Origin of the sequence: Lonsdalea quercina subsp. quercina (assembly GCF_000688695.1) — a bacterium.
GTDB lineage: Bacteria > Pseudomonadota > Gammaproteobacteria > Enterobacterales > Enterobacteriaceae > Lonsdalea > Lonsdalea quercina_D.
Map to the genome: position 1 here is coordinate 56,983 of NZ_JIBQ01000017.1, position 57,671 is coordinate 114,653.

Annotated in this window: 47 protein-coding genes (2 of these 47 only partly in view); 32 read left to right on the top strand and 15 right to left on the bottom strand. The window is 57.6% G+C overall.

Features of this window, described 5'->3' with window-relative positions:
- Together SB13_RS15410 and SB13_RS15415 are read right to left on the bottom strand one after the other, a co-directional pair.
- Positions 1 to 736: the 5' portion of an ABC transporter permease gene (locus tag SB13_RS15410; protein ID WP_026741206.1), read on the bottom strand. Its footprint begins 35 nt before the window's first position; 736 of the gene's 771 nt are visible here — the first part of the coding sequence; its start codon is at positions 734 to 736; its stop codon lies beyond the left edge, outside the window.
- Positions 733 to 1,671, bottom strand: coding sequence for an ABC transporter ATP-binding protein (locus tag SB13_RS15415; RefSeq protein WP_026741207.1), 939 nt, complete (start codon positions 1,669 to 1,671; stop codon positions 733 to 735). The genes SB13_RS15410 and SB13_RS15415 overlap by 4 nt, the downstream gene beginning before the upstream one ends.
- A gap of 112 nt (positions 1,672 to 1,783) precedes the next feature.
- On the opposite strand from SB13_RS15415, the gene can reads away from it, so the two are divergent.
- On the top strand, positions 1,784 to 2,443 hold the full coding sequence (gene can, locus SB13_RS15420) for a carbonate dehydratase (protein WP_026741208.1): 660 nt from the start codon (positions 1,784 to 1,786) through the stop codon (positions 2,441 to 2,443).
- 77 nt (positions 2,444 to 2,520) lie between these two features.
- Here can and hpt read toward each other — a convergent pair whose 3' ends face one another.
- Positions 2,521 to 3,054: a hypoxanthine phosphoribosyltransferase gene (hpt, locus tag SB13_RS15425; RefSeq protein ID WP_235202424.1), complete on the bottom strand. Its 534-nt coding sequence runs from the start codon at positions 3,052 to 3,054 to the stop codon at positions 2,521 to 2,523.
- 330 nt (positions 3,055 to 3,384) lie between these two features.
- On the opposite strand from hpt, the gene SB13_RS15430 reads away from it, so the two are divergent.
- Both SB13_RS15430 and SB13_RS15435 read left to right on the top strand, forming a co-directional pair.
- On the top strand, positions 3,385 to 3,741 hold the full coding sequence (locus SB13_RS15430) for a hypothetical protein (protein ID WP_026741210.1): 357 nt from the start codon (positions 3,385 to 3,387) through the stop codon (positions 3,739 to 3,741).
- A 48-nt stretch (positions 3,742 to 3,789) separates the two neighbouring features.
- Positions 3,790 to 4,164: a DUF6515 family protein gene (locus SB13_RS15435; RefSeq protein WP_026741211.1), complete on the top strand. Its 375-nt coding sequence runs from the start codon at positions 3,790 to 3,792 to the stop codon at positions 4,162 to 4,164.
- Here the strand turns inward: SB13_RS15435 and SB13_RS15440 are convergent.
- Together SB13_RS15440 and SB13_RS15445 are read right to left on the bottom strand one after the other, a co-directional pair.
- Complete coding sequence (locus SB13_RS15440; RefSeq protein ID WP_051616243.1) at positions 4,145 to 5,209, bottom strand: ABC transporter ATP-binding protein; 1,065 nt, start codon at positions 5,207 to 5,209, stop codon at positions 4,145 to 4,147. The two genes, SB13_RS15435 and SB13_RS15440, sit on opposite strands and share 20 nt — an antisense overlap.
- Before the next feature lie 7 nt (positions 5,210 to 5,216).
- Complete coding sequence (locus SB13_RS15445) at positions 5,217 to 6,827, bottom strand: ABC transporter permease subunit (RefSeq protein ID WP_081821870.1); 1,611 nt, start codon at positions 6,825 to 6,827, stop codon at positions 5,217 to 5,219.
- A gap of 243 nt (positions 6,828 to 7,070) precedes the next feature.
- Here SB13_RS15445 and SB13_RS15450 point away from each other — a divergent pair, with 243 nt between their 5' ends.
- The 12 genes from SB13_RS15450 to SB13_RS15505 all read left to right on the top strand — a co-directional run bounded on the left by SB13_RS15450 (position 7,071) and on the right by SB13_RS15505 (position 20,797).
- Positions 7,071 to 7,418, top strand: coding sequence for a YacC family pilotin-like protein (locus SB13_RS15450; protein WP_026741213.1), 348 nt, complete (start codon positions 7,071 to 7,073; stop codon positions 7,416 to 7,418).
- Between the two features lie 108 nt (positions 7,419 to 7,526).
- On the top strand, positions 7,527 to 8,390 hold the full coding sequence (gene speE, locus SB13_RS15455; RefSeq protein ID WP_026741214.1) for a polyamine aminopropyltransferase: 864 nt from the start codon (positions 7,527 to 7,529) through the stop codon (positions 8,388 to 8,390).
- Positions 8,391 to 8,419: 29 nt separating this feature from the next.
- A complete protein-coding gene (speD, locus tag SB13_RS15460) occupies positions 8,420 to 9,214 on the top strand; it encodes an adenosylmethionine decarboxylase (RefSeq protein ID WP_026741215.1) in 795 nt (264 codons plus the stop codon).
- A 210-nt stretch (positions 9,215 to 9,424) separates the two neighbouring features.
- Positions 9,425 to 9,658, top strand: a complete 234-nt coding sequence (nrdH, locus tag SB13_RS15465; RefSeq protein ID WP_026741216.1) for a glutaredoxin-like protein NrdH — start codon at positions 9,425 to 9,427, stop codon at positions 9,656 to 9,658.
- Positions 9,659 to 9,667: 9 nt separating this feature from the next.
- Positions 9,668 to 10,075: a class Ib ribonucleoside-diphosphate reductase assembly flavoprotein NrdI gene (gene nrdI, locus SB13_RS15470; protein ID WP_026741217.1), complete on the top strand. Its 408-nt coding sequence runs from the start codon at positions 9,668 to 9,670 to the stop codon at positions 10,073 to 10,075.
- Positions 10,075 to 12,204, top strand: coding sequence for a class 1b ribonucleoside-diphosphate reductase subunit alpha (nrdE, locus tag SB13_RS15475; protein ID WP_152545938.1), 2,130 nt, complete (start codon positions 10,075 to 10,077; stop codon positions 12,202 to 12,204). Before nrdI ends, nrdE begins: the two co-directional genes overlap by 1 nt.
- A 22-nt stretch (positions 12,205 to 12,226) precedes the next feature.
- Positions 12,227 to 13,189, top strand: a complete 963-nt coding sequence (gene nrdF / locus SB13_RS15480) for a class 1b ribonucleoside-diphosphate reductase subunit beta (protein WP_026741219.1) — start codon at positions 12,227 to 12,229, stop codon at positions 13,187 to 13,189.
- Positions 13,190 to 13,619: 430 nt separating this feature from the next.
- Positions 13,620 to 14,873: an efflux RND transporter periplasmic adaptor subunit gene (locus tag SB13_RS15485; RefSeq protein ID WP_026741220.1), complete on the top strand. Its 1,254-nt coding sequence runs from the start codon at positions 13,620 to 13,622 to the stop codon at positions 14,871 to 14,873.
- A 13-nt stretch (positions 14,874 to 14,886) separates the two neighbouring features.
- Positions 14,887 to 15,594 carry an ABC transporter ATP-binding protein gene (locus SB13_RS15490; protein ID WP_026741221.1) on the top strand — a complete coding sequence of 236 codons (708 nt, stop codon included), beginning with the start codon at positions 14,887 to 14,889 and terminating at the stop codon, positions 15,592 to 15,594.
- 10 nt (positions 15,595 to 15,604) lie between these two features.
- Positions 15,605 to 18,037 carry an ADOP family duplicated permease gene (locus SB13_RS15495; protein ID WP_026741222.1) on the top strand — a complete coding sequence of 811 codons (2,433 nt, stop codon included), beginning with the start codon at positions 15,605 to 15,607 and terminating at the stop codon, positions 18,035 to 18,037.
- A gap of 25 nt (positions 18,038 to 18,062) precedes the next feature.
- Positions 18,063 to 19,481, top strand: coding sequence for a sigma-54-dependent transcriptional regulator (locus tag SB13_RS15500; protein ID WP_026741223.1), 1,419 nt, complete (start codon positions 18,063 to 18,065; stop codon positions 19,479 to 19,481).
- A gap of 5 nt (positions 19,482 to 19,486) precedes the next feature.
- Entirely contained in the window at positions 19,487 to 20,797 is a 1,311-nt protein-coding gene (locus tag SB13_RS15505) for a sensor histidine kinase (protein WP_051616241.1), read from the top strand.
- A 120-nt stretch (positions 20,798 to 20,917) separates the two neighbouring features.
- On the opposite strand, the gene SB13_RS15510 is transcribed toward SB13_RS15505, so the two are convergent.
- The 5 genes from SB13_RS15510 to SB13_RS15530 are packed head-to-tail and all read right to left on the bottom strand — an operon-like array spanning position 20,918 to position 25,078.
- Complete coding sequence (locus SB13_RS15510; RefSeq protein ID WP_026741225.1) at positions 20,918 to 21,886, bottom strand: alpha/beta hydrolase; 969 nt, start codon at positions 21,884 to 21,886, stop codon at positions 20,918 to 20,920.
- Complete coding sequence (locus SB13_RS15515) at positions 21,876 to 23,228, bottom strand: MATE family efflux transporter (protein WP_027063613.1); 1,353 nt, start codon at positions 23,226 to 23,228, stop codon at positions 21,876 to 21,878. The genes SB13_RS15510 and SB13_RS15515 overlap by 11 nt, the downstream gene beginning before the upstream one ends.
- Positions 23,210 to 23,899 (bottom strand): acyl-CoA dehydrogenase family protein, encoded by a 690-nt coding sequence (locus SB13_RS15520; protein WP_051616239.1) that lies wholly within the window; start codon positions 23,897 to 23,899, stop codon positions 23,210 to 23,212. Before SB13_RS15520 ends, SB13_RS15515 begins: the two co-directional genes overlap by 19 nt.
- A complete protein-coding gene (locus tag SB13_RS15525; protein WP_026741227.1) occupies positions 23,896 to 24,150 on the bottom strand; it encodes an acyl carrier protein in 255 nt (84 codons plus the stop codon). The genes SB13_RS15520 and SB13_RS15525 overlap by 4 nt, the downstream gene beginning before the upstream one ends.
- A gap of 10 nt (positions 24,151 to 24,160) precedes the next feature.
- The gene (locus SB13_RS15530) at positions 24,161 to 25,078 is read right to left on the bottom strand and encodes a beta-ketoacyl-[acyl-carrier-protein] synthase family protein (protein WP_152545764.1); all 918 of its coding nucleotides are present in this window, start codon (positions 25,076 to 25,078) and stop codon (positions 24,161 to 24,163) included.
- 258 nt (positions 25,079 to 25,336) lie between these two features.
- On the opposite strand from SB13_RS15530, the gene SB13_RS15535 reads away from it, so the two are divergent.
- From SB13_RS15535 to SB13_RS15630, 17 genes are all read left to right on the top strand, one after another.
- Positions 25,337 to 25,636, top strand: coding sequence for a hypothetical protein (locus SB13_RS15535; RefSeq protein ID WP_036149939.1), 300 nt, complete (start codon positions 25,337 to 25,339; stop codon positions 25,634 to 25,636).
- The gene (lysA, locus tag SB13_RS15540; RefSeq protein ID WP_026741229.1) at positions 25,623 to 26,951 is read left to right on the top strand and encodes a diaminopimelate decarboxylase; all 1,329 of its coding nucleotides are present in this window, start codon (positions 25,623 to 25,625) and stop codon (positions 26,949 to 26,951) included. Before SB13_RS15535 ends, lysA begins: the two co-directional genes overlap by 14 nt.
- 2 nt (positions 26,952 to 26,953) lie before the next feature.
- Positions 26,954 to 27,799: a hypothetical protein gene (locus tag SB13_RS15545; protein WP_026741230.1), complete on the top strand. Its 846-nt coding sequence runs from the start codon at positions 26,954 to 26,956 to the stop codon at positions 27,797 to 27,799.
- 958 nt (positions 27,800 to 28,757) lie between these two features.
- Complete coding sequence (locus SB13_RS15555; RefSeq protein ID WP_027063610.1) at positions 28,758 to 30,314, top strand: class I adenylate-forming enzyme family protein; 1,557 nt, start codon at positions 28,758 to 28,760, stop codon at positions 30,312 to 30,314.
- Positions 30,301 to 30,564: an acyl carrier protein gene (locus SB13_RS15560; protein ID WP_026741232.1), complete on the top strand. Its 264-nt coding sequence runs from the start codon at positions 30,301 to 30,303 to the stop codon at positions 30,562 to 30,564. Before SB13_RS15555 ends, SB13_RS15560 begins: the two co-directional genes overlap by 14 nt.
- Entirely contained in the window at positions 30,564 to 32,090 is a 1,527-nt protein-coding gene (locus tag SB13_RS15565) for an AMP-binding protein (RefSeq protein WP_026741244.1), read from the top strand. Before SB13_RS15560 ends, SB13_RS15565 begins: the two co-directional genes overlap by 1 nt.
- Positions 32,044 to 33,597 carry an AMP-binding protein gene (locus SB13_RS15570; RefSeq protein ID WP_026741233.1) on the top strand — a complete coding sequence of 518 codons (1,554 nt, stop codon included), beginning with the start codon at positions 32,044 to 32,046 and terminating at the stop codon, positions 33,595 to 33,597. The genes SB13_RS15565 and SB13_RS15570 overlap by 47 nt, the downstream gene beginning before the upstream one ends.
- 79 nt (positions 33,598 to 33,676) lie before the next feature.
- Entirely contained in the window at positions 33,677 to 34,825 is a 1,149-nt protein-coding gene (locus tag SB13_RS15575; protein WP_051616237.1) for an acyl-CoA dehydrogenase family protein, read from the top strand.
- Between the two features lie 672 nt (positions 34,826 to 35,497).
- Positions 35,498 to 36,289 carry an alpha/beta fold hydrolase gene (locus SB13_RS15585; RefSeq protein WP_160168642.1) on the top strand — a complete coding sequence of 264 codons (792 nt, stop codon included), beginning with the start codon at positions 35,498 to 35,500 and terminating at the stop codon, positions 36,287 to 36,289.
- A 478-nt stretch (positions 36,290 to 36,767) separates the two neighbouring features.
- Complete coding sequence (locus SB13_RS18230) at positions 36,768 to 37,235, top strand: 3-oxoacyl-[acyl-carrier-protein] synthase III C-terminal domain-containing protein (RefSeq protein WP_463605561.1); 468 nt, start codon at positions 36,768 to 36,770, stop codon at positions 37,233 to 37,235.
- A 114-nt stretch (positions 37,236 to 37,349) separates the two neighbouring features.
- Positions 37,350 to 38,561 (top strand): acyl-CoA dehydrogenase family protein, encoded by a 1,212-nt coding sequence (locus tag SB13_RS15595; protein ID WP_051616236.1) that lies wholly within the window; start codon positions 37,350 to 37,352, stop codon positions 38,559 to 38,561.
- A gap of 847 nt (positions 38,562 to 39,408) precedes the next feature.
- Entirely contained in the window at positions 39,409 to 40,350 is a 942-nt protein-coding gene (locus SB13_RS15605) for a beta-ketoacyl-[acyl-carrier-protein] synthase family protein (protein WP_026741238.1), read from the top strand.
- A gap of 12 nt (positions 40,351 to 40,362) precedes the next feature.
- Complete coding sequence (locus SB13_RS15610) at positions 40,363 to 41,700, top strand: cytochrome P450 (RefSeq protein ID WP_026741239.1); 1,338 nt, start codon at positions 40,363 to 40,365, stop codon at positions 41,698 to 41,700.
- A 20-nt stretch (positions 41,701 to 41,720) separates the two neighbouring features.
- Positions 41,721 to 42,389, top strand: a complete 669-nt coding sequence (locus SB13_RS15615; protein WP_026741240.1) for a GIN domain-containing protein — start codon at positions 41,721 to 41,723, stop codon at positions 42,387 to 42,389.
- A gap of 717 nt (positions 42,390 to 43,106) precedes the next feature.
- Positions 43,107 to 44,042 (top strand): sulfotransferase family protein, encoded by a 936-nt coding sequence (locus tag SB13_RS15620; RefSeq protein WP_026741241.1) that lies wholly within the window; start codon positions 43,107 to 43,109, stop codon positions 44,040 to 44,042.
- 23 nt (positions 44,043 to 44,065) lie between these two features.
- Positions 44,066 to 45,364 carry an MFS transporter gene (locus SB13_RS15625; protein ID WP_200872280.1) on the top strand — a complete coding sequence of 433 codons (1,299 nt, stop codon included), beginning with the start codon at positions 44,066 to 44,068 and terminating at the stop codon, positions 45,362 to 45,364.
- 172 nt (positions 45,365 to 45,536) lie between these two features.
- On the top strand, positions 45,537 to 46,793 hold the full coding sequence (locus SB13_RS15630; RefSeq protein WP_081821874.1) for a condensation domain-containing protein: 1,257 nt from the start codon (positions 45,537 to 45,539) through the stop codon (positions 46,791 to 46,793).
- A gap of 274 nt (positions 46,794 to 47,067) precedes the next feature.
- Here SB13_RS15630 and SB13_RS15635 read toward each other — a convergent pair whose 3' ends face one another.
- The 5 genes from SB13_RS15635 to SB13_RS15655 form a co-directional block, all read right to left on the bottom strand.
- Positions 47,068 to 48,135, bottom strand: a complete 1,068-nt coding sequence (locus SB13_RS15635; protein WP_026741242.1) for a methyltransferase — start codon at positions 48,133 to 48,135, stop codon at positions 47,068 to 47,070.
- A gap of 224 nt (positions 48,136 to 48,359) precedes the next feature.
- Positions 48,360 to 49,694 carry an MFS transporter gene (locus SB13_RS15640; protein WP_026741243.1) on the bottom strand — a complete coding sequence of 445 codons (1,335 nt, stop codon included), beginning with the start codon at positions 49,692 to 49,694 and terminating at the stop codon, positions 48,360 to 48,362.
- Entirely contained in the window at positions 49,695 to 53,924 is a 4,230-nt protein-coding gene (locus SB13_RS15645; protein ID WP_051619130.1) for a non-ribosomal peptide synthetase, read from the bottom strand.
- Positions 53,921 to 55,570: an MBL fold metallo-hydrolase gene (locus SB13_RS15650; RefSeq protein ID WP_051619132.1), complete on the bottom strand. Its 1,650-nt coding sequence runs from the start codon at positions 55,568 to 55,570 to the stop codon at positions 53,921 to 53,923. Before SB13_RS15650 ends, SB13_RS15645 begins: the two co-directional genes overlap by 4 nt.
- A gap of 1 nt (position 55,571) precedes the next feature.
- Positions 55,572 to 57,671 carry the 3' end of an LLM class flavin-dependent oxidoreductase gene (locus SB13_RS15655; protein WP_463605562.1) on the bottom strand. The gene runs 2,808 nt beyond the window's last position, so only the last 2,100 of its 4,908 coding nucleotides appear in the window; its start codon lies beyond the right edge, outside the window; the stop codon is at positions 55,572 to 55,574.

A 57,671-nucleotide genomic window follows, 5' to 3' on the forward strand; every position in this document is an offset into this window, starting at 1 on the left:
ACCACGCCAGCACGTAAAAGACGACGATGAAGCTCACCAGCACGCCCAGCGTCAACGTCAGTGAGACATCGTTGATCCCCAGGAAGCCGTAGCGAAAACCACTGATCATGTACACGATCGGATTCAGCTGAGAGACCGACTGCCAGAATGGCGGCAGCAGCGTGAGCGAGTAAAAGACCCCGCCGAGGTAGGTCAACGGCGTCAGCACAAAGGTAGGGATCAAGCTGATGTCGTCAAAGGTTTTGGCAAACACCGCGTTCAACAGACCGGCCAGCGAAAACAGCATCGCCGTCAGTAAGAGCGTCACCACAATCATCCACCACGCATGCACATGCAGCGGCACGAAGAACAGCGACACGGCGGTCACCAAAATCCCCACGCAGATCCCGCGCGCCATCCCGCCGCCGATATAGCCGGCGATGATGATATGCGTCGGCACCGGCGCAACCAGCAGTTCTTCGATGTTGCGCTGGAATTTAGCGCTGAAGAACGACGACGCGACGTTGGCGTAGGCGTTCGTAATAACCGACATCATAATGAGGCCGGGTACGATGAACTGCATATAGGTGAAGCCATGCATTTCGCCGATACGCGAGCCGATCAGGTTGCCGAAAATAATGAAGTAGAGCGTCATGGTGATGACCGGCGGCACCAGCGTTTGCACCCAGATGCGGGCGAAACGATTGACTTCTTTCGTCCAGATACTCTGCAACGCGACCCAATACAACCTGCTCATGCTTTCTCCTCGTTGGCATATTCTCCATGATGGTTAACCAGATTAACGAACAGCTCTTCCAGCCGGTTAGCCTTGTTACGCATACTCAAAATTTGGACGCCCTGCGCGCTCAGTTGGCTGAACACGCCGTTCAGGCCCTGATCCCGCTTCACGTCGACCTCCAGCGTCGTCGTGTCCACCAGCCGATGGGGGTAGCCTTCCAGGCGCGGCAAGGCGCTTTTAGATGCCAGATCGAGAATGAACGTTTCCGACTGCACTTTGGAGAGCAGCTGCTTCATCGAGGTGTTTTCCACCAGCAGGCCGTTCTGGATGATGCCGATGTTGCGGCACAGCATTTCCGCTTCTTCAAGATAATGCGTAGTGAGAATGATGGTGGTGCCCTGCGCGTTCAGCTCCTTCAGAAACCCCCACATGGACCGGCGCAGCTCGATATCCACCCCGGCCGTCGGTTCGTCAAGGATCAGCAGTTTGGGTTGGTGCATCAGGGCGCGGGCGATCATCAAACGCCGCTTCATGCCCCCCGACAGCATGCGCGCACGTTCGTTGCGTTTTCCCCAGAGATCGAGCTGATTAAGGTATTTTTCGGCGCGTTGCTGCGCCGTTTTACGATCGACGCCGTAGTAACCCGCCTGATGCGTCACAATCTGATGGACCGTTTCAAACGGGTTGAAGTTGAATTCCTGCGGCACCAGACCCAGCTGGCGCTTGGCGTTGACGATGTCCTGATCGATGTCGTAACCAAAGACGTTAACTTTGCCCGAGGTCTTGTTTACCAGTGAGCTGATGATGCCGATGGTGGTAGATTTCCCCGCGCCGTTCGGGCCCAGCAGCGCATAAAAGTCGCCGGCCTCCACCTGTAAATCGATCCCTCGCAGCGCTTTGACTCCTCCTGGGTAAGTTTTGCTTAATTTCGCTAGTTCCAGTGCATACGTCATAAGAAAATGGATGCCTTATTGTCAGTGTGTACGTCAGTTTTCAATGTTAAAACCCCAGTGATTGCTCTATATTAACTCCACTGCCATTTGTTGTTACAGGTCATTTACTTTCATGAAAACAATCGAAACGCTCATCGCTAATAACCAGAATTGGTCCGAAAAGATGGTGAAGGAAGATCCGGGTTATTTTGAACGATTAGCTCAGGCGCAGCGCCCGCGTTTTCTATGGATTGGATGTTCGGACAGTCGGGTTCCCGCGGAGAGCCTGACCAGCCTGGAGCCGGGAGAGCTCTTTGTTCACCGCAACGTCGCCAACCTGGTGATCCATACCGATTTGAACTGCCTGTCGGTCGTGCAGTATGCGGTCGAAGTGTTAGAAGTCGAACACATCATCATCTGCGGTCACTATGGCTGCGGCGGCGTGCAGGCGGCGGTGGAAAACCCCGAACTGGGGCTGATTAATAACTGGCTGCTGCACATCCGCGATCTGTGGTACAAGCATAGCTCTCTGCTGGGAGAATTGCCTCCCGAAGAGCGCTTCAACAAACTGTGTGAACTCAACGTGGTAGAGCAGGTGTATAACCTCGGCCACTCCACCATCATGCAGTCCGCCTGGAAAAGGGGCCAGAAGGTGATGATCCACGGCTGGGTCTACGGCATTCAGGACGGCCGACTGAGCGATCTGGAAGTCACCGCCACCAGCCGCGAATCGCTGGAACAGCGCTATCGCCGGACGATGTCTTCACTGCTGTCATCGACCCGGGCAGACTAGTCGAAATAAAAAGCCGCGCTCAACGATCGCCGTTGGCGCGGCTTTTTTATTCTTTCCCTCAAGCAAGCGCGAGAAGCTTACTCCGGAATCACCTTGCCGATGTACGGCAGGTGACGGTAATGCTGCGCGTAGTCGATGCCGTAACCCACCACGAATTCGNCCTCGATGGAGAACCCGACCCACTCGACGGGCACGTCGACTTCACGGCGTGACGGTTTATCCAACAGCGTGCAGATGGCGAGAGACTTCGGTTCGCGCAGCTGCAGGATTTCCCGCACTCGGCTGAGCGTGTTGCCGGAGTCGATGATGTCTTCCACGATCAGCACGTCTTTGCCGCGGATGTCTTCGTCCAAATCCTTCAGAATCTTCACGTCACGGGTGGAGTTCATGCTGTTGCCGTAACTCGACGCCGTCATGAAATCGACTTCGTGAGACACTTCCAACGTCCGGCACAGGTCCGCCATGAAGATGAACGAGCCTCGCAATAATCCCACTAGCACCATGTCGCTCTGGCTGTTCTGGTAATGCGCGCTGATTTGGCGACCGAGTTCGGCTACACGCGCTTTGATGTCCTGTTCGGAGATCATGACGTCGACGGTGTGTTTCATCATATTGAAAACTCATTGAAAGGATGTGTTCTGTATCGCCTCGCGGGCCATACCCCGATGCTGAATACGCGACCTGTGCGCACCAGAAGATATGGCCGCGGAGTATAGCAAAAGCCCCCTTCCACTAACAGGCGCTTTCACGATCGGGCCCAAATGCGGGCGACAAAGCGCCTGTCTAATCGTAGGAATATCGCTAAAAAAACCGCGTTGACCGCAACGTTTAAACAAAATAATCAGGATTGTGTTATGCCTGAATAAAGCTGGGTAAAGCCGGTTGCCCCTCAGACGGGGAATGCCCTTATATAGGGCTATCCCTACTGAAGAGGTGCATTTATGAAAACATTGACCCAACGTTATGGCATCGCTGCCGCCATCGCCGCTTGCTCTCTTTTTGCGACCCTGCCCAGCGCCTTTGCGCATCCGGAACAGGGCGCGCCGCTGATGGAGGGACATGGCCACGGCGAGAAAGACCATGACCGTATGCCGCACCATCCACCGTTCCCTCCGATGCCGCCGGCGTTGTATCAGGCCTCTCTGCAGACTAGCGATCCGGTCGCAGGGGTGAACAAACTGATTTCCAACGTGCCTGCCGGCAATGGCAAAACCTATGAAGTCAGCGTCAGCGTACGTGAAGTCCCGCCGGCTCCGCCCGCTCCGCAAAAAGGCACTGCCGACGCTGCCGATAAATAAACCTGCTAAGGTTTACTTAATCGTCTCATGGCAACACAGGAATTTCGTATGAAAAGATTAGTGACAGCTTTCGCCGTGCTGAGCCTTATGCCAGCGGCCTTTGCCGCGCCTGGCGGCCCGGATATGTGGCATGGGCATGGTCACGATCATGGTCCGGGTCCCGGCTTTCACTACGACCATCTGCCGCCTGGTGTCGAAACCGTGCTGATAGCCGGACTGACCTACTACGTACTGAACGGAATATTTTATCGTCCGGATCAGGGAGGGTATGTCGTGGTCAACAACCCGGAAAATGTCGAGACCACGAACACGATGACGGTGCTCGACGTCAACGGCGAACGTTTCTACGTCAAAGACGGACGCTACTATCGGCACACCATTGAAGGCGATTACATCGAAGTCCCTAGGCCGCCGGGCCTGTAATTACGGTCTTTCCCTCCTGCGGAGGGAAAAAGACCGGTTGCTCGGTGCGAATACTGAGCCTGACCGGCTGGTCGGGCTCAAACCAGTTATTAGTCTGCACCTGCAGCACATCATCCCCGATTCTCACTCGATATAAGTTATTGGTGCCCAGGAACAAGCGATCCTCTATCACCGCCGCGCCTTCCGGGTCTAGCGCCAGCGCGATTTCCTGCGGACGCACCAGCCAGTCCCGCATCATCCCGGACTCCAACCCCAGCGATCGCGTCGCATGATGCTCCCCCAGAAAGCTCTTCCACCCTTTGTCCCCCGTCATCTTCACCGGCAAATAATTGCCATAGCCCATAAAGTCCGCGGTGTAACGATTCACCGGTCGATAATACAGGTCGGCGGAGACGCCCTGCTGAACCAGATGGCCCTTTCGCATCAGCATCAGATGGTCGGCAAAAGCAAAGGCGTCTTCTCTTTCGGTGGTTACAAACAGAGCCGCGATATGGCGCTGCTTCAGTAATCGGCGCAACTGCGTCAACAGCGGGTAGCGATGCTGGCTGTCTATGCCGGTGAAGGGCGAATCCAGCAGCAAAAGCGAGGGTTGACAGGCCAGCGTACGGGCCAGCGCGCCCCGCAGACACTGCTCTTTCGACAATTCGTGCGGGTAACGCTGCGCCACGTCCGTGACGCCCATCAGCGCCAGAGACTCCTCCAGCACGCGGCGGGACTCCTTGCCGGGGATATGCTGCATCCCGAAACGGACGTTCTCCATCACGGTCAGATGCGGGAACAGCGCGTCATCCTGAAACACCATCGCGACGGACTGCGAAGATGGAGGCTGGCCGTTCACGGGCGTTCCACCCAGCACAATCTGGCCCTGCGTCGGCGCGATCAGCCCGGTAATCGCCTTGAGCAGTGTGCTCTTGCCCTCCCCGCTTTCCGCGAGCAGGCAGACCAGTTCGCTTTCATGAATGGAAAAGGTGACGCCGTCCAGGACGGGATGAGAGGGGTAACCGCAGTGCAGTTCGCGCACCGACAAGATATCAGATTGGTTCATGCGGAATTTATCCTTCCCTCTGTAGCAGACGATGAAGTCCGAATAACGGCGGCACGCCGAGCAAGACCAGCAGAAAAGCCGGTGGGGCGGCCCATGCCAGCTGGTCGGATTCAACAAAGCCGAACACATAGGTCGACAGAGTGTCGACATCGACGCGTTGCAATAGCAGCGACGCATTCAGCTCTCGCAGACTCTCGCTCCAGACCAGCAGCGCACCGACGAGCAGCGTACCGCGTACGGACGGAAACACGTTCAGCCACACATGTTGCGCCGTGGAATAACCCAGCGTTCGACTCATGGCGTGCATTCCCGCCGGAAGCTGGCGCAGCTGCTGGTGCAGAGGGGCGATGATGAGGCTGGCGCCCCGCAAACTATAGACCAGGATCAACATCAATACCGAGCCTGACAAGACGCCCATCGCCAGCGGCATGCCGCGCGAATCAATCAGCATGAGCGCCACCAGCACGCCCATCCCCGCCAGGCTGCCCGGCAACACACGATTGAACCCCAGCCAGCGCAGTGGATGCCGAAACGCGGGATTGTCGGCGGTCCGCTTATCGAACAGGTACATCATCGCCAATCCCAGCGAAATTAGCGTCGCGCACGACGCCGCCAGTACGCTGTTGATTGTCGCCAGCAACAGCGGCAGCGTCCAGAGCGTGACCGTCGTCGTCAGCCAGTGGCGGGCCAGCCAAAGAAGCGGGACGCCGAACGCCAGCAGCACCAGCCCGCATCCGGCCGACAGCGTGATGCGGCGGAGCCAGACCGGCGCCTCGGGTCGTTCGACCGGGTAAGGCGATGCGGGACGTTGGNAACGCACTTGCCAGAGACGACCGTGACGCGCGATCGCCCCGAGCAGCACGATGAGCGGCAACAGGACCAGCGCCATGCGCGCCGCCGTCCCGAACTGGGCTTTGTCACGCCAGAAATCCAGGCTGGCGGTCGTCAGCGTCGGCACAGAAAAATAGCTCGCCGCGCCGTAGTCCGACACGGCCTCCAGCGCCACGACCGCAAGCCCCAGCCATAGCGTCGGGAGAATGAGGGGGAATCGCACGCGAAAAAACAGCCGCAGCGACGAGGGACAGTGCAGCCGCCCGGACTGCATCACGCTCTCCGGCAGGCTCATCAGCGTGGCGCGCAATAGCAAATAGAGATAAGGGAACAGAGACAGCGCAAGACACACACTGCAGATGACCTGCCGCAGAGGTGGGCTCCAGTCGAGTCCCCACCCGGACAGGCTGGCGAACGAGAGCGCATAGAAGGTCTGCCGGACCGGACCGCCGAACTCCAGCAGTTCGCCGTACACGGCCGCCAGCAGATAGGCGGGCATGGCCAAAGGCAGCAGGAGCGCCAGATGTAGCCAACGCTGTCCCCGGAAACGATAGCGGGCCATGATCAGGGCGAACGGAAGCGCCAGCAATAAACTGATTGCCGCGCTCTCCGCCATGATCGTCAGGGTGTTTCCCCCATAGCGCGGCAACATCGCCCACAGGGAAGCCATGCTCATGCCGGGTTCAATCACGGCCAGCACCGCTACCGCCGCTACAGGAAACAGCAGCATCCCCGCCAACCACCCGCTACTGACGCGCCAGATACTGAGATTCATAGGTAAAAGCATAGAAAAAGTTTCAGATAACACTATTAATAACAGAGCATAACTCAGCCGTCATGAAATCAATCTGCGAGAAAAAGGCACTAATCCGGCTATTGGTCAATACTTAGCCCTGACGGTCGGTCAAGGCCTGCGCGCCAGCGTTGATCGTGGCGGGCGAAGGACCGCTTAACCGCATAATAAAACTTGGAATCCGCGATAATAACTGTGGTAACGTCTCACCAACGGCAGTATGAAACAGGTCTAACCATGAAAAAATCCGCACTGGCGCTACTCTTGCTGAGTCTGTTGAGTGTCTCTTCCGCCAGTAAAGCACTGAACGAATTCGAAGCTGAAGATCTTGCCGATCTAACGGCTATCTTCGTGTATCTGAAAAATAACTGCGGCTACCAGGATCTGCCCAATGAACAAATTCGCCGCGCGCTGGTGGGATTTGCTCAGCAGAACCGCTGGGATTTGAGTAACTACAACACCTACGACATGATCACGCTGGGCGAATCCAGCTATCGTGATTTGAGCGGTATCGCCATTCCCACCCCCAAAAAATGCCAGTCACTGGCCCGAAATTCGCTCAGTCTGCTGGCGAATACCCAGTAATTGTCTAAATCCTCCGCACTGCGTGAAATTTGACCGTGCAAGCCTAATAAGAGTTAGCTATCATAGCGCGCCAATTTTCATGGCTGTTATCGCGGAGGAAGCACTAACATGTCCCAGAAAGAAATTTGGTATGAAACACTCCATGCCAACTTCGGTCAGTACTTTGCTGTAGACAACGTGCTCTATCACGAAAAGACCGATCATCAGGACCTGATTATTTTTGAAAACGCCGCACTGGGCCGAGTGATGGCGCTGGATGGCGTGGTGCAGACCACCGAACGTGACGAGTTTATCTATCATGAGATGCTGACTCACGTGCCCCTGCTGGCGCATGGCAATGCCAAACGCGTCCTGATTATTGGTGGCGGCGACGGTGGCATGCTGCGCGAAGTGTGTCGTCACCGCGGCGTAGAACAGATCACGATGGTCGAAATCGACGCCGGCGTGGTGGAGTTCTGCGGTCAGTACCTGCCGAACCACAGCGCGGGCGCCTATGACGATCCGCGTTTCCGTCTGGTCATCGACGACGGCGTGAACTTCGTTAAAGCCTGCCAGGAAAAATTCGACGTCATTATCTCCGACTGCACCGACCCGATCGGTCCCGGAGAAAGCCTGTTTACCTCCGACTTCTATGAGGGCTGCGCACGCTGCCTGAACGACGGCGGTATTTTCGTGGCGCAAAACGGCGTTTGTTTCCTCCAGCAGGATGAAGCGGTCACCAGCCACAACAAGCTGAGCCACTACTTTAGCGACGTCAGCTTCTATCAGGCCGCAATCCCAACCTATTACGGCGGGATCATGACCTTCGCCTGGGCGAGCAACAACCCGGCTTTACGCCAACTGAGCCCGGAAAGTCTGCAGGCGCGTTTCGCCGCAACGGGAATCGACTGCCGCTACTACAATCCGGCCATCCACGTCGGCAGCTTTGCCCTGCCGCAGTATCTACTGAATGCTTTGTCAGCCGCGCGCTGATAATCGCATCCATAAGGGGGTGAATTAAATTGCAAAAGCTGAAACTACACGGCTTTAACAATCTGACCAAGAGCCTGAGTTTTTGTATCTACGATATCTGTTATGCCAAAACGCCAGCCGATCGCGATGGATATATTGCCTACATCGACGAGCAATATAACGCGAACCGTTTGACAGAAATCCTGACCGAAACCTGTTCTATTATTGGCGCCAACGTCCTGAATATAGCCCGTCAGGATTATGAGCCGCAGGGCGCGAGCGTGACCATTTTGGTCAGCGAGGAACCTGTCGATCCGCGTGACGTGGATACCTCCGAACATCCCGGCCCGCTGCCGAATTCGGTCGTCGCCCATTTGGACAAAAGCCATATCTGCGTGCACACCTATCCGGAAAGCCATCCGGAAGGCGGCCTGTGTACGTTCCGAGCCGATATCGAAGTGTCTACCTGCGGCGTCATTTCCCCGCTCAAGGCGCTTAACTATCTGATCCACCAGCTGGAATCGGATATTGTGACTATCGACTACCGCGTGCGCGGATTCACCCGCGATGTGAACGGCGTTAAACACTTCATCGACCATAAAATCAATTCCATACAAAACTTTATGTCGGACGATATGAAGTCGCTGTATCACCTGATGGATGTGAACGTTTACCAGGAAAATATTTTCCATACCAAAATGCTGCTGAAAGATTTCGATCTGAAGCACTACCTGTTCAACGCCAGCCCGGATGCGCTGACTCCGGAAGAGCATCAGCGGATTACCGATCTGCTGTATCGCGAAATGCAGGAAATTTATTACGGCAGAAACATCCCCGCTATGTGACCGCCAAGCCTAAGGGCGCCTGCCCTTAGGCTTTTCTTGTGCTTAACTTCGCTATAAATCCCATATATTGCGTGGTTGATATTTTTCACCACTATATCTAGTATTACCTTTCAGAAGACGACACCACGTGTGCCACGGCGGCAGACCGCCATCGCTTCTCGATCGGGCATACCGCCCCCCTTTTTTTGCGCCCAGAGGTGAATACGAATCATGAGCATTACTGTTTACAGCAAATCCAACTGCCCGCAGTGCGATGCCACCTGCCGAGCGCTCGACAAGCACCAGATTGGCTATAATAAAATCGATTTGACTCAGGACGCTCAGGCGCTGGCCTATGTGCGATCGCTGGGTTACCAGCAGGCGCCGGTGGTCGTGACCGGACAAGAACACTGGAGCGGCTTTCGGCCTGACAAAATTCACGCGCTGCGTGCAATTGCCGTCTGAGGCCAACTCATGAACCCGTTGTTGATCTATTTCTCCAGCCAGTCGGAGAACACGAGCCGTTTTATCGACCGAGTGGGACTCCCTGCCATCCGCATCCCTATCCGGCCGAGCGCGGTGATGGAAGAGGTCACGCAACCCTATATTTTGGTGGTTCCCAGCTATGGCGGCGGCACCGTGATTGGCGCGGTGCCCCGTCAGGTGATCCACTTTCTTAACAACCCTTCCCATCGGCATCTTCTTCGGGGCGTCATCGCCGCAGGCAACCGTAACTTCGGTGAAGCCTACGGTATCGCGGGCGACATTATCGCGCGCAAATGCCAGGTCCCCTGCCTGTACCGCTTCGAGCTGTCCGGTACGCCTGAAGATGTGGAAAACGTGCGTAAAGGAGTCAACCTTTGGCTACAGCAGAATCAGTGATGACGCGGCCCCTCGACAGCGGGCTCGACTACCATGCGCTTAACGCCATGCTTAACATTTACGATACCGACGGCCGAATTCAGCTGGAGCAGGATCAGCAGGCCATCAGTCAGTATCTCGCGCAGCATGTCGCGCCCAAAACGCAGCGCTTCGCCACGCTGGAAGAAAAGCTGGCCTATCTGCAGGATGAGAATTACTACGAAGCCAACGTGCTGGCCCAGTACGACGCCGCGTTCATCAAAGCGCTGTTCCAACAGGCTTACGGCCACCTATTCCATTTCAAAACCTTCGTCGGCGCGTTCAAGTTTTACACCAGCTACGCGCTGAAGAGCTTTGACGGCAAACGCTATCTGGAAGGTTATGAGGACCGGGTCTGCATGGTCGCGCTGACGCTGGCGCGCGGCGAAGAGACGCTGGCGAAAGCCTTGGTCGATGAGATGATGACCGGCCGTTTCCAGCCCGCAACGCCGACCTTCCTCAACTGCGGCAAGCAGCAGCGCGGCGAGCTGGTCTCCTGCTTCCTGCTGCGCATCGAAGATAACATGGAGTCCATCGGCCGGGCCGTCAACTCGGCTCTGCAACTGTCCAAGCGCGGCGGCGGCGTGGCGTTCACGCTCAGCAATATCCGCGAAACCGGCGCCCCCATCAAACGGATCGAGAACCAGTCATCGGGCATCATCCCGGTGATGAAGATGCTGGAGGACGCGTTCTCCTACGCCAATCAGCTGGGCGCGCGTCAGGGCGCGGGCGCGGTCTATCTGAGCGCTCATCACCCCGACATTCTACGTTTCCTCGATACTAAGCGAGAAAACGCGGACGAAAAGATTCGAATCAAAACCCTGTCGCTCGGCGTGGTGATCCCGGATATCACGCTGCATCTGGCGCGTGAAAACAAAGACATGCACCTGTTTTCACCCTATGACGTTCAGCAGGTTTACGGTCAGCCCCTATCGGAAATCGCCATCAGCGAAAAATATCAGGAGATGATCGATAACCCGGCGATCCGTAAATGGACCATCAGCGCGCGTCAGTTCTTCCAGACGCTGGCCGAGATCCAGTTCGAGTCCGGCTATCCGTACATGATGTTCGAAGACACGGTGAATCGGGCCANCCCGATCCACGGCCGCATCAACATGAGCAACCTGTGTTCGGAGATTTTGCAGGTCAACCAGGCGAGCGAGTATGAAGAAGATCTCACCTACCGGAAGATCGGGAAGGACATCTCCTGCAACCTCGGCTCGCTCAACATTGCGAATGTGATGGACGGCAAGGATATCGGCCGCGCGGTGGAGTTCGCCGTGCGCGGGCTGACCGCCGTCTCCGATATGAGCCAGCTTAACGCGGTGCCTTCGATTGCGAAAGGCAACGCGGATTCCCACGCCATCGGCCTTGGACAAATGAACCTGCACGGCTATCTGGCGCGGGAAGGCATGTATTACGGCTCGGAAGAGGCGTTGGACTTCACCAACATGTACTTCTACACCGTGGCCTACCATGCGCTGCGCGCCTCTAACCAACTGGCTATTGAACGGGGCGAAACCTTCAAGGGCTTTGAACTGTCCACTTACGCCAGCGGCGCGTTCTTTGACAAGTACCTCCAGCAGGAATGGCAGCCCGCCACGGCGAAAGTTCGCGCGCTGTTCGCTGACAACGGCATTCGCCTGCCGAACCGTGACGACTGGCAGCAGCTGCGGGACAGCGTGATCGCGAAAGGTCTGTATAACCAGAACCTGCAGGCGATCCCGCCGACCGGCTCTATTTCCTACATCAATCACGCCACGGCCAGCATTCATCCCATCGTGTCGCGCATTGAAATCCGTAAGGAAGGCAAAATCGGGCGGGTGTACTATCCGGCGCCGTTCATGACCAATGACAACCTGGCGCTGTATCAGGACGCCTACGAAATCGGCCCGCAGAAAATTATCGACACCTACGCGGTCGCTACCCAACACGTGGATCAAGGGCTGTCGTTAACGCTGTTCTTCCCGGATACCGCCACCACGCGAGACATCAACAAGGCGCAAATTTATGCCTGGAAACAGGGGATTAAAACCCTCTACTACATCCGGGTGCGTCAGATGGCGCTGGAAGGCACTGAGATTGAAGGCTGCGTATCCTGCGCATTGTGATTTTATTAACGGAACTGACGCTATGAGCAAACTTCCCCCGCTGCGGGCGATTAACTGGAACCGGCCGCAGGATGACAAAGATCTGGAGGTCTGGAATCGCCTGACCGCCAACTTCTGGCTGCCGGAAAAAATTCCGCTGTCGAACGACATTCCCTCCTGGGCGCAGTTCACCGCTCAGGAGCGGCAGCTGACGATTCGGGTATTCACCGGCCTGACGCTGCTAGACACCCTGCAAAACACGCGCGGCGCGCCGTCACTGATGCAAGATGCCGTGACACCGCACGAAGAGGCGGTACTGTCCAACGTCTGCTTTATGGAGGCCGTGCACGCCCGGTCGTACAGCGCGATTTTCTCTACGCTGTGCCAAACCCGCGAGGTGGACGACGCTTACTTGTGGAGCGAACAAAACGAGGCTCTACAGAATAAAGCGGCCCTGATCCTCAAGCATTATGAACATGACGATCCGCTGATGAAGAAAGTCGCCAGCGTGTTTCTGGAGTCGTTCCTGTTCTACTCCGGCTTCTATCTGCCGATGTACTGGGCCAGCCGCGCGCGTCTGACCAACACGGCGGATCTGATTCGTCTGATTATTCGCGACGAGGCGGTGCACGGCTACTACATCGGCTATAAGTTCCAACAGGGACTCAAACGCGTGGATGCCGAGCGCCAGGCGCAGATCAAAGCCTTCACCTACGAGCTGTTGCAAGATCTTTACGACAACGAGGTGGACTACACCGCAGCGCTGTATGACGACGTGGGTCTGACGGAAGACGTGAAGAAGTTCCTGCATTACAACGCCAATAAATCGCTGATGAACCTCGGCTATGAGGCGCTGTTCCCCGCCAGCATGACGGACGTCAATCCGGCCATACTCGCCGCGCTGTCGCCGAACGCCGACGAGAACCACGACTTCTTCTCCGGCTCCGGCTCGTCGTATGTCATCGGCAAAGCCGTTGAAACCGAAGACGAAGACTGGGATTTTTAGTCCCCCAAGCCAGACGCCTTCATTCCGCGATGGGGTGAAGGCGTCTTTGTTTTCGCCGCGCGGCGAGTTCAGCGGCGACAGAGCGTCTACCCACACTGATCGTTTCCTGACGCCCCCCCTTCTGAAACGGACGACGCTGAATATTCGGGTGCCTGACGTCAACGCGAATTCCCGCTCGCTAAAGCCTGCGCCGAACAACGAGAAGATTCCGGCGGCGGGTTCGATGGCGAACATTCGATCAATCGTCAACTTAATCCCATTTTTCAATCACCTATCTCACTGTCCCATTTTTAACTTAAAGCGCTGGCTTAATCCCAAAAGTGAGAATTATTAAAAAACAATAAAATAAAAGAATAGACTAATCAAAGAGTTAATAGTTGGCATAAAACATGCTTTATCAGCCCGAGTTTAATGGAATGAGTATGTCGAGATGGATATTAAAAGAACCATTAAGAAGGGGCGTCTCAAACCCTTTTTAATCGCAGCGAGCGCGTTGATCGTGCTCATTGCCGGGTATTTATTGATCAGTTTTGATCCGGGAGGCTTCGAAGTCAGGGCCTCCAATATTTTGATTGGTCAGGTTAAACAGGGCGACATGGTGATCGAGGTTCAGGGCAATGGCATTCTTGCTCCGCGCAATGCGACCTGGATCGCCTCCAACATCGACGGCATCGTCGAATCGGTGAAAGTCAAACCCGGCGCCGCCGTAGAGCCCGGAGACATCATCGCCGTATTAGTCAATCCGGAGCTGATTCAAACCACGGAAGAACTGCGTTGGGAGCTGGGGGCGAAAGAGGCCGAAAATAAGGCGCTGCGAGGCCAGCAGGAAAGCGCTTATCTGGCCGCCAAGATAGCCATCGTCAAAGCCGAGCAGGAGTACCGTCACGCCAAACTCGAATATGATGTCGCCGAAATGCTGAATAAGCGAAACGACGGCTCAGTTCCCCTTCTGGTTTTACATCGATCAAAGCTCGCCACCGAGCAAACCAAGCAAAGCCTGATGTACACCAAAGAGCAGCTTGAAAAGCTGGAGATCGTGCAGAAGGAAAATAGAGAGGCGGACGACGCGCGACTCAGTAAACTGAAAAATATGTTGGCCAGAGCGGAAACGCAGATACGTTCTTTGACGGTAAAAGCGAGCGAAGCCGGTATTATTCAGGTCACCAATATTGAAGTGGGACAACACATCACCAATGGATTTAGCCTCGCTCGCGTCGCGCGTAAGGATCAGCTCATCGCCGAATTAAAAGTGCCTGAGCGCCAGATCCGAGACGTCGCGATCGACCAATCCGTGCTGATCAATACTCACTCCAACCAGATCCACGGCAGAGTTTCTCGAATCGATCCCGCCGTCATCAATGGCACGGTGCAGGTTGACGTCGAGTTCACGGAACCGCTGCCGAATGAAGCCCGACCGGACCTGAGCATCGAAGGTCGCGTGCAGGTAGCGAACCTGAAAAATGTCATTTACGCGCCGCGGCCTATGTACGCCCAGAGCAATACCCCTGGGATCGTATATAAGCTCGCGGCGGACGGTAAAAGTGCGGTAAAAGTACCCGTGACCTTTGGGATGGGGTCGGCCAATGAAATTGCGATCTCGTCAGGGCTGGTAGCCGCGGATCACATTATCTTATCGAGCTATCAACCCTGGGAACACGTCGACCAAATAAGCATCACTCGCTAAAAAGGATTCTTGTATGTCAGCAGTTGTCGAGCTTAAAAACATCAAAAAAGTGTTTTTTACTGAGGAAATGGAAACCCATGCTCTGAGTGATGTGAGTTTCACTATCAACCAAGGGGATTACGTTTCTATTTCCGGCCCTTCAGGATGTGGAAAATCCACGCTCCTGTCTATCCTCGGATTATTGGACAAGGCAACCGAGGGCGAATACGTGATTAACGGTCATAACGTCAATACACTGACGGCTAAACAGCAGGCGGAAATTCGTAACCTTGAGATAGGTTTCGTGTTTCAGTCTTTTAACCTGATCAGCGATCTTACCGTTGATGAAAACGTCATGCTGCCGCTCACCTACCGCAAGGGCATCAGCAACAAGCAAATGAAAGCCATGGCGGATGCCGCGCTGGAAAAGGTGGACATGAAACACCGGGGCAGGCACTACCCTTCCCAACTCTCCGGCGGTCAACAACAGCGCGTCGCGGTGGCGCGCGCGATTGTCGGCAACCCTTCCCTGCTGCTGGCGGATGAGCCTACCGGCAACCTGGATTCACACAATGCCGACGCCGTGATGTCTTTGTTCGATCAGCTTCATCAAACCGGTTCCACCATTTGCATCGTGACCCATGACCCTCGTTCTGCGGCCCGCGCCTTGCGACAAATAGAAATTTTTGACGGTATGGTGATTGACGACCACCAGCTAAAGCACCTCGCACGCGTGGTTTAAGGAGAAACCGATGTCGATGATTTTTGATTTGCGCTATGCATGCCGTCTCCTGCTGAAGCGCCCCGGTTTTTCCGTGTTTACCATGCTGATTATGGCGATCGGTTTGGGTATGTGCATTTACATGTATTCGGTCATCAACGGGCTGGTGCTCAAACCGCTGCCTTTTCACGATGCGGAACGGATGGTTGTCGTCAGCCCAAGCATTAATGGCGTCCGGTTAGGCGACTCCCCCATCAGCTACATGGACTTTAGGGATCTGAAGGAGAAAAGCCAGCGTCTGGAACAACTCGGCTACTACTATGGCGATGTCGCCAACATCAGCCTGGATGGACAAGCGTCGCGCTATATCGCCATTCGCTCGGAGCCCGATCTCTTTAGCTTCACGGGCGTGCAGCCCGAACTGGGGCGTATTTATAATGAGCAGGACACCGGGGAAGGCGCCAATCCCGTCGCCGTCATCAGCCATGAGATGTGGCAGAACTATTTTGGCGGACGTCAGGACATTCTGGACCAATCCTTCATCGTGAACGGCATCAGTACCCGGATCATTGGCGTCATGCCCGAGGGGTTCGCCTTCCCGATGAATAACCAGATTTGGCAGCCTTCGACGCTGAATCCACGGCACATTACCGTTGAGAATGCGCCGTCGATTCAGACCTTCGGCAAGATTAAGCCCGGTTTTTCAGCGGAAGACGTCGACGCCGAACTGAAAAACATCATGGACGCGAGAGCTCAGCAGTTCCCTGAGATCAATCGCGGCCGCTCAGCCTTCGTCATTACCTTCATGGACAGTTTCATGGGGGAAGATTCAAAACCCATCTTCCTGATCATGCTGCTGGCGGTGGGACTCGTCCTGCTTCTGGCCTGCTGTAATGTCGGCAATATGCTGTTGGTCCGCGCCATTGAGCGCAGCAAAGAAACCGCAATTCGCATCGCGCATGGCGCGCCTCCCCTGCGCGTGGTCCTGCAAATGATGTGGGAAAGCGCGATCATCTGCTGCATGGGAGGCGTGATTGGGCTATTGCTGGCCGGCTGGGGACTGTCTCTCACCAATAAACTGATCGTCAGGGTGGTTCCGGACCAACCGCCCTTTTGGTGGCACCTCGGCATCGATGCCGCCACGGTGATAAAAACGCTCGTTCTGGTTGCGCTGGCCAGCCTGATTACCGGCGCGCTGCCGGCCTGGAAAATGGTCCACAGCAACGTCAACGACGTACTGCGCGATGGCACCCGCGGGGCGCAAAGCCGCAGCAGCAGCCGTATCAGTCGCGCCCTGGTGATTTTCGAAGTCGCCCTCTCCTGCTCGGTACTGTGTATCGGCGCCCTGCTGTCACTGGTGGTCGCGCAGGCATCCAAAATCGACTACGGCGTGCAACAACAGAACGTCTGGTCGGCTAAAGTCAGCCTGCCGGACAGAACCTATCCCACTGCGCTGGACAGCTATAACTTCGACAATCGCATCGTCGCTGAACTGAACGCCCAGCCGGCGGTAGAACAGGCCGGGCTCATCAGCCGCTTGCCCGGTGAATTCACGCCGATGAGCAATATTGAAATTGAAGGAGCCAGCTATCTGCGTTCTAACCGCAATCAGTATCCGCGCGTGAACGATGTGGTTGCCTACCCCGGCACGCTGGAAGCCCTCGGCGTCAAAGCTCAGCTCGGTCGTTTACTGAATCTGCATGATGATAGCCGCTCGCAGAAAGTCGTTGTCGTTACCCGTTCGTTCATCGATCGCTACCTGCCTGGGGAGTCGATGCCCATCGGCAAGAAAATTCGCTGGATCGAAGGCGACGATCGAGACTGGTATACCTTGGTTGGCGTCATTCCCCATATCATTCAGGGACGGCCTTTCGGACACAGCAAAGGCATGCCCACGGCCTACCGTTCGATGCTGCAAGCGCCGCAAGATCAGATGTCGATTATCGTCAAAGGGATGAATCACGAAGACCTCAGCCATACCATTCAGTCCAGCCTCAGCCGAATCGATAGCCAGCTTCCGGCCTATCATGAGAAAACTTTACAGGAAGTGGTGGGAAGAAATACTGTAGGCTTAAGTTACATATCTATATTATTCAACATGTTTGGCATTATGGCGGTATTGCTTGCCGGCAGCGGTATCTATGGGGTGATGGCGAAGACGATTCATCAACGCTATGCCGAATTAGGTACGCGGCGCGCATTGGGCGCAACGCCTGCCAACATCATCTCGTTGATTTTAATACAGGGATGGTGGCAACTGGCGATCGGACTCGTGATTAGTCTGCCGGTGATCGGCGTCGTCACGCCGATGATATTGCGCATCTTCGGCAGTCAGGGCATGGCATTGACGGCACTGTTTGTCGCCATGGCCTTGTTGATTACCGCCGTCGTCACCGTGGCCACGCTGGTGCCGGCAAGACGGGCTATCCAGATACAGCCTATCGATGCGCTGAGACATCAATAACAAAGCAGGAAAGAGTGAGGGCCTCATGAAGTCGAGTTACAAGGTACTGGTGGCGGATGATGACATCAGCATCATCAAGACGTTGAAACTGATGCTGAAGCTACATCAGTTCGATGTCATCACCGCCACCCAGACGGATGAGGCGCTCATGCAAGTCCGGGAAGGTAAGCCCGATATCGCGTTACTTGACCTTAACTATCAGCGTGATACCACCTCGGGCAACGAAGGCCTTGAGCTAATCGCGGACATCAAACGGCTTGAGCCCGATTTGCCGATTATCGTCATGACCGGCTGGGGGTCGATCGAGATCGCCGTGGAAGCGATGAAGAAAGGGGCCGCCGATTTCATTCAAAAGCCCTGGGACAACGAGCGTTTGATTCAGGCGCTGAACGTGCAGCTGCAACTGGTGGAAGTCCTCAAAAAGCAGCGCTCCTTGCAACAGCAAAACGTCCTGCTGCAACAGCAGCTCCATCCCTGTTTACAAGATGAACTGGTGGCGCAGTCCCCGGCGATGAAGCAGGTGATGGCGATTTTGCAGCAGGTCATCCCGAGCAATGCCAGCATCCTGCTCACCGGTGAAAATGGAACGGGCAAAAGCATGCTGGCCAACTACATTCATCAGCACTCTACCCGCAGCGACGCCAGCTTTGTCTCCGTCAACATGGGCTGTATTCCTGACAGCCTGTTCGAAAGCGAAATGTTCGGCCACGTCAAAGGCGCGTTTACCGATGCCAAAACGCAGCGTATCGGCCGCTTCGAACTGGCGGACGGCGGCACCCTGTTCCTCGATGAAGTCGGCAATGTGCCGATCAACCAGCAGGCGAAGCTGCTGCGGATGCTGGAAGAGCGCCAGTTCGAGAAAGTCGGCGCAAGTAAAACCCAGTCGGCCGATGTCCGCGTGATCTCGGCGACCAACGCCGATCTTGCGACGATGATCGAGGCCGGCGAGTTCCGCAAAGATCTCTACTATCGTCTGAACACGTTCGAAGTGCGCATTCCCGCGCTGCGTGAACGGAAAGAGGATATCCCCGAGCTGGTTAAACGTGAGTTAAAAACCCTGACGGAGCGCTATCGCAAACCCACTTTCAGTATCACTGACGAGGCGATGCAGACGCTGCAAAACTATCCCTGGCCGGGCAATATTCGCGAGCTTAATCACACGCTGGAGCGCACGGTGTTACTCAGCAACAATCATGTGCTGGACCCGCATCTCCTCCGGCTGGCGCTGCCTGTCGACCCGGAGAGCGAGCCGCAAAAAACGGGGGAAAGCGCGCAGGCTGAAACGCCGGGCGCTCAGCAGGGCGACTTGCTGACGCTGGAGGATATTGAGCAGGAGACGCTGCAAAAACGCCTCGCGGTATACAACGGCAATGCTTCCGAAGCGGCTGAATCCTTAGGGCTGAGCCGCAGCGCCTTTTATCGTCGTCTGAAAAGAACTGGCTGAATTCTATGTTCCGGCACTCACTGGAGTCATTACAGCAACGGCTGCTGATCATCGCCTCGCTTCCCTCGTCGCTGGCGCTCATTGTGCTGATGATTTGGAACGACTACTCCGGATACCTGATCGCCTTGGTGGCGCTGATTTGTCTGACGCTCATCGGCTACTGTTCGCTGATGACCCGGCAGGTGCTGAATTTTCAGCTGACGACGCTGACCAATTTGATCGAAGCCATCACGCATAACGACTTCAGCCTGAGGGGAAAGCGCCAGAAAACCGACAGTGAGCTCAATGGCCTGATTGATATGATCAACGGGCTCGCCTCCTCAATGCAAAAACAGCGTCTGCACGTCAAACAGCAGCAGTACCTGGTACGGAAGGTGCTCAACAATATCGACGTCGCCATCGTGGCGCTGAACAGCGAGCAGGAAATCGCGTTCGTGAACGAAACCGCCGTCTCCTTGCTCGGCCAGCCGGCAAAAGCGCTCAAGGGCCTCGCGCTGAACGACCTGTCATTCCGCTCGCTCTTCGAACTGCCGGCCAATAGCGTCGTCGAGTACCAGTTTCCGAAGCATCGAGGCCGCTACAAAATCATCCTGGAAAAGTATTTCGAAGATGGAAAAAAGCAGCAGCTTTTGTTCATCACCGATGTGAGCCAGCTTCTTCGCGAGGAAGAGTACCGCGCATGGCGAAACCTGCTGCGCGTCATGAGCCATGAAATCAACAATACGCTGACGCCCATCGCCTCGCTGAGCCAGATGTTATTGTCGGCCGTGCCTGACGATGGCAAGGAGGAGAATCAGGATTTACGCGATGGCCTGGATATCATTAATGAGCGGGCCTTAAACCTGAAAAGTTTTGTGGACAGCTATCGGAAACTCACATCGCTCCCCCTCCCCCAGAAAGCGCCGCACAACATCGATTCACTCATCAGAAAAATCCTCACCTTATTCGAACACCGAAAAACGCACATCGTGTCCAGTGAAGATGTGGTGGTCAATATCGATGCCGTTCAGATAGAACAGATGCTGATCAACATCCTGAAGAATGCCGATGAAGCGATGTCCTCTCCCGAAGGCGCCATCTATCTGAGCTGGAGAGTCACGGACAACGAGTTCTGCCTCAAGATCCTTGATGAAGGCTGTGGCATCGGCAACACGGAAAATATTTTCGTGCCGTTTTATAGCGTGAAGAAGAATGGGAGCGGCATTGGGCTGATGCTCTCGCGCCAGATTGTCGAATCCCACGGCGGTTATTTCAGCCTGACAAACCGGGAAGATCGAACAGGCTGTAAGGTCACCATCAAATTCCCGACGGAGTAAACGCGGCAAGTGACGCCGCTCTCAATACGCCACCGTCGATAGGGCTGGCGAAGTCACGATAAAGCCTTCACCGCCGCCTGCGTCGCAGGTCAAAACGCTCAGCGCTTTTTTCTGATGCGCTCACGAAGTCTGAATAAACTCGGTCACACGTTGAATCAACTGCCGATCACGGACAATCCCGCGATGTCCGCGGCCCTGAGTCATATAGAGTTGACCTGCCGCTGTCGCGCTCAGCAAATGAAAAGCCTGCGTCAACGCGATATTGCGGTCATCCTGGTCATGGCACACCAGCGTAGGAACGGCGATCTGCGGCCAGCTTGCATAGGAAATCGTGTCCGGATGATGGTCGTAGCGTTCGAGATACACCCTTTTTATCCGCTCGGTAAGCGCCGTCGGCACCCGATGAAAGGCGATGTAAGCGTCAAACACACAGGGCAGAGACTCTGGGCTACTGAGGATGACAAGCCGTCGACAGTGCAACCGCTGCGTGGCGGCATGCAGCAACGCCGTACCGCCAAACGAATGGCCCAACGCCGCGCAAAAAACGCCGTATCGCTCGCCCAGCAGACGGATGACTTCCACCAGATCGCTGAAAGAACAACACTCCCCCTCGGACTCCCCGTGAGCGGGCAAATCCGGGGCAATCACTTCATATCCTGCCTGCGTAAGCGACTCAATAAGCGGTCGCAACATGACGGCCCTCGCTTCCCAACCGTGGATCAGTAAGACTCGTCGGGCCGGAGAAGACGCCCCGGAACCGTACACCACGACGCGCCGCCCGGCGCAAATCACCACCTCCCGTCGCAGCGAACTCAGCCACCGCGCATCGGTTTTCTTGCAGGGCATCCGGTGTGGATGCTCGAACAAGTCCAGGGCGTAAGCGGCCGCTTTGCCGGGCGATAGCCAGCGCAGCAGCTGCAAGTCCAGCCAGCGTAGTCGGCGGCAGGTCGGCGCGTAGTGGTTTTCAGGAACGATCGGATTTTTGAGCAGCAGCGCGGGCCGCCGCTTCCGGCGGACCAGAAAAACATGATAACGACGGTGCAACTTCGCCGTTATTTTCAGCGCCGGTAGAAATAAATCATAGAGCATGTTGCTGACCTATCCTGCGGCACAACATCCCGTATTCATACGCAAAAACCAATAAATACAAGATATTAAAAATCAAGATACTCTTCATCAACCCCACCAGCGCCCCAGGTTGCGTCGCCAGATACAGCACGATAGCCACCATCAGGCTTTCCATGATGAACGTGATCAGCAGCACCCGCTTTCCCCTGCCGAGCTGTTCGAGCATCGTCTGGATACTGGCAATCAGCGAGGTGATGAAAAACGTCGGCAGCAGCCAGCGCATGATCGCATGGGCGCTCACGCGCACCTCGCTGTCAACGGACATCATATTCACCATGCCGGTTTGAGCGAGATACGCCGCCGCCGTCAGACCGATATATACCAGCGCGATGCCCCCCAGTCCCTGCCTCAGCAGCCGATTGAGCTGCTGCGAAGAGTCGGTGGATAGCCGCTGATTGATCCCAATCGCGATGGCTGAACCCAGCGCCACGGCAGGAATAATAAAAAAGGCGCGCAGCTTCACCACGATGAGGAACCCGCTGGCGTAGGCCGCGCCAAGCTGACTGAGCAGCGGAAACAGCACGGCGGAGCTGGCAAATGCGAACAGCATGGTCAGGAAAATGGGCACGCCGGCGTCGGCAGTCATCGCCAGCAGTCTGGGCAAGAACGCGTGCGGCTGCGGGTCCGCTTTTCCCGTGACCGTGTTAAACAACCACAACGCCGAAAACGGTAATACGGCAAGGGCAGCAATCAGGTTGGCGTAGATGACCGCCATGAAGCCGTTTTGGTAATAATGCAGGCTGATAAAACAGACGGTCAGATTGATGACGATAAAGAGACAGACACACAGCATACTGACGGCGGTTTTCCCCTGTCCTCTCAGGCCGGCGTTACACAGCTCCAGCACCAACAGAGGGATCACCGAAAGCAGATAAGCGGGAAGAAAATGGGAGAATAGCGCCGGCTCATCGTTCGGGTAAATCACCTGCAACCCGGCGTCGCCTAAGCGGCTCCCCAGCGCCAGCACGACAAGCAGCAGGCCGCCGACGACCGAGAAAATCGCGCTGCTGTGCAGCACCCGGCCGGGCGCCCAGTTCGATACCGAGCGAGCGCTGAAAATCTGGTTCGTGATCGTCAGCCCTTCTAACAACGCAATGAAGATGAAGTAGAAAGGCTGGAGCATGGACAACGTATACAGCGCCCGTTGCCCCCCGCTCTGCGTACCCAGGAGCCACATCGGCCCGTTCTGCGACAGCGAGACCACCAGCGCCGTCAGGATCATCGGCCACGCCAACGTGAGGATCTCCCGGATCGCTCCGCCGGGCGCATAAGCCGCAGCGCTGATTAGCGAAGGCTTTGCCATGCTTCATTCACCTGATTGAGCGCCGGGTGCGCCGAGCCGGTTTTGCCGAACACGCAGTACACCATCATGGAAAAATGACTGAGGGTATGGGTGTTGCCGAGCAGGTAACCGTGTCCCCCCATCAATTTTTCAGCCTGCCCGCTGAGCTGGGTGATCGCGAGATGCTCTTGCTCCAGATCTTCAAAGTCCGCCTGCTCCAAACGTACGCTCAGCTGCCCCTGTAGCTGGGTGATCTCCCCGTAGATACTGGCGAAGCTGGCCTTGATCAGCGGATGCCGCGTCGTTTTCTGACCAAAGCTGGTGCGTTGATTCAAATGCGCATAGGAGATATCCAGCATTCGGGCGACCACGCCCAGCCGCAGCGCGGCGGTCATCAGAGAAAGCCAGTGAGGCGCAGGGCGTGACCCCGTGACGGCGACCTTGCGGAGATGCATAAACGACAAAACGCGATCGGCGGGCAGCTGCGTGCAGCCGTCGAGCGGTATCGCCGAACCATCGGGGTGGTAGAGACATGAAGACGCGTCTCCGGGCAGCAGCCCTATCCCGTGACAGGCCAATCCCCCGGGCGTTCCCGTCACCAGCTCGGTGAAGCGGCACAATGCATCAACCGGGTCAAGGAGACGGCCATAGGACGCGGCCTGGGCGAGTTTTTCTACGCTTAACGCCATCATACCGACTGCGCGCCTTGCCAGGCGTCAAGCCACTCGACCAGCGAACCCACGCTGGAAAAAGAGTGCTGACTGATGTGATCGGGGTCGAACATCAGCCCCTCGATGCTGTCCTCGAGCGTCAACAGAAATTGGACGAAGTTAACGGAATCCAAATCCAGATCTTCTTCAAAACGCGTCGTTTCCGTCACCTCCAGCGATGGCGTTTCGAGAACGTCCTGAAGAGCTTGCTTAATAACGCTTAAAGTTTCCATTTATATGACCTTAATGAGATTTGACGAGACTAATAGCGGATAAAGTGATTCCCATTCCGGCGGAAAATGCCATCACCGTTTGATGGGAAGGTTCATTTTTTTTGATAGAGAGATGGTGAAATATATCTGAGCACCACAGATGACCCATGCGAGAGATCTGAGAAAGGTCAATAATCGACGTCCACCCCCGCGCTTGCGCCACTCTTTTTAACAAAGGAATATTCAGGTTATAAGGAATAACGCTATCAGGCTCCTTATTCGCGTCGGAAAAACGCGCTAAAAACCGATCTAATTCCTCAAAAAACAGAGTGCGTAATTCACTCCGTTCCTGTTGCGTCATCTCGTCCTGGTTTTTATAGAAGCGATGAATATGTTCTATTTTTGTATCTCTAATTTCCCAAACGCCTTCTTCCGAACTTAATAAGCAGGCTGTCGATATTTCGCCCAGCAATCCCACCGGCATACGATTAAACGAAGCGCTGAAGCTTTTTTCTCCGCTCAAAATAATAACAGGAAAGTGATAACCATTTTCGTGCATGTGACAAGCCAAATTAACGGCGCTCAGGCCTGACGCACAATGATTCATGCTGAGCGTAAAATACCGCCAGTGGGAAAGACCGCATTCAACGGCAATTTTACCCAGCCAGTTATCATCGAAAAAGGTATTATGCGTTTGCGTTTTGGTATAAATAATCATTCCGCTGCCACGACGCAGTTTCGGATACTTTTCCAATAATGCGGCCATCGTTTCTAAATGCATTTGCTTATGACAAAGCCTATTCATCACCACGCCTTCGAGTGAAAAAATTCGCCTGAAGACGTTGATATCCCTATCTTTAAGTAGATGTGAATCGCTAAGTTCATTCAGATTGCAGCATTGCTGATAACGCATATCGCTACATTGAATATCCTTTATGTAGAGCGTCATCTATCCTCATCCTTGTTTAATTCCACCCGATAAACCGCTCTGCAAAAATAGTCACCTTCGCGGGCAAAACTATTAGATTAGTGATGGCGAAAGTATCATCTTTTATAGCGGAATCTTGACTGAAATTGCCTGCAAATAAGTTAATTCACTTTCATTCAATGACAATTTCAGTCAAATTCACACAAAAATGACGGCGTAGTCTTCCGCCTAAATAGCCATATTAAAATATAGGGTGTTTTTATTCATCAGGGAGAGGCGATGGCTGACATCATTAATGAATTAATAACCATCATAACCAGTGAGCTAGAGAGCCTGGGTTTGGACGAGCACCGAATTAACCTGGTCCTATCAGGCAGGGAATTATATGGTTTTTCCGGCGTTTTAGACTCCGTAAAATTAGTCGAGCTTATTGCTGGACTGAATGACCGCATCGAGAAAATCACGGGAAAGAATATCGATCTTTTTGAACGAATGGATAATGAGTTTTTCGGTAACTTTTTAAATATTAATGCATTAAGCCATTACCTGGCAGAGAGCATTCAGCATGCGCCACTGTAAATACGACAGCAAATACATAACTAAAATTAATATTGAAGGGGTCGAATATAATAACCTCGCTGATGCCGTCGGCACGCCCTGTTATATTTATAGCGCCAGCCAACTAAAAGACGATCTGCGACAACTCAAAGCCGCCCTACCGCCCGAGCTTCATGTGTTCTATTCGCTCAAAGCGAACCCCAACCTGTCATTAGTGAGCCTGATCCACCAACAGCAGGTGGGCTGTGAAGTGTGCTCGCTTCCTGAACTCGAAACCGCCCTGATGGCGGGCGTTCAACCCGACGATATTATCTTCGTGGGTCCGGCAAAGTCGCATGCGGAGCTCTGGCGGAGCGTCGAACTCGGCATCCACGCGGTGGTCGTGGAGTCCGCGGATGAACTGGCGATGCTCAATCGGATTGCCGCTGAACAGGGCAAGCGCCCGCGTTTTGCACTGCGCATCAACCCGGACTTCGTTCCCGCTAAAGCGCGTCTCGTCATGACGGGCAAACCGCGGCAGTTCGGTATGGATGAGTCGCAGGCACTGAGCCTGATAGCGCAGCGAGACGCCTACTCTCACCTGCATTTTTGCGGCATTCATATCTATTTGGGCACGCGAATTCTGGACGCGGAAGCGATCGCCGACAACACCCTCAACATCCTGCGCACCGCCGAACAATTCCAGCAGGCAACCGGCAATGAACTGGAGTTTGTCGATATCGGCGGCGGGCTTGGGATCGCCTATCACGACAAAGAGACGCCGCTGGACCTCGCCTTACTGGGCCGATTGTTGCAGGACCCCATCAGGCAGTTTCAGCAACGTCATCCACACGCTCGGCTGATCATGGAATTAGGCCGATTCATCGTCGCCCGCAGCGGCGTGTTTCTGACCCGGGTCCGCTACGTCAAAGCGTCGCGGGGCAAACACTTTGCCATCTGCGACGGCGGCTCGAACTGCCACGGCGCCGCCGCCGGTTTGGGCGCGGTCATCCGAAGGAACTTTCGCATGGAGCGGCTCGGGGCGGAATCACCGGGCGCACCGCAGCTGCATTATGATCTGACCGGGCCTTTGTGCACGCCCACCGACATCATCGGCGAGCATGTGCTGCTGCCCGCGCTGCAGGCGGGGGATCTTATCGGTCTGTTCAATTCGGGCGCGTACGGCCCCACCGCCTCTCCCGTCTATTTTCTGAGTTTTGGCTACCCGGCCGAAGTGCTGGTCGATGGCGATCGTGCCGTCATGATCCGGCGGCCTGACGACATGGCTCATCTGCTGCGCCAGCAGCGGGCCGAACCCGTCGCGCTGCCCCCGATACGCGCGAAGCAGCGAGCGTAGCCATGCCTTTGTATTTCGATCGACACGGCATTCAGTGTTTTCATGCCGATCGCGTTCACCTTAGGCGCGATGCGGTTGCCGACGCGCCTGACATCGTGACCGACTGGCTGAAAGGCTTCTACGCCTCGAACGGAAAAGCGCATGGCGCAATGACGGAAGCGCAGGCCTGGCTGCAGGTTCCGGTCAGAGTGAGCTTTGAGCAAATAGCGTCGCACTTGATCGCGCAGTTGGCGACGTACCACGACTTGAGAACGGTCGATGTCGTCGTCGTCGCCCACTGGACCCCTGACTGTGTGATGGGCGGTTCGGTCACCAACGCTATTCTGCATCGCATCGAAGCCCGCCACGCCTACGCCTTTGCCGTCAGCGATTGCGGGTTAACCGCGCCGTTTCAGGCGCTGTCGCTCATCGACCGCTACCTTCCGCCCCACCAGGGGAAAGCCCTGCTTGTGAGCCTCGATCAACCGCTGCTGCTCCACCCCACCGCCTGCTTCAGTCAGGAAAGCGTCAGGGCCAGCGGCGCGGCGCTGTGGCTCGACCGACAACCCGGCGAGGGACGAGTCGCGCTATCGCCCTATGCGTGGGAGAACACAGATAAGCCACGGCGCGCGGCCCCGGCCAACGCCCCACAGGAACCGGTCGTGGTGATTGGCACGCCGCCGCCCGGATTTCCGCCGGAGGCGGTGATCTCAACCCTCGCGCCCGACCCGTCGCGACTGAGCGCGGCCCCGTTTTATGCCTTGGCGGAGTACCTGCAAGCAAGTCCCGATGGGCCGACGGCGCTGCTCTCCATCGCCGATGGCGAAACGCCCCCCATGATTTATCTGGCCCGGAGGGAAACGGCATGAACATCATCGACGTCGCCACCGTCATCAACCCGGATCTCACGCCCTTGAACGCGCTACAGGCGCGTTATCAGTGGGGTGAGCGCAACCACAAGATATTCTCCCGCTTTCTAAAGCTGGAGTCGGCCTGTCTGTTCCCCGAGGAGACGTTGCCGCAGCTGTTGAAAGGCTGTCTTGAAAAGCTGCTCTCCCGGCATCCCGACAAGCGCGGTCGGATACGCTATCTGGCCTATGCGCACTCGCTGAACGCCACGTTTCCCTTTGACGCCGACGGTCTGAGAAAAATGGCGGCCACTCTCCTGCCCGCACAGACGGAAGTGCTGTCCGCGACGCAAAACTCCTGCGCCTCGTCGTTTAACGCGCTTTCGCTGCTGACGAACTTGTTACCGGGCGAGGCGGAGGACAGCCCGCAGTATGCGGTCCTGTTGACGGGAGAGAAGNGTTTCCATCAGACCGTGCAGTATGCCAATCAAAACGGGATCTTCGGCGAGGGCTGTACCGCACTCCTGTTGACGGATGATGACACGCAGCCGGGCTGTACGGTGCAAGGCGTCGGGCAGGCGATGATCGGCGGCATCGGCAGCCGAACTTATCAAAGCAGTCCATCGCTCGAAAATCGTTACGACCATGATTTTATGCCGACGATGATGCGCGCGATCCATCGGGCGCTGGCCGACGCCGGGATCGGCGCCGATCGGCTGGACGCCATCCTGCCCTATCACATGAGCCCGATCACCTTCGATCGCATTGCCGACCAGCTGAATGTGCCGCGCTCTCGGGTTTTCCGCACCCACCTCTACCGACTGGGCCACTGTTTTTGCGGCGACGGTTTTATCAACCTGCACGAATGCTGTTTCTCCCCGTCCGTCCCTCGCTCGGGCTACTTTCTGGCGGTGGCGGCAGGCGTCGCCGGCAGCTTTGGCGCACGGGTATTTCATCGTAAAGAGGATCGATCACCGAGATGAATATTCAGGCTCTTATTCAGTATCTGGACGATCGCCGTCAGCAGGATCCAGACAACGTGGCGCTTATCGACGAACGCGCCGCCATAACCTTCGCCGCATTACATCAGCGGGCGGAACAGATCGCGGGCTGGATGCAGCATCACGCGCTTTCCCACGGCGATCGGGTGATCGTGCTGATGAGCAACAGCATCGATCTTGTCGCCTGCTTTTGGGCGACGCAGCGCTGCGGCGCCGTCTATGTGCCGCTCCATCCCGAAACCAAAGCGGAAAAACTGGCGTGGATCGCCGATGACTGCGCGGCCAGCCTGATGATCGTCGATGCGGAGCGTGAGGAAGAAGCCCTCCGCGCGGCTCCCCTGATGAAAGGGCGCCCACAGCGGCTGGTCGCGGAGGACGCCGCGTTCGCGGAGATTGCCCGCGCCGCGTACCCCTGCACGCTGCCGCCGCCGTTAAGCCTCGATCTGGCCAGCCTCATTTACACCTCCGGCTCCACGGGGCATCCCAAGGGCGTCATGCTCACCCAGCGCAACATGGTCGCCGCGTCGCAGTCCGTCGCTCACTATTTGCAGCTGGACGCGCGCGATCGCATTTACTGCGCCTTGCCGCTCAGCTTCGACTATGGCCTGCATCAAATCACGATGGCGGCACTGACCGGCGCGACGGTCATCATCGAAAAAAACTTCAGCCGACCGCTGTTCGCGCTCAACCGTTTAGTCCAACAAGGCGCGACCGTCTTTCCGCTGGTGCCGACGATGGTCAGCCTGATAGCGCGATTGGGGCGGCGTTTCGACTTCGCCTCGGTCAAAACGGTGACCAGCACGTCGGCGGCGCTACACGCGAACGATATCGCCACGCTGACGACGGCATTTCCGCAGGCGCGGCTCTTTTCCATGTACGGTCTGACCGAGTGCCATCGCTGCACCTGGCTGGACCCACGTGAACTCGGCGCCAGAACGCTGAGCGTGGGTAAGGCGATCCCGGGGACGGAACTGTGGGTGGTGGATGACGCCGGGGCGGCGCACCGCCGCAACGCGACCGGTGAGCTGGTGATTCGCGGCGAAACCGTGATGCGAGGCTACTGGAACAACCCGCAAAAAACGGCCGAAAAGCTACGGCCGGGGCGATTCCCCGGCGAGACCGTGTTGTATACGGGAGACCGCTGTCGCCTTGACGAGGAGGGCTTTGTCTATTTCATCAGCCGGATGGACGACATGTTGAACGCCTGCGGCGAGAAGGTCGCCCCGCGAGAGGTCGAGGGCATCATGTCCACCCATCCGCACGTCACTCAGGTGGCCGTCGTCGGCGTCCCGCATGCCGTTTACGGTGACGAAATCGTCGCGTGGATTGAAACCGCTCAGGCGATAGAACCACGCGCGCTGCGCGACTGGTGTAAAGCCAGAATGGAGCATTACCTGATCCCTCATCGCTTCCTTTTTTGCGACGCCTTGCCCAAAAACGGCAACCACAAAATCGATCGCCTGCGGTTATGCGCGCTCAGCCAGACCCCATTCCCCGCGGCCGATCTTTCAGGAGAGAAACATGCCGAACTATGAATCTCAGGTCATCGCCGCGATCGCGCTGGTGATGGAGATAGACGACACCTCAGAGCTGCACCGGGACACGCAGATAGAGCGCGATCTGGGCTTCGACAGCGGACTGTACATCGAGCTGATCATGTATCTGGAAGACGCGATTGATACGCTGCACTTGGATCCCGCGACGCTGGATATCCAACATTTTGAGTCCATCGGCTCCATTGCGGACTACATCGCCACCCGCGTCTCTTCTGCGGCATCGGCCTGATGGAAGGTCAATCGGCCCTGCTGGCGATCTTCGCCCGGTTCAACGGCTGCAAGCTGCCGGCAGCCATGCTGGGCGAACGTCGTATGACGTTCGATGCGCTCTACCGCAGCGCGATGCGGCTGGCCGTCACTCTGCGCGCGCAGGGGGACGCCCCCGTCCTCATCTATGGTCACAAGAACTTCGGCTATCTGACGGCGATGTGGGCCTGCATTCTGGCGGGCAGAACGTTTATCCCGACAGAGGCCGACAACAGCGACGCGCGGATCCAGCAGATCCAGCACAGCGCGCAGGCGTCTCTCCTGCTCAATACCACTCAACGAGCCAATCCCGCGACGTGTCGGCAGCTCACGGTGCGCGACGCAGGCTATCTGACAGCGCCGCCGGACCTTTCCCGCGTCGCCCACACGGTCGACGCGGACCAGAATATGTACATCCTGTTTTCATCGGGCACGACGGGACATCCCAAAGGCATCGGCGTGAGCTATGCCAATGTCGCCGACTTGACCTACTGGTTACGCCGCGAGTTCCCGCTGGACGGCGCGGTCAGCGGCAATATCCGCTACTGCTTCGACGTGTCGCTCTACGAGCTGTGGCTCTCCTGGCTGTTTTTGAAACCGCTGGTCGTCCTCGACCACCAGCATTTATTCAATACTCGCCTGGCGATCCAACGCCACGCGGAGGCGGGAACGACCTGTTGGGTCTCGACCCCGAGTCTCACGCGTTGTTATCTCAACGACCGGCAGTTCAATGCCGACGCGCTCCCGATGCTCAGACACTTTATTTTCTGCGGCGAGGTGTTAACGAAAACGCTGGTCAACGCCCTGTGGCAACGCTTTCCCGGCGCGCGCATCACCAATACCTATGGTCCGACCGAATGCACCGTCGCCGTGACCGCCATCGATATCCATCCCCGCCATGTCGAGGATGAATGGCCGCTGCCGCTCGGCGGCGCTCGCCCCGGAACCCGCATAACGCTGTCGCCGCCCGGAGCCGCTACCGGGGAGCTGATCATCAGCGGCCATGCGGTGGGCTCGGGTTACCTGAACGCGACGCCGGAACTGCAGGCCCGCTTTTTCCTGAATGACCGGGGCGAAAAAGCCTACCGGACCGGCGATCGGGGCGTCATCAGGGACGACGTTGTCTATTTTCAGGGCCGAAGCGACCGCGAGATCAAACTGCAAGGCTATCGCATCGACCTCAACGACATTGAACAGGTGCTCCTGACCTTGCCCGGCGTGCGCGAAGCGTTCGTCGATACCTGGAGCCGACACGGCTATCTGCAGGGGATCTGCGCGTTTGTGCTCAGTGAAGAAGGCGACGACGCGGACTTTGCGCGGCTGGGAAACGCGATGGCGACGCGCATGCCGCCCTGGATGATCCCCAGGCGCTGGTACGCCATCAGTGAACCTTGTCTGAATTTCAACAGCAAGCTGGATCGACATGCGGTCAGTGCCGCGACTCAGTCAAAAGGGAAATACTATGTTTACGTCCATGATGCGGATGATCGGTCAGCAGCTTCTCAGTAACCGCGGGATAGCCATCGTCAATGCGCAGGGAAGCTGGCGATATGACGATATAGCCTCGCGGGTCGGCGCTATCTGCGGCGAGTTGGCGCGTATCCAACCCAAAAGCGCGCTCATCTACGGTCATAAAGAGCGCGACACGGCGGCGGCGTTGCTCGCCTGCGCCTGGTCCGGCATTCCCTTTACCGTCGTCGACAGCGTCAACCCGCCGCTGCGGATGGCGCGTATAGCCGCCCTTTACGCCGCCGAGCTGATTCTCGACGGGCGAGAACGGCCGGAAACCGCGCCGATAGACCAGGAGTCATTCCCCAGCCTGTGGCTGCCCGCCCTGCCGGACGGCGACTTTGTCGGCGGCTACACTGCGCCTTCATGCGTCAATCCGCTCTTTTATGTGCTCTCCACTTCCGGCAGCACCGGGCAGCCCAAAGGCGTGCAGATCGGTTGCGATAATTTCGGCGCGTTTTTTGGCTGGTATCATCGCGTGCTGCGAGAGGCGGGCGCGGAGGAGGAAGGGCATCTCAATCATGCCCGGCTGTCGTTTGATATGGGGCTGCTGGATTTCTTCACCGGTTTTGCCTTGGGTCGGCCGCTCATCATGTTGCCGCATGAGTACAACGCGCTGCCTCGTCTGAACCTCAACATGATGCTCTCCGAGCCGACCGTCAGTCTGTCGAGCGGGTTCTCTACCCCGAGTTTTCTGGAAATCATGTGCAAAGATCCGCGTTTTAACGCAGAGACGTTGCCGCATTTTCGGACCGTCATGGTCGGGGGCGAATACGTCTCTCCGAACCTGATCGATCGCCTGTTGGCCCGCTTTCCGTCGCTCAAAATCTTACATGCCTACGGCCCGACGGAGACAACCTGTCTGACTCATCTCCATCCGGTAGATGGCACCACCGCGCAGGAGACGGGCCTGCTCCCGCTGGGCCAACCTTGCGGCACGCTGCGCGTCGCCATCGAGGATGGGCATCACAACGCGCTGCCGGAAGGCGACATCGGAGAAGTCGTCATTTACGGCGATCAGGTCGGGCTGGGCTATCTGCCGGAGTCTCACCCCAACCATGTCGCTTTCGGCTCGCGTCACGGCGTCCCGTTCTATCGCACCGGCGATCTGGGCTGGCAGGATGCGCGGGGTCATCTGTTTATCAAAGGGCGGCTCGACTCGCAGGTGAAGTGGCATGGCAACCGCGTCGATTTGCAGGAAATCGATGCCGTGGCGTGCAGTTTCGCCCACACGGTCATGGCGACGACGCTGCCTGTCTATCAGGCGCATAAACTGGATGACGTCCTCTTATTCGTCCAGCTCCATCCCCACGTCGAAAACGGCGAGCATGAGCTTCGGGTCCATTTATCCCATCATCTGCCCCACTACATGGTCCCCACGAGCATTCGCTTTATTTCCGAATTCCCCCTGAATCAAAACGGAAAAATTGATCGCCAGGCGCTGTTGCATCGCGTCGCCGCCGCGCTCAAAGCGCATCAGCACACGCGTTCATTGCAAGCCGGGTAAAAAAAAACGTTATTAATCACTCTATTCTGTCGCGTCTCAGGGTGATGAGCAGGCCGTCTGAACAGACAGAGGAAATGTCATGGAAATCAGTTCAACACATCATGCGCTTCGCGTATTAGCGATGACGACGTTCGATTCAGGCCGGGACATCGGGCGACGGTTGGAGGCCGATGCCGGCCATTACCGGCATACCGATGACTATGCGTTGGCGCCGCAGCTCAATCGTCTGGGGCTGCCCGAAAAGTGGAATCCCACGCCGCTGGTTCTGGAAAACGGCGGCGTCTTGTATGAATTGACGGTTTCTCAACGCTGTTATTTCTACGAGGCGCTGGGATATATCGATCCCAACCTGATCTTCGCCAGCCCGACTCCCGGCATGGCGGGGTTTGTGATTGAGGCCATCGGCAGCGATGCCCAGCAGGAGACCTTCTTCACCCATTTCAAAACCAAATTAAGCCGCAGCTGCTTTGCCATGAGCGAGCCGGGTCGAGGATCGGACGCGGGCGATATTCGGACGCAGGCGAAGAAAGTGGACGGCGGATGGCGTATCAGCGGTGAAAAATATTTCATCGGCAACGGCCTCATCGCCGACATCGGCATTGTCTTCGCCCGCACGGCCGAAGGCCCTCTGGGGCTGAATATGTTTCTGTTTGAACCGGGCAAGGTCGATGGGTTCGACGCTACCCGTCTCCCCATTTACGGGGTTCCCGGCAGTAATATCTCGCACCTGCGCTTCGATGACATGTTTCTGCCGGAGGGGGCGTTGGTCGGCGCGCACCTGAACCCTGCGCAGCGCTTTTCTTCCGCCACCCTCGCGACGTTCGATAATCTGCGACCCTGTGTCGGCGCGCTTGCGCTGGGTGTCGCCCGGGCGCTGTTGGATCACGTCGTCGACGCGGGCTATTTTCCGCGCGCTCAGGCCGCGCGCCTGCGGACGATGCGCAGACGACTATCCGCCGGACTTTATCGCCTTTTGACCGTCGCGGAGCGCATAGATCGCGGCGAGCGCCTTGGCCGGCTTATCGGCCTCGCCAAGGCGGAGACCACCCTGCTGGCGGAGCAACTGGTCAATGAGCTGACCCACGCCTGCGACCCCGCGGTGGTTTGCGATCCGTTCTTTTGCAAAGCCTGGCGCGACATCAGCGGTTTTGAATACACGGAAGGCACACGCAATATTCACCTGCTGAACGCCAGCCACGTATTTAAAAGCGAGCCGGTTCATGCGTGACGTTTCACGATTCTGGATTGGCCAGGCTGGTCTGGTGCGCCTGAATGTCTCGTGGCGAACGGCGAACGACTTCGATCTGGCGGGACTAAGTTGCTGGCACGCGCTGCACCCCGAGGACATCGAGTCCCAGTCCCTGCGCATTGCGACCTGCCCTTACGCATGCGAAAACATACACATCGCCCATCACCCGACGGTCGTCGAAACCATCCGCGACCAGAGACAGCACGAAACGGACTCGCTGCTGTACCTGCACACCGGTCTGGCGAAAGAGTGCAAAACCGCCTTGCTGCCCAATTTTATCTGGCAGACGGGCCACTACAGTGAAGTCCTTGGACTGTCGGTGGATCAGCCGATGCCGGGATGGTCAGAACTGCAGCTGGCGGCCGCCATGGCGCAGGAGTATGGCGGCTGCTGGCTGGTGTTGGACGCCATTACCCGTTTCACCCCCCGCCCGGAGCAGGCATTGTCCCATGTGCTGTATCTGCATTTCACCTCAGAGGCGGCGACGCGCGACGCCGGGGGATGGCGCTGGGATATCGCCGCGCAGCCCGAAGCGGATCGCCAGAGCCTGACCGACTGGCTGACGCAGCCCGCGGCAGGNGTCGTCCTGCTGGACGCCGTGGGCGAACATCCCCCCGTCACTCTGAAAGTCGAACAAATCATGGGGCGGACATGTCGATGAAAACCGCGAAATTGGCGGCGCTGCTGTCAGATTTCGAGCGTCCTCGCCCCCGCCCGCTGCGCAGGCAGGAGACCGCGTGGCGACGGACGACGGCGTCCACCCGTCTGCCGATGGCCGATGGACAGGGCTGCTGGCGCGAACTCGGCATGGAATATGAGCCAAAGGTACTGCTCCTGCACGGCTGGGGCGGCGATGCCTCGCTTTACGCCCCGCTGGCGGCCGCCTTATCGGGCACCGGCTGGCACGTCATCATCCCCGACCTGCTGGGGCACGGCGATGCCTGCGCGACACCGTTTGGGTACGCCGCCCAGCTCCAGTGGCTCAACGTCATTGAACGTCGCTTCGGCCCGTTTGACCTTATCGTCGCCCACTCCGCGGGCGCGTTGCTGGTCGAGGTTGCGCGGGCGCAGGGTGCGCTGCTCGTTGGCGCCCGCATATCGCTGGCGGCGCCGCTCACGCTGATTACCCTGTTTCAGCGCTATCTCAGGCAGACCCGCGAGCAGGGTTTTACCGCCGAGTCGCTGGCAGCCGCCTACCTGGACGCGCAGCGTCTCCCCCTGACGTTGCTCGACCCCAAACCCCGCACATCCGGCGACAAGCTGCTGATCTGCCACGGGAGAGAGGACGGGGTCATTGCGGTACAGGAAGCGAAAAAGTTAGCGGCAAAGCACCCTCGCAGCACGCTCTGGCTCCCCGCCGATACGGGACATATGGGGCTGGTCCAGCACCCCGAGCTGGCGGAGAGGGTGGCGCGTTTTTATCCCCTGTCGGGCGGGAGGTGACCTGATGCATTTGACGCTTAACGACATGGAAATCGTCTTCGCGCCGAAGATGCAGACGCTGGACGAAGCGGCGCGNGCGCTGGGGCTGACGCGAATAGAAACCAGAATGTTCGAGCGCTTCTACGGACTGCGGCAGTTTCCTCATGACGAGAGCCAGGACCTCACCGGACTTATCGAGCCTGCGCTGCAAAATATCGTCCGACGCCACGCCGCCATCGCCGATAACATCAAACTCTGCGTACATTGCCACACCATCCCTTCCGTCACGCCCTTCGGCGCGCCGGTTCTGCCCTCGCTGGTCAGGCGGGTGGTGGGTGAACACGTCGAATATGCGGGATACACCATGAGTCATTGCGCCACCGGACTCGTGGCGCTGGAGCAGGTTGCCAGCTGGCTTGGCGACGATGAATACGCCCTGGTGATCATCGCGGAGAAGGCATTCCATCCCAAAGTCCAGCTCATCGCCGACACCACCATCATGGGCGAAGCCGCCTGTGTTCTGTTGGTGTCGCGACGTCCCGGCCCGCTGCGCCTGATCGGTACGGCAACGACGCGCGATGGCCAATTAAGCACCAACAGCGGCCACTTCACGGACGCCCTTCCGGTGCATTTTCCGCATAGCTACACCGATTTTGTGTGCCGCCATATCACCGAGAGCCTGAAACACGCCAACCTGGGCCTGAATGACATTGCGTACATTGCGCCCCATAACGTCAACCTGGCTTCCTGGAAACACATTGAAAGAACGCTGTCTTTGCCCGCCGGTAAAATCGTCATGGAAAACATCGCTCTGTACGGCCACTGCTTCGGCGCGGATCCTTTTATCAATTTGCAGCACCTGATCACAACCAAACAAATAAAGTCTGGCGATAAAGTCTTATTAATCAGTATTGGCTTAGGCATTACGGCGGCCTCCGCCATTGTGGAATATGTTCCTGACGTTTAATTAACGCGTCCAAATGCAATCTGAATCAATTCAATCAATCGACAAAGAATAGACTGCATTCAGGAGAGAACTACGCTCAATCATTCGAGTGGCAGGACGGCGGCAAGAGCACGGATGCGCTGGCTGAGATCGGTGAATCTGGTCAGCCAATGCCCCTGCAACGTGAAACCTGACGAATATATTGCGGCACCATGGATCGGCAGAGGGACAGTAGTGAGAAAGGATGAATATAACCTGAACATTTTGGATAACAGCCTGGATAAATTTCATTCCGCGGGTTTGATTATCGAAGATAACGTTCAGGAAGGTGTATTGCATATCAAGGATGACCTGTTATTAACGTTATCGCATACCGGCTTGCCTGATAAATACAATCCCTGGCGGGACCACGCCGCCTCCCTGCCGTTTGATATGCGCCACTTCCCCACCTATTTACGCGTCGTCGAGTATATTTCGCGATCGGACGCCAGCTGTTTACTGGCCCTGCCCGGCACCTCTCTCGCCTGCCGGGCCGTGCTGCTGCTGGGCGATGACGCACAGCAAGAGCACTTTTTTTCCCGATTCCTGACACAGCCGTCATGGACCTTTTTCGCCGTAAGCGAACCGGAAGTCGGCTCTGATGCCGCGTCGATTACGACCCGCCTGGAGAGCGGTGAACAGGGACTCACGCTGACGGGAAGCAAGATGTTCATCGGCGGTGCCCAGATTGCCAGCATCGGTCTGGTGTTCGCGAGGCACGGCGACAGAACGCAGCTGATCATGGTGGAACCTCAACAAGCGCCGGAGGCGATTACCGTCGAACCGCTCGCGGCCTACGGCCTTGCCGGCGCAGGGTTATCCCGGATCACGTTCGACGCGTTTCCCGTTCAGCCTGAACAGATCCTGGGATTGACCGCCAGTCCATTACGACAGGGCATCAACGCGTTAACGCAGGTCTTCGAAAAGCATCGCCCCCTCGTCGCCGCCATGGCGCTAGGGACCGCGCGCGGTTTTCTGGAGGCGCTCGCCCGGGAAGATATTCACGAGAAAGATCTCTGGCGGCAGTACCACTCTCTGTATGCCCGCCTGATGGAAGTGGGCGAACACTTTCATCAAGAGCGCTCGCGCGTCTGGCAGACCAGCCAGATCAAACGGCAGGCCACGGCGTTCGTCGAGCGGGTCGCCCATCGGCTTCCTCACCTTCTGCCCACGGAGTATTGGGTGAACCAGCCGGGCCTCATGAAAAGATACCGTGATGCGTTTGCCTTCGAATACATGGAAGGGACGTCAAATATTCATCTGCTCAACGGCTGGCGCGGCTTCCTGACCGGTAAGGAGAAGGGATGAGCCTGAGCCTGCATCCCCGCCATATCCTCTGGAAGACGTTTGGCGAGCTTGAACCGTTTAACCCCGTCTGGCTCGATGAAGTCGACCACTGGGAAGGTTATGTCGCGGCGTTTTTTCAGTCGAACGGACTGCCGTGGGATCCGGCGCAAAGCCGTGTCGTCGAGTGCATCACCGCCGAAGACAAAGCGCCGTTCGTGCGCATGATGGACTCACTGTTGCCGTCGCTTCAGGCACGCACCGACTGTCAGGATATCGACGTGGTGATGATGGCGCACTGGACGCCAGACCTGCATCTGGGGACGTCCGTCGTTAATCACGTTGTCCACCAGCTCCATCTCAGCGAACAGAGTTTTGCACTGGCCATCAGCGACCGCGGGCTGTCCGCCCCGCTTTTCGCCTTCGACGCGCTGCATCGCTACCTTCGACACAGCGACCGGCGGGCCTTGCTGTTGATTGCCGACCAAAAGCACCTGCTCTATCGCTCCCCGTTGATGCAGGCGCTCGCGCCCCATAACAGCGCCTGCATCATCGCCGTGAACCAAAGCAGCGAAGGCTGGCGCTATCTGGGCTATCAACGCCGCGAGCGGGATGCTCTGGGGCTGGCGGCGCATTGCGAAGGGTTAAAACAGCATTTTGGGCTGACGGATCGCTACCGCCTCGNGGCCAGTCCGACCCTGCTGTCCTCGCTGCCCGCGCACAGACACCCTATTCCCGCGGATGATCGCCTGTTATGCNCCTCGCTATTTGCGGCCCTGGAGCAAAGCGACACGCGCTACGACCACCTGCTGCTGTTGCAGGAAGAGACGACGATCACCGCACTGGCCTTTCAGGGAACGGAGAATCAAGCATGCGACTAACCCGCATGGTGGACGAGATTCCAACGGAGCGCGTCGACGCGGTCGATGTCATTCACGCAGCTGGCGGCAGCCGCAGCGAAGCGCGCGTGTTCAGCAAACTGTTCGGTATCGAACATGTCGCCGCGCTGCCGCGCTCAGCCTCACTCCTGCACACCTTTTCGACCCTGCTGGACAGACTTGAGGTGAGCGCCGAAGAGACGCCGGTGGATACGCTGATTTACGTGCATGCCCTGCCGATCCAGCCTGCCGAAGGGGAAGGCGTGACGACGGAGTTGGTGCGCCGCCACCCCGCTTTGAAGCAGGTAAAACGCCGCTACGAGATTGATCAGCACAACTGCGGCGGTGGGTTCTGGGGGCTTAAAATGCTGCAGATGCTCTTCCGGGCCGGACTCTCGCAGCGCGCGCTGCTGGTGCTGGGCGATTCGCTCAGCGCTTTTGGACTGGAGGAACGTTATATCCCCGGCTGTACGATTCTGGGCGACGGATTCGTCGTCATGTTGCTGGACAATCAGAGTGACGGCATACAGCTGACGCCCCCTTTTGTGGAACATCGCGCGGAATTCTGGCCTGGGCTATTCATCGAATCGCAGCAAAAGAGCGCGTTCTATGCCGAGCACAACGCGATGATGACCCACGCGCTGGAAGAAATTGATTTTTCATTTCAGACCCATGACGTGTTGCTGCCGCACAATATTAACCGCCTGACCTGGCTCAACTTCACGCGGCTCAACCCTGACTTCGAAACACGTATCGATACCCGTCTGCTGCCCGACGTGGGCCATTGCTGTGCGGCCGATCCCTTTTTGCTGCTGAGTCGTCGGCTGCAAAATGCTCAGCCCTTCTCAAAACGCTGCGGCCTGCTTTCCATCGGCGCAGGGGCCTTTATCGGCGCCTGCAGCGTTATCCCCGATCCGCTACGCATCGCCGGATGAACAGGAGAAGAGATGATACGACCTTATACCTCGCTNCCCACCGTTGACGTTGATGGGAAGCGTTTACGCGCGATCGGCATTTTAAAAACGGTAGAGGAAACGGTCGCGGCCGAGGGCGATTGCGTCCGGCTCCGATTCGCGAACAGCGCCGATCTGGTCGTGCTGGGGGGCGCCCGCCATGTGCGCGACTGGCAGCAGAATGAGGCGCGTTTCGGTAAAGACGTCATGACGCTGCCCTCCTCCGCAGCCGTTGGCCGCCTGCTGCTGGGAGATGCGCTCACGTTTGCCCAGGACGGCGACGAATGGCGCCGGGTCAGAAAACTCACCCTGCCGCAGGTCAACCCGAAGTGTGCGTCGTTGCAGCGCGCCCTGACAGAGAGCGCCGACTGGATTGTTGAACAGTTCGCCACATCAGCGCCGGTGACACTGCGCACGCTGACGCTCGAGTGGGCGGTGCGCGCGGTGATGCCGCCTTTTATCGGCCATACCTGTACGCTCCGGGAAGGCCAACGCTTCGCCACTGACACCCATCAGGCGTTCTACGCGCTGATCCAGAAAGCCGCCACGGTCGACCGAAACGCGTTGCTTCGCGATCCCACGTTGCTGAATTATCGCCAGCGCCTGCATACGCTGGTGGACGCAAGCCTGAACGGCATCGCCGAGGAGCCGGATACCATGCTGGCCCAGCTCTATCATGCTCTTGACGTCGCCCGCCACCCGGAGCGCAAAGCGTCGCTGGTGAATCAGGTGATGGGCAACCTGTCAGGCAGCATCGATAACCCGGCCACCAGCCTTCAATGGTGTCTCATCCATCTGGCCCGGCATCCCGAAGTGCAGGCGCGGATCTATCAGGAAGCGCGCGCGCTGCCGCACGATGGGATCGGCCTGCAAAAATGCCCCATCACGCTGGCCGCCGTGAAAGAAGCGCTGCGGCTGACGCCCGTCTCTTCGCTGGTGGAACGGACGGTATTAGAGGATATCGACATCGACGGTTACCGCCTTCCCGCCGGCACCGCAGTCCTGTTTTCGCCCTGGCTGGTGCATCATGACGCCCGCTTTTGGCCTGAACCCATGCGGTTCAATATCGATCGTTTTCTTCAGGGGCCCATCCCGCCGTACCACTACTTTCCTTTCGGGACGGGCAAACGCCACTGCGTGGGGATGTCGCTTTCGCTTCATCAGCTGGTGATAACCCTGGCCCGACTCTCGTTAAGCTGCCGCTTCCAACTCGCAACCGGAACGCGACCGGTGGACCTACGCCCGGAGTTTGGTCTCAACCTGGCGCCGCGCGGCGATGTTTCCCTGACGGCGACGCCTCTGGCGGCCCCGATTTCTGCTGATTCTTTCTAAATACGCGCTACGGAGGTCACATGACCCGCTTGAACACTGTTTTTTCCCTTGCCTTGCTTTTTGGCGTCAGCCTCAACGCCGCTTCTGCGAATGAGGTTGAGAAACGGATACCAATTGCTTCCTTCAACGAACTTGAATTATCCAAAGGGCTTAACGTCACGCTCAAATGCGCCGAGAAGCCCTATGCGGTGGCCAGTGCCTCTCAAAAAGTGTTGGATCAATTGCAGGTCAATTCGGCGAGCAAGAAACTGAGCATGACGGGAGTGACCCGCGACGTAGACGGGTGGGATCTCTCAGACAACAAAACGGACCTGACGATTTTTACGGACCACCCCGTGCAGTCGATTAAAACCACCTTTGGCGTCAAGCTGAAGGCCGACGCCTGCGCGCTCAACACCGAACAGGTCACGGTGGATGGCAGCATGGGCGCAACGATAGCGCTGAGCGGCAACCTAAATCGTCTGGATGCCCGGCTGGCGATGGGCGCGAAGCTGATTAACGGCACCCACGATCTGGTGATCCAATCCGCCCATATGAGTGTGGCGATGGGCGCAGAAGCGGACCTGTGCCGCGCGCGGGAAGTTTCGGGCAGCGCCGCCATGGGTGGGCTGGTTTATATAGGCACACACACGCGCAACACGCTGACCAGCGAGATGGGCGCGACAGTGCGGACCCGCGATTGCCAATAACCCCAAGGGGGCGGTAAGCGATACAGCCGCGCCTCGGCAGCGGATGAGACGTGTCGTTATCAGACGCTGAAGCAAGACCATGAATAGCACTCGGTCCCCGCGAGTCGAGTGCTATTCCCTTCAACCTTCGCGAACAATGATGAATAACACCGCGCCCGACTCCCCGTGGTGGCTGTATCACGCGGCCTCCAGAACAGGTGACCAATCCAGAGGCGAGCGTCCTCGCCTACATGAATATCCGTTCGCCATCCATGAGAGTCCAGAAAAACGCGATCTTAAATGATCAAATCATGAAGAGAGTCAGCGCTTTTATCACATCAGAAACGAATTCCCCCTAAGACAAGGCATATTTTAAATATAGAGATAAGATTAATTCACCTTCAGTAAAAATAAAATTAACCCTGTTATTTTCCCTATATATTTTCAGAAAATATCTCGACAAATTTATTTATTCATGACGTCAATGGATACCTGTTGGTTATTTAATTTTTATGCCTCATAAAAATAAAAAAATTAATCTCAGCTCATGTTGATTATCACAACAGCCAATGCTAATTATGTATTTAGCGTAATTATTCTCGAGGGCGACTCAATGTCGCCTCATTACGTTTATTGTTTTGACTAGACGATATCGCCCACCGGCTTATTTTTACGACCCTATTATTTTGTCAGCGGGTGAGGTTCATTCGAAATATTCTTCCACGGAAAGGAGTCTCCATGTCTGGTCCATCCGCCACAATCACGCCTTGTGTACTGACGACCAACCCAGTGCTGCTGGGGGGCGAAAACCGTTCGGGCACGACGTTGCTCAGCGTCATTCTCGATTCGCATCCGGACCTTGTCGTCGGCCCGGAAATCGACTTCACGGAGCCGGTTAATCTTGGTCCGCATATTTTGGCCGTCTGCGACTTTCTGGATGCCAATGAAAGCCTGCTCATCGGGGCCACGAAGGAGACGTTCGCCCCCGAGTGGTACGACGGCGTGCATTTCGTGGTCCAGTGTGAGCGCTTCGGCCTCGACCGTCGCGAAGTCAGAGCGGTGGTGAAGAGCCTGATGGACGAGTGCGGCCGGGATCTTTCCGCGCTCGAAGACCGCTGCAGTCTTATCGAGTTGATGGGTGAACGCCGACGTAAACAAACGGGGACGCAACGGTGGGGGCTGAAATTACAGCGAAGAATCAAGGATATCGGCACCTACGCCGCGATTTGGCCTGAGGCGCGGTTTATTCATATCGTCCGGGACGGACGGGATTTAGCGGCCTCACACCTCAAGACCGTTCCGGATTGGGGATATCAGACGATCGCCGAAGCCGCCCACGGCTGGCTGGAGATTGTCGCCCACGCCCGTCTGACCGCGCCGGATTTGCGTTATCTGGAAATCCGCTATGAAGATCTGGTGACCCGCCCTCGCGAGACCATTGAACGGATGCTGGACTTTCTGGGGCTGCCGTGGAATGACGCGCTAATGCGCCATGCGGATCAGAACCACGCCTTGTTCGACAAACCCTGGGGACACCCTTCCGCAGAGACGGCGCGTCAACCGCTCTACCGGGGGCGTAACGGACGCTATCTGCAGGACCTCAACCCAACGCAAATTGCTGAATTCGAGCACATCGCGGGCGAGGAACTGCAACGTCTGGGCTACGAACTGTAGGCTCATCAAGATCGGCGGAGAGCATGACGATGCAGAGTGTCCAGGATGTCTCACAGCGGCTGCCCCGCAGCTTCCACCTTCTTCTCGCTGGTCAGTCGCTCTCACTGGTTGGCACGCAGGTCACGCACCTTGCCATCCCGCTGACGGCGATCACGCTGAATCACGCCAGCCCGTTTGAAACCGGCGTTCTGCTCGCCTGTAGCAGAACGCCGTACCTGCTGCTGGGGCTATTTGCCGGTCTGCTGGTCGATAGCTACTCGCACCGTCTGCTGCTGATGACGGCGAATATCATCATGGCCCTTACGCTCGCCAGCGTGCCGCTGACCTATTTTGTGTCCGGACAGGTCAGTATGTCGCACCTCTATACCGTCGCCACGCTGACCGGCGCCGCGATGGTGGTCGCCGACGTCTCCTTTCTGGCCTGGGTGCCCGCGCTGGTGCCCTATCTGCAACTGACAAAGGCGCAAAGCCGACTGGAACTCGGGCAGTCCGCCGTCATGGTCATCGGCCTGCCGATCGCAGGATGGCTGATCGCGGCTACCTCGCCCGCCGTGGCGATACTGGCCGACTCCGTCTCCTTCCTGGTGATGTCAGCCCTGCTTCCTTTTGTCGCCACCGCGTCATCGCATCGGCGATCCAACGTCACTTCTCTGGATGACCCGCAAACGGGCAGCGCGCTGACGCGCATTTTGAAGGAGGCGGCCGAGGGCATGCGATTTTTGCTCCGGACGCCGCCGCTTCGCGCGTCAACCTTCGCTACCGTGACGCTGATTTTCTTCTACAGCGCCTATTCCGCGGTGTTCATTCTCTATCTCTCCGACCAGTTGAAAATGACCGCGGCAGAGATTGGCATCGTCACCAGCGTTGCCGCGGTCGGCTGCGTCGTGGGGGCCTTGCTGGCCCGCCCGACGGCGCGAGTTCTGGGCCTTGGCCGCACGCTGGTCGCGGCGATCCTCATCAGCGCCGCAGGCGCCATGCTCTGCCCGCTGTTGCCGAACGTACTCATCGTCGGATTATCGCAATGCGTCATGTGGATCGGCATACAGACCTACAACGTCCATCAGGTTCCTATCCGTTACGCATTGGCGCCGGCAGAGATTCACGGACGGGTGAACGCCAGCATACGTACGCTGGTCTGGGGCCTTGCGCCGTTAGGCGCCGTGGTCGGCGGCACCTGCGGGATGTGGCTGGGAACGCGGGCGACACTGTTTATAACCGGCGTGCTGATCGCGGCCGCCGCCCTATGGATTGTCCTGTCGCCCTTGTGGGCGGTGCGCGAACCTCAACTCGCCGCGCTTCGCAACGAACCCGCGCGCGCCTGAGCCTTTTGTCCTTCACCGATACAGGGAAACGTTCATGAAGTTCACTGATATAGCCTCACTTAATCTGCCCGCAGGACACCTCACCGCCTGGCGCGTACACGGCCCCTCCGCCACCGACGACCGCTGGGTCAAGGATCCACGCCGGGCCTCCTGCCTTCAGGAGGCGAGCATCATGGGCGCGCTTGATGACAGGGAGAACAATACGTCGACGTCCTCCTGGCTGGGATGCACCTTTGATATGTCGGCCGACTTCAACGCTTCGGCATTCATCACAGCCATCCGTCAATGGGTCGACCGGCATGAAACCTTACGCAGCCACCTAATCCCCCGCGCCGACCGCCGGTTAGCGCGCATGACGCTAAAACCCGGCTCCGTCGAGGTGCGCCCCGGCGAAGTCGGCGACTTTACCGACGCTCGTTCGTTGGCGCACCAGCTTGAGGCGCTGTTCGATCGTGAAGTCGGCCCCCTTCACTGGCCGGGCTATCTCTTCACCACTATCCGCTATTCTGCAGCGACGACCGTGTGTCTCGCGGNGGATCACACGCTGATCGACGGCTACTCCCTGTTCCAAATCCCCGGGGAGATCCATACGCTGTACGCCGCCGCCCTCTCGACATCGGAAGATCGCGCCGCCCAGCCCGTCCTCCCCGCCGTCGCCAGCTATCTCGACTTCGCCGAAGCGGAGCGCAAAGCGTCGGAGGAAATTACCGCCAGCCATGAAGGCATTCGGCGCTGGAAGACGTTTGTGAACGAAGGGGACGGTCGCCTGCCGCCGTTTCCCCTCCCGCTGGGAGAGGTGGGCGATGGCCTGACCGAGCAACCCAGCGGCCACGCCAACGTGCTGGATAAAAATGACGCCAACGCGTTTGCGCAGATCTGCCGTTCCGCTGGCGGCGACATTTTTTCCGGACTTTTGGCCTGTCTGGCAAAGTCCGCCTATGAACGCTCGGGCCTGGCGGCCTTTCGCACCATGATCCCCTTCCAGACCCAGACCGGACAGCGCCAGCCGTCGGTGGGCTGGTACGTCGGCATGGGACCAGTGGCCTTCCCTATCGACGGAGAACGCGCATTTACTCAGGCGATAGGTGATGCGGCGGACGGACTGGTCGGCGTTAAAGCGTTAGCCCAGATACCGATGACCCGGGTCGCGGAGCTTCTCGACCAGCCACTGCGCGATCCTTTTATGATCTCCTATATGGAGCTGCGGCGTATTTCAGGCGCGCGCGAGTGGCCAACGTGGCAAGTCAAAAGCTTCCGCAGCCGTAGCGTCGACCCTGAGGAGGTGTGTCTGTGGTATGTGCGCACGCACGACGGCCTGTTCGTCAACTACCGCCATCCCGCGACTCCGCAGGCCGCCGAAACGATCGCCGACTATCTCGCGCGAACAAAAACGCTTCTGGCGTCGGTTATCGCCACTGGCGATTGGTAAAGGGGTATGCCGCTTGACTAGAGGGGGAAATGTTTTCTCGGGAAGGGAGGCCAGTTGAACATGAGAACGCGTTCACAGTGCTGAAGGCGGAAGCGCAGACTTGCTTGAGCCTCTACCGAAGGACAGTCTAACGGTCGTTAATTAACTCAAACGCGCTGTATTCCGCCTCAATCAGCTGCCGTGGCTTATCACGCAATACGACGGGCGAAAGGACGTCAGGCAATACCACTCGGCCAGCGGCGAAATCACCGCCTGGCCGAGTGGCGATTAACGCTTATTTATGCGCAATAATGATGCCGTGCGGCGTCCACCCAGGCACATGGATACGCTGCGGATGTTTAAAACCGACCTCCGCCAGGCAACGTTCATATTGCTCCCACGCATAGATCATCCCACCTTCAGCGGGCAGACAGGCGAAGTAAACGCTGTCTAATGCCGCGACGATCGGCCCGTCTCCTTCATCGTTGGACATGGAATTAAAGATCACCACCCGACCGCCTTCCGGGAGCGCATCGTAGGCTTTCTTCAACATATGAGTGTTCTCTTCCAGCGTCCAAATCACCAGTTGGTGAGCGAACAGGATGCAGTCATAACCGCCTGGAAATGGCTCATGCAGGATATCCAGTGCCTTGGCATTGACCCGATCGCCGAGTCCGGATTCATCGATTTTCGACTGCGTCACCGGGATGGAGTGGGAAATATCCAGCACCGTGACCTCAAGTTTCGGGTTGGCCTGCGCCAATGCCAGCGCGTTAACGGCATCTCCGCCCCCTGCATCCAACAGACGGTGAGTCGTGGAGAGATCCAGATGCTGGACCAAATCTTTATTGGCCAGCTCCGACCAGGAACGCATGTAGCGATAGAAAACTTTTTCTAGTTTGGGATTTTGGTGCAGGCGATGGTAAATATCACGCCCCTCCCCCGGAAAACGGCGCAGCCCCACGTTGGTATTTTTCTGCAACGACTCGGTGAAATCGATCTGGCCTTCGTAAACAATATAGTGCTCGAAGGCCACCGTATCTTTGAAACGCTGCCAGTCATCGGTATCCATGAGTTCCCGCACGACATCGGCGACACGATAAATCCCGTTGTCTTTCACCAACAGGCCCAATGACGTTATGCCCAGCAGCAAAATATCCGCCGCGCGCTCCTCAAGCTCCAGCGCCTCACGCAGTTTCTCTTTAGTGGGTTCGGGTAAAGTGCTAACGGTTTCAAGCACATTCAATTCACAAGCCGCCTGCAGGTATTGAAACGCTGCATGTCCAAAAAGCAGGTTTGCCAATCCAGGCATATCCAACTGAGCCGGTTTGGAATAATTGGCGGAACGATGGGTAGCAGTCATATGCGTTTCCTTTTCATTAATGATTACTTCATCCAATTGTGTGTTTTTCCCCGTCCGGCTTGCCTTGTGGCAGGGCCNGACAGAGAAGAACACGTCAGAACCACGTCGTAGTACTGAAGCTTTTCCCAGCCTTCGGTGAGTCACCGCGTGGTTTACAGAAAATCCTGCCTATATGCGCTATTGCCGCAACGCGTCGAACAACCTCCTCCTTGTTGTGAAAAAACTCAGCGCCCATCAGGGATTTGCCCATCAAGATCGCGCATCTTTCGGTGTGTCAGCCCCAGCAGAGAGAGCATCGTCCCCGCGAGGCCACAGCCCAGCAACACCAACCGAATCGCGCCCCCGTCGTCGGCACCGCCCAGCCAATGACTGACGGTGTGGGTCCAATCAGCGCCTGAGGTCAATGCAGGCGCCATCCATCGGTCTACCGCGCTGCCCGCGAGCAGAACGACGACCGGCAGCGTGAGCATGGTCAGCGAGCCCATCAACGCGAAGATACTGCCCTGCTGACTGAGCGGCACCTTGCGCATCCACAGCGCCAGGGCGCAGACGGTCGACAAACTGCCGACAAACAGGGCGATAAACACGCAGACCGCGTAGTCAAAAACGGAATTGACCACGCTGACGATCGCCACGCACAGCGAGAGCAACAAATTGCAGGACAGCAACAGCAACGCCAGACGCGACGATAGCCACGGCACAAACAGCGGTAGCGCGCCTAGCGCCGCCCCCAAACCGCCCCAAGCCATAATCACGCCCAATTCACGCACGCTGTAATGGGTGAGGATCAGGGGGATAACCAGCGTAGAGACCAGTGCTTCCAGGCCGTTTTGAATCAGCGTGTAGACCAGCAGCAAGGCCATCAGGCGATGCTGCCTGAAATAGGCCAGCGCCCGCAGGACATCCCTCAGCCAACGCCCCCTATCACCCGACAGTCCAGACGATTTCCGTATGGACGGCGGCAACCGATAAAGCCCCGCGGCCGCCAGCGCCAGACTGCCCAACAGCGTGATCAGATTGAAAATGAAGATGCCATTCAGGCTGTAGCGATACATCAGCATCCCTGCGATGATCGGCACCGCGATACCGACCACCCCGGTGAAGACGCCCATCACCCCACACGCCAGCGGCATCTGTTCGCTCCTCAGCAAGGCGCTCATCGTCGTCCGGTACGCGGGCGTTCTCAGCGCCTGCGCCAGGGCCATAACCACGGTAAACACATACAGTAGCCACAGCGCTACGCCGATTTTTTCCATTACGATGAGCAACATCGCCAACAGGCAAAACACGCAGGCGTCCGACAGCAATATCGCCTTACGACGATCGACACGGTCGGCCAACGCACCCGCAAACGGCAGAACCCCCAGCGTGGAGAACGCGCCAACCGCTGCCACCAGAGAGAAATCGAACAGCGAATCGGTCTGTTGATACACCCAGGCTCCGATGGAAAACCCCGCGATGTTGGCCCCGGCAATCACGCTATTTTCCGCCAGCAATAACAGAAAAAAGGGGCGTCCCAGCCGGAGGACTGGCCTTATCAACGTAGCGACCAACACCATTTACGACAGCCCCTGTTCGTTGGCCCGTAACGCCTGCGTCAATGCCTTACCCAGCGTGCTGACATGCGGAGCGCTCACCATCGACATATGCGTTCCCGCGACCGGGATCACCCGGATCGACGACGGTGCGTTAACGCCGTCCCATCCCAACAGCGGAGGCTTATCGTCGCTGACGCGGAACAGATGCCACGGTGCGGCCAGCGGCTTCGGACACCATTGAGCCAGTGCACGGATATATCCCTCGTAGTGATCGAGATAACCCCGTACCTGTTCTGTGCTCATCCGTTCCGGCAACACCGCCTCCGTCTGAAACGCTTTAACCAGCTCGTCAAAGGGAGCGGTTGCCACCAGCGCCGATATCCGCTCCGCCGCGGCAGGCTCCAGCAACGGATGCAGCGCCCACCATAGCCGAGCCCGATCCTCGCCATCATCCGGCAACGTGATCCCCTGCGTTAACGGGTTTGCCGAATCCAAAAGGCCGATAAATTCCACCTCATCGCCCCTCTCCAGGAGTTGGCAAGCCATCTCATAGACCACCACGCCACCGAACGACCATCCCGCTAATCGGTAGGGGCCTTTCGGCTGCACGCTTTGCATCACCTGAATCAGATTGGCGGCATGACGTTGCAGAGAGTCCGTCGGCAGCGCCCCTTCGTGCTGGCCCGATAGCCCGTATACGCTGAAATCGCCGTCGATATGCGCGAGGATCTCAGGAACATAAAGCAGCTCCCCCCACACCTCATGAACGAAGAACAGCGTAGACGTATCATTTTTCACCCGAAATGGAATCGCGCCATGGGCCCATGCTGGCGCGTTGTCGTGAGCAATACTGTCGGCCAACTGCCTGATGGTCGCCTGGGTCAACAAGGTGGAGACGCTTATTTTGAGGTCAAGCGCCTGTAGCTGACTGGCCACTTCGACCAGACGCAGCGAGTGACCGCCTAATTCGAAAAAGTTGTCATCGCGGCTGATATTTTCCTGCGGTCGATTCAAGACGGTGGCCCATACTCCCACCAACATTTTTTCAACCGCGCCCTGCGGCGGTTCGAACCCCGCGGTCACCACGCCCGCCTGTTCCGGCGCGGGCAGCGCCGCGCGATCCACCTTGGCGTTCGGCGTCAGCGGCAGGCTATCGAGGCGGACATAGGCGGACGGCATCATATACTCGGGTAGCCGTTGGGCGAGGAAAGCATGCAGCTGATCTTCCGCAACGGCCTGAACGACGGTGTAATATCCCACCAGACGGCGATCGCCTGGCACATCTTCTCTCACCAGCACAACCGCGTCCTGTACGCCGGGGTAGAAGCGAATGCAGGCTTCAATTTCGCCCAGTTCTATCCGGAAGCCCCGTATTTTCACCTGACGATCGCTGCGGCCCAGAAACTCGATGACCCCATCGGGAAGCCAACGCCCCAGATCGCCCGTTTTATATAGCCGCGCCCCCGGTTCATCGCTGAACGGATCGGGAATGAAACGTTCAACCGTCAGCTCTGGCCGGTTGAGATACCCCGGCGTCACCCCCTCGCCCGCCACGTGAAGATGGCCCGAGACGCCGACCGGCGCAGGGCGTCCCTGCGCATCCAGAATATAGAGGCGGACATTGGCGAACGGCCGACCGATAGGCGGCTTTCCTTCCCGCCGAGGATCGCACACGTGCATCGCCGCTCCGATAGTCGCTTCCGTGGGACCGTAGCCGTTAATAAAACGGCGTCCCGGCGCCCACTGGCACACTAACGCCTCGGACACTTCTTCACCGACCACCACCAGCGTCTGCAAATCGGGAAGCTCCGTGCCTTCTGGCAGAGCGGATAACACCGCGGGCGGAAGCGTGACGTGCGTGATGCGATTGCGTTTCAGCGTGTCGATCAGCTCGGCCCCGACCAGCGGACCTGCCGGCGGTAGGTAAAGCGCCGCGCCGCTGATAAAGGCAATAAACAGCTCGGAAACGCTGGCATCAAAGCAGAAAGAGGCGAACTGCAAAATCCGGCTGTCGGGCATGACCGCAAAGGCTTCGACCTCCGCCGCAATCAGGTTGCACAGCCCGCGATGCGGCACCGGGACACCCTTCGGCGTTCCGGTTGAACCGGAGGTGTAAATCACATAGGCCATCGACTCCGGCGTCAGGCCCAGCGCATGGGCATCCGGATTCGTCGCTTCGCCGTCTAGCCAAGGTCTGTGCTCGCCATCCAGTTCGATCACCGACAGATTGACAGGAAGGTCACCTAGCGCCACGCGACCCTCGTGGTTGGTCACCAACACCGCCGCTGCGCTGTCACTCAGCATGAAGTGCAAACGTTCCACGGGATAACGGGTATCGAGCGGGATATAGGCGGCGCCCGCTTTGAGTACCGCCAAAATCGCCACCACCATGTCCGGACTACGGGGCAGTGAGAGGGCGACATAGGTGCCAACACCCACGCCCTGCGCCATCAGCGCGTGCGCTAACCTATTTGCCTGTGCGTTCAAATCAGCGTAGGCGATCGTCTGCTGGCCGAAAATTAAAGCGGGCGCCTGTGGGGTGCGTGCCGCTTGCGCTTCGAACAGGGTATGAATACAGGTCCGATTCGGGAAGGGCGTCGACGTCTCATTCCAGGTGACCAGCAGTTCGTGACGCTCTTCGTCCGGTAAGATATCGATCTGGTTCACGCGTACCGTCGGTTCTTCCCTCAGCGCATTTTCCAGCCCGATCAACGCCGTTTCCAGATAGCGCGCCACGCGTTTAGGGTCCATTGGACGTTGAACATGCGTGGTAATCGAGAAACTGTCGCCGAAATCATCCACCTCTACGTGCAGCGGGTAGTTGCCCCGCTCTTCGTTGAAGAGCCCGTCCATATTAGCCCAACCGGCCTCTTGGCTGGCCGCCAGCGCTTGCTGCCTCTGGCTGTAACGATAATTGAATCCAGCGCTGAACAGCGGCAGCGAAGCTGGAACCTGGCTGCATGACTGCGCCAACGCCAGCGGGGCGTGTTCATGGCTCAACAGTTCAGACAGCAGGATGTGTGTCTCTTTGATCGCCTCAATCACCGACATCGACTCGAGATTAATGCGCAGCGGCAGCGTATTGACGCAGGGCCCCAGAACACGACCGGCCCCCTCACCGGCCTGCATTCGCCCAAACAATACGGTGCCGAACACCACATCGTCGCGCTCGGACAATCGAGCCAGAACGATCGCCCAGGCAACATGGAACAGGCTGGCCGGGCTGACCGCCAGCGTTTTCGCCAATGCGCGTAATTGACGGCACAACGCATCGCTCAACATCCGTGTCGCGTAGGTCAACAACGAGCCGTCACCCTGCACATCGATAAAACCGTAGGGTGCGGTAGGCTCATCCACGCCGGACAGCATCTGACGGAAGAAAGCCTTGTGGGAAGGATCGCTGGCGGCCAGCCGCGACTGCACGACAAACTGCTTGAAAGGAAGCGGCGTCGGTAAGCGGTCGCTTTCCCCACTCAGGCAGGCCTGCACTTCCTCAACGATGAAGTCCAATGTCGTGTGGTCAATCATCAGGTGATGGCAGAGCAGCATAAACAGCCAGCGATCGTTTTGCCGATCGTCAATAGCAAATGCACGCATCAGCGGAGCGCGGATGAGGTCAAGGCGGTAAGGTCGCCGAATAAAGCGCGCCAGCAGCCACTCTTCCGCGTCGCCCTCCTCTGCGGTCAGAACAATGTCCTCAACGTTTAACACAGCCTGACGCCAGACGACCTGTACCGGCGCAGGCAGCCCCTCCCACGCCATTGAAGAGCGCAACATATCGTGACGGTCGATAACCTTCTGCATCGCTGAGGTAAAACGATCGAGCTCCGCGCGCGAGGTAAAGGCCATCAGCCACGGCAGAATATAGGGATCCGCGCCGTCTTCGGTGGCCAAATGGTGAAAGAAGATCCCCTCCTGTAGCGGCGTCAGCGGGTAGATATCCTGCACGTTATCGTCACCGCCCTCGATGCGCTGCACAATCTGCGCCCGCTGAGGCTCAGAGAGATTGACCAGCGCCGACTCAGGGTATTTCCACGCAGGGCTGCTTTCTCCAATCCACGCAAGCAGCAAAGACTTATGTTCACGCAGGCTAGCCAGCAGCGCCGGGTCAAGGGCCGCCTTGTCGGCCCGCAGTTTGATATTGTCCCCTTCACGCCGCAACGCGACCTTGTTTTTTCCAAGCTCCAGCAGCAGATCCGAGAAGCTGATGGATGACGTTTCGATGGATGAACTCTGGCTGATAGGGATCATATTGTTACCTCGTCATCACTGGATGCATCATCATCCAGCAGCGGGATCGCCTGAGGTCCCTGCAACCGCTGGACCACCTCAAGCCCAATGGCTAACGCGCCGCTCAGCAACGCATCCGAATCCTGCATCCGGGCCGAACCGGGCACCGACGCCGGACCTAACACATGCCGGAACCACGGTTCCAGTCCCATGGCGTAGTTGTACAAACGCCTGGCGCCGACGGCCTTGAGCAGCGCTATCGCCTCACCCGAAGTACTGCCACGGCAGCGTCGGTTTTTCTCCGGCTGGCGATCACGATCCTGCGGGAACAGCGCCTCGATGGTGTAAGACGCCGGGGCTCCCTCGGTTTCGCTATTCATAAACACCGTTTCGATGGGGCCAATCGCATCCCTTATCCGCTCATACAGAACCGGGTCCAGACAGGCCGAATCGGCGGCAAACAGAATTTGTTGGCGTCCCAGCCGGATAACGTACGCGCTTTTGGCATGCGCTAAATCGCCATGCTCGCCGAGAAACGGCACGCCGATGATTTCGCCGCCAGGCAGCGGAATCGACTGCAACGGCTCCATCTCTACCGCCTTTTTAAATCCCAGGACTTCGGCCATGTGCCGGAGCGATACATCCCCCAGCAGAAAATCACTCGCTCTCGGCACGACGAGACAGCCAATGCGATGACGCAGACGCAATAGCGTTTCTATCGAGAAATGATCCGGATGCGCATGGGTCACCAGCGCATAATCGATGTGCTCGGGAAGCGACTGAAAGGTCACTCGCCCATCGTCGCCTTGAAGCGGACTGGCGCTGATAAAGGGGTCAATCAGCACCGATACGCCCTGAGTTTGAACCAACACCGTCGCGTGCCCGAGATACTGTATGCGGGTCGTCTGCGGATCGGCATGGAGGGCATTCCGGGGAAGGGGCGCCTCGGTCAACAGCGGGCGCAGTTGACGTTGCATCATGGCGTCTGCCCCACACAGTTCGAAGATCTGCGCCAGCGGTTTGGGAGCGGTATCCAGTTGGAACAGCGCATCTAAACGAGGACTGGCAAACGGCACCTGCCACCAGACATCGTTCGGCTCAATGGTATGCGGGGTACTGAATAAAGGCGGTCTATCGCCATCGTGCCGCAGCGGGCGGATGCGCAGACTCTGCAACGCCGGTTTGTAATAGTGACTTCGGTAGGTCAGTGCTTCAATGATCCGAAAAGAGGGGCGGTTAAAATAGTCATAGACCAGCTCGACCAGCCCGCGAAGCGGCTCGGGTATCTGGGCATAAAGCGGCTCCAGGGACTGTCCGTTGCCCTGTTCCGCCAGCAGCCGATGCAGTTTGCCTACGGCTTCAGACAGCGCCACGCAGTCGCGCAGCGTACTTTCAGAACTGGCCAGCAGCGCCGCAATCTGATCGGCGTGCTCCGGCGCAACGCCGATGCAGGCGCTCCCGCTCAGAGCCGGGTCGGTCGCCATCTGATAGTTCAGCGTGGGATTGTCCAAATACAGACGCATGACTTTGCGCTGTACCTGTGCAAAGTGCAGACTGGCGGGAATGGGGGNGACATTCAACCACCACGCGCTCCATCCATTGATCAGGGGTTCGGCTATGACTGAGTCGGCGAGTCGATAAGCCGGTGCAGACGTCAATGTTTGCATATCAGAATGTCACCTCAATTGTGTCAGGAGTGGAATCTCCTGAATTCGCCTCTGCGGCAAGGCGTAGATGATGGTTAATGGCTTCAGCCAGCGAAGCTGGCGTCGGGTTGGCGAACAGCATTCTCACTTCGGCGGGGATCGCCGCCTGGCGGAGGCGTTCAAGCAGGCTGACCACCATCAGGGAGTTGCCCCCCAGTTCAAAAAAGTTGTCATGCCTGCCAATACGTTTAACGTTGAGCAACTCGCCCCATAGCGAGACCACCGTCGATTCAAGTTCACCTTCGGGAGGCGCATAGTCGTGCGTTTCCGTCACGGCGGCCACGGCGGGCAGCGCATGACGATCGATTTTGCCGTTCGCCGTCATGGGCAGCGCATCGAGGAACATCACGCTATCTGGGATCATGTGGCCGGGCAGACGCCGCGCCAGGAACTGGCGCAACTCTCGGGTGCTGGGGGCGGTGGACTTCGCCAACTGCTGCAAGTCGTTCAGGTGCGGCAGGCCATCCAGCGCGCTTTCCGCGTCCATCCAGTCAATCAAACAGGCGATTTCATCAACACCGCTGTTTTTTATGGCTTGAACGATAGGCAAACAGCTTTGTGCCGTCCCGATCAGCGCGGCGGAGGAGGAGTAGTGCTCAAAGGCATACGTCGTCATCGCGTCCATGTCGTGGTCAGAGATCGTTGACGACGGCATGCCCATGTCTTTGGAGAAAAAATTCAGTCCGAAATGCAGTTTCAGGTAGTCGATAAACGGCGTTTTGGCTTTTGCCAATGTGGCGTTTAGATCGGTGCCGATAAAGGTATGCACCATCAGGGTGACGTGGCCCGCATCTGGACCGTGGCCCGCTTCCGCTCTTGCCTGACGGTAGAGTGCGATATGCTCCGCCAGTTCATCCAACTGCTGCCCCATCAGGTGCGTCAGCAAATGGGNGCCCGCTTTGCCCGCCTGTATGAAGGTTTCCGGATTGCCAGCCGCGGTTACCCAGATAGGAAGCATCGCCTGAATAGGCTCCGGATACAGATGAATATCGGTCTCTTTTCCTGCGCCGTCCGGCAGCGAGATCGTTTCGCCACGCCACAGCGTCTTGATCATTTCTACGCCGTCAAACATCGCCTGTTTGCGCGCCGCATAGCCGTCAGGCGCGAGCACAAAATCTTTCGGGTTCCAGCCGGAGGCCACCGCCAGCCCAACGCGCCCATGAGAGAGATTATCCACCATCGACCACTCTTCGGCGACCCGCACCGGGTGATGCAGAGGCAGTACCACGCTGCCCGAACGCAGCGAGATCCGCTGAGTGATCGTCGCCAGCGCGGCGTTCAGCACGGAGGGATTCGGATAGAGCCCCCCAACGGGATGGAAATGGCGCTCCGGCGTCCATATCGCTTCAAACCCATGGCGATCGGCATACTGAGCCGCTTCCAGATACAGCGCATATTTATCTCGCTGGTCCCGGGAGTCTCCGCCGAAGTAGAAGAGGCTGAAGCCCGTAGTGTCCACATCCTGCGACACAGCCTGGGCCGGAGCCACGACATAGGCGACCAGCCGTTTTTCCTTGTCGCCAATCACGACGGCATCCTGTACACCCGCATGTTCCAGCAGCGCCGACTCGATTTCCGCCGGATGGATACGTACGCCGCGGATCTTCACCTCATTATCGTTGCGTCCGTAATAGGCGATACGGCCATCCGCACGCCAGCGCCCCAGATCGCCGGTACGGTACATCAGCGGCACGGCGGCTTCGGGTTGCGGCGAGATAAAAGGATCGGGGACGAAGCGCTCCGCCGTCATATCAGGACGGTTCAGATATCCTCGCGTCACGCCGTCGCCCGCAATGTGAATTTCACCGAAAACGCCGATGGGCGCAGGCTCTCCCCGTGCATCGAGAATATAGACGCGAGTATTGGCGAGCGGTTGGCCGATGGGCGGCGCAGACGCATTATCGGTCTCCTCGCACACCCGTTGCGCAGTGGACCAAATCGTGGTTTCCGTTGGGCCATAGAGATTCCACAGCGAATCGGTCAGGGTTAGCAGCCGCAGCGCCAATTCATGGCTCAATGCTTCCCCCCCGCACAGCGCTGAGCGCAGCCGTAGCCCCTTGTG

Excerpts from the sequence above, each read along its gene's own strand:
- nrdF (WP_026741219.1), top strand. The coding sequence starts at position 12,227 with ATGAGCAAACTTCCCCCGCTGCGGGCGATTAACTGGAACCGGCCGCAG.
- SB13_RS15485 (WP_026741220.1), top strand. The coding sequence starts at position 13,620 with ATGGATATTAAAAGAACCATTAAGAAGGGGCGTCTCAAACCCTTTTTA.
- nrdI (WP_026741217.1), top strand. The coding sequence starts at position 9,668 with ATGAACCCGTTGTTGATCTATTTCTCCAGCCAGTCGGAGAACACGAGC.
- SB13_RS15615 (WP_026741240.1), top strand. The coding sequence starts at position 41,721 with ATGACCCGCTTGAACACTGTTTTTTCCCTTGCCTTGCTTTTTGGCGTC.
- SB13_RS15505 (WP_051616241.1), top strand. The coding sequence starts at position 19,487 with ATGTTCCGGCACTCACTGGAGTCATTACAGCAACGGCTGCTGATCATC.
- SB13_RS18230 (WP_463605561.1), top strand. The coding sequence starts at position 36,768 with ATGGGCGAAGCCGCCTGTGTTCTGTTGGTGTCGCGACGTCCCGGCCCG.
- SB13_RS15555 (WP_027063610.1), top strand. The coding sequence starts at position 28,758 with ATGAATATTCAGGCTCTTATTCAGTATCTGGACGATCGCCGTCAGCAG.
- nrdH (WP_026741216.1), top strand. The coding sequence starts at position 9,425 with ATGAGCATTACTGTTTACAGCAAATCCAACTGCCCGCAGTGCGATGCC.
- SB13_RS15450 (WP_026741213.1), top strand. The coding sequence starts at position 7,071 with ATGAAAAAATCCGCACTGGCGCTACTCTTGCTGAGTCTGTTGAGTGTC.
- SB13_RS15510 (WP_026741225.1), bottom strand. The coding sequence starts at position 21,886 with ATGCTCTATGATTTATTTCTACCGGCGCTGAAAATAACGGCGAAGTTG.
- SB13_RS15525 (WP_026741227.1), bottom strand. The coding sequence starts at position 24,150 with ATGGAAACTTTAAGCGTTATTAAGCAAGCTCTTCAGGACGTTCTCGAA.
- lysA (WP_026741229.1), top strand. The coding sequence starts at position 25,623 with ATGCGCCACTGTAAATACGACAGCAAATACATAACTAAAATTAATATT.
- SB13_RS15490 (WP_026741221.1), top strand. The coding sequence starts at position 14,887 with ATGTCAGCAGTTGTCGAGCTTAAAAACATCAAAAAAGTGTTTTTTACT.
- SB13_RS15435 (WP_026741211.1), top strand. The coding sequence starts at position 3,790 with ATGAAAAGATTAGTGACAGCTTTCGCCGTGCTGAGCCTTATGCCAGCG.
- SB13_RS15530 (WP_152545764.1), bottom strand. The coding sequence starts at position 25,078 with ATGACGCTCTACATAAAGGATATTCAATGTAGCGATATGCGTTATCAG.
- SB13_RS15495 (WP_026741222.1), top strand. The coding sequence starts at position 15,605 with ATGTCGATGATTTTTGATTTGCGCTATGCATGCCGTCTCCTGCTGAAG.
- SB13_RS15545 (WP_026741230.1), top strand. The coding sequence starts at position 26,954 with ATGCCTTTGTATTTCGATCGACACGGCATTCAGTGTTTTCATGCCGAT.
- SB13_RS15625 (WP_200872280.1), top strand. The coding sequence starts at position 44,066 with ATGACGATGCAGAGTGTCCAGGATGTCTCACAGCGGCTGCCCCGCAGC.
- speE (WP_026741214.1), top strand. The coding sequence starts at position 7,527 with ATGTCCCAGAAAGAAATTTGGTATGAAACACTCCATGCCAACTTCGGT.
- SB13_RS15415 (WP_026741207.1), bottom strand. The coding sequence starts at position 1,671 with ATGACGTATGCACTGGAACTAGCGAAATTAAGCAAAACTTACCCAGGA.
- SB13_RS15575 (WP_051616237.1), top strand. The coding sequence starts at position 33,677 with ATGGAAATCAGTTCAACACATCATGCGCTTCGCGTATTAGCGATGACG.
- SB13_RS15595 (WP_051616236.1), top strand. The coding sequence starts at position 37,350 with ATGCGCTGGCTGAGATCGGTGAATCTGGTCAGCCAATGCCCCTGCAAC.
- SB13_RS15585 (WP_160168642.1), top strand. The coding sequence starts at position 35,498 with ATGTCGATGAAAACCGCGAAATTGGCGGCGCTGCTGTCAGATTTCGAG.
- SB13_RS15645 (WP_051619130.1), bottom strand. The coding sequence starts at position 53,924 with ATGATCCCTATCAGCCAGAGTTCATCCATCGAAACGTCATCCATCAGC.
- SB13_RS15535 (WP_036149939.1), top strand. The coding sequence starts at position 25,337 with ATGGCTGACATCATTAATGAATTAATAACCATCATAACCAGTGAGCTA.
- SB13_RS15565 (WP_026741244.1), top strand. The coding sequence starts at position 30,564 with ATGGAAGGTCAATCGGCCCTGCTGGCGATCTTCGCCCGGTTCAACGGC.
- SB13_RS15430 (WP_026741210.1), top strand. The coding sequence starts at position 3,385 with ATGAAAACATTGACCCAACGTTATGGCATCGCTGCCGCCATCGCCGCT.
- SB13_RS15570 (WP_026741233.1), top strand. The coding sequence starts at position 32,044 with ATGTTTACGTCCATGATGCGGATGATCGGTCAGCAGCTTCTCAGTAAC.
- SB13_RS15440 (WP_051616243.1), bottom strand. The coding sequence starts at position 5,209 with ATGAACCAATCTGATATCTTGTCGGTGCGCGAACTGCACTGCGGTTAC.
- SB13_RS15500 (WP_026741223.1), top strand. The coding sequence starts at position 18,063 with ATGAAGTCGAGTTACAAGGTACTGGTGGCGGATGATGACATCAGCATC.
- can (WP_026741208.1), top strand. The coding sequence starts at position 1,784 with ATGAAAACAATCGAAACGCTCATCGCTAATAACCAGAATTGGTCCGAA.
- SB13_RS15620 (WP_026741241.1), top strand. The coding sequence starts at position 43,107 with ATGTCTGGTCCATCCGCCACAATCACGCCTTGTGTACTGACGACCAAC.
- SB13_RS15605 (WP_026741238.1), top strand. The coding sequence starts at position 39,409 with ATGCGACTAACCCGCATGGTGGACGAGATTCCAACGGAGCGCGTCGAC.
- SB13_RS15515 (WP_027063613.1), bottom strand. The coding sequence starts at position 23,228 with ATGGCAAAGCCTTCGCTAATCAGCGCTGCGGCTTATGCGCCCGGCGGA.
- SB13_RS15640 (WP_026741243.1), bottom strand. The coding sequence starts at position 49,694 with ATGGTGTTGGTCGCTACGTTGATAAGGCCAGTCCTCCGGCTGGGACGC.
- SB13_RS15520 (WP_051616239.1), bottom strand. The coding sequence starts at position 23,899 with ATGATGGCGTTAAGCGTAGAAAAACTCGCCCAGGCCGCGTCCTATGGC.
- SB13_RS15635 (WP_026741242.1), bottom strand. The coding sequence starts at position 48,135 with ATGACTGCTACCCATCGTTCCGCCAATTATTCCAAACCGGCTCAGTTG.
- SB13_RS15560 (WP_026741232.1), top strand. The coding sequence starts at position 30,301 with ATGCCGAACTATGAATCTCAGGTCATCGCCGCGATCGCGCTGGTGATG.